The organism is Chlorobaculum thiosulfatiphilum, assembly GCF_006265165.1.
Classification (GTDB): Bacteria; Bacteroidota; Chlorobiia; order Chlorobiales; family Chlorobiaceae; genus Chlorobaculum; species Chlorobaculum thiosulfatiphilum.
In genome coordinates, this window is the sequence record NZ_VDCH01000013.1 from 1 (window position 1) to 57100 (window position 57100).

Consider the following 57100-nt stretch of genomic DNA (forward strand, 5'->3'; position numbering starts at 1 on the left):
CAACCAGTTTTCCATTAAATTCGAAGGACGGCTTCCCGTTTGATTACGACCGTTTACACACTTAGTTGAACAGACCCCACATCCAAGCTGAAGAGCCATCCGTTCGATACTTTCTGAATCAAGAGTGTAATCTATTTCTCTTAAGGCCATCTGACGAAGTTCTTCCTCTGCCTCAGGCTCTTGAATCTCAAGAGATTGAGAGCTAAAACCAAGCGCCTTTGCAATTACCTTCGTTGGATTGCGCAGTGAAGCTTCTCCACTATGTTTGAAAACGTTTCCAATCTGCCAAACAGCCAAGGCACCGCAGAGATCCGTTCCAGGTACTCTGGAGCCAAAATTTTGCATTATTGTACGGCGATGGCGAACCGCCTTATCTTCTTTGGACTCACGGTCCGTTTCAAACGGAAATTTGGTCTCAATAAGGATTAAATCAGCGACTGCTACCTGCTTTACCTGCTCCATCCAGCGCATAAGCACAACACAAGCACTTCCAATAACTGAGTCAATCACCGCCGACGCGTGATGCAATTCAAAAAAAATATCTTCAAGTTCGTCTTCGTTTCTAGGCTTTGGATGTTCAGCGTTGCGACGCTCATGCATAGACAAATAAGCATCACTAAATAACGCTATCGCCTCGAAGAAAGTCTTGTCCCAGTCTTCCATGAGATCAATACCCATTTCAAGACTCTGGATGACATGATATCGCCAATCCGATGCGGTTGCATTTTCCCAATAGTCAAATATCAAATTTTACCTCCTGATAAAAAAGTCTCTTCGCACGCTGTGTTTTCAGCGATAAAGAAGCCTATGGTTAAGCTCAATACACTCAAAAAGCAAAGCATTCTAACTTAACTTGGGGCAAACAATATTGAACATCTGCTCTGGTTGATTGGGGTCGATAAAATCACATTCAATACCAAGGAACAAATATCTCAACCCAAACCTCACCGAAACCCAACCGCCGGATAACCAACCCAATGCCTCTCCGTGGCAATCGCCGTCTCCCCCATTCCCAGATCATCGACTTTCAGATGCGGCTGGCTGATGCTGGTGGCGTAGGCTATCGGCACTCCCGTTAACGGAGCGCTTTTTTCGAGCCACTGGAGATCGAGCGCTGTCAACAATCCGAGCGGTATTGCATAGCGTCCGCACCAGCTCCATCTGGACTCTTTGAAATCATCGGAATCGGTCGTGTAGGCATAAAATTTGGCGATTTTATTCCCGGTCAATTTCGATTCAAAACAGGTGCTGATTATTTCCCGGTCATATGCTTCGGCGAGCGCGTTGGCTCTGCTATCCGTCCCAAAATAAGCGAAATTGTGCCCGCCCCACGCTTCGTCGCCATAATGCACTGCGTCGGATGAAATGAGGATGGCGACATCGCTTCCCCAGCGCAAATCATTCTTTTTCATCACGGCAAACAGCGCTTTCGCCAAATGGCGACTGACGGTTTGCATCCGTTCAAAATCCATGAAAGGCACCAGAATGCTGATGATTTCAACATCCCGATTCTGGTATTGCAGAAACGGAATCATCGCCTCGACGGAATATTCCTCGCTTTGCATCGGATCGTGCACAACCGCCATGTCGGCAGGCAAACGCTTGATCATTTCATCTCGTAGCGGAGAAACTTTCACCGCACCGTACGGGCTGCGCCATAAGCTGAAACTGTCGAACACAAGGCGGTTTTCGAGATTATAGCGCCACGCCTTGTGCGCCACGCCGAAGATGATGACCGTTTTTGCCTTGATGTTCCGCAGCACCGCCGGATAGAGCCAGCTCGCATACGTATAATCGTCGTGCGGGCAAATCGCCGCCCGCCACGCCGTTCCGGCTGGCTGCCGGGCGCGAACGAGATCGTCGCGATCGAGCGACCTGATTCGCGCCATGACGGAGTCCATCTGCCAAGCCCGATGCGCAAATCCAACCGTGTCGGCCAGGGCGCGCGTCGATAGCTTGGCGTCAGTCCGTGCAAGCAATGAACTGCTTGCGAGCATGAGCGCGAAAAACAGAAAGATTGAGACAGCGGTTCGCATGACAGGTTTCACTTTTTAAGCCTGTTGCAGCAATTTGGTGGACGATGTGGACATAGTGGACAACAATGTTTTCTGTCCACCGCGTCCACAAAGTCCACATCGTCCACACTTTTACAACTCGTTCTGTACGAGTTGCTCGAAGGTTTCGCGGCGACGGGTCAGGGTGACTTCATCGCCATCGACCATCACCTCGGCGGGTCGAAGACGTCCGTTGTAGTTGGTGCCCATCACCGCGCCGTAGGCTCCGGCGGAGAGCACGGCGAGCAGTTCGCCTTCGGGAGCGTCGTCGATGGTGCGGTGGCGGGCGAAGAAGTCGCTCGATTCGCAGACCGGCCCGACCACGTCGGCGACGACGCTTTTGTCATGCTGTTTGACCGAGAGCACTTCGTGGTGCGACTGGTAGAGAGCCGGGCGGATCAGCTCGGTCATGCCTGCGTCAACGATGAAGAACTCCTTGCCGATGTGATTTTTTTTGCGGTAGAGAATTCTGGTGACCAGCACCGAGGCGTTGGCCGCGATGAACCGGCCCGGCTCGAAAATGACCGTCACGCCCTTGTCTTCGAGCATCGGAATGAGCTTTTCGGCGAACTTCGTGATCGGCGTGGCTGGCTTCTGCGGATCGTAGGTCACCGGAAAACCGCCGCCGAGATCGAGCCATTTGATGTCGAAGCCGAGATGCCGCGCCGATTCGAGCACTTCGAGCAGCTTCTGCGTGGCGGCGACGTAGTATTCCGGATCGAAAATCTGCGAGCCGATGTGCATGTCGAGGCCGTGCAGTTCGAGGTTCGGCAGCGTCCTGAACAGCTCGAACACCTCGCCGAGCCCATCTTCGTCGATACCGAACTTCTCCTTGCTGTCGCCGGTGGTGATGTAGGGATGGGTCTCGGCGGTGACGTTGGGGTTGATCCTGACGCCGACCTGCGCAACTTTTCCGAGATGCTCGGCTACACGGTTGATCGCCCTGAGTTCGGAGATCGATTCAGCCTTGATCATCATCACGCCAGAGGTCAGGCCGTACTTGATTTCAGCTTCGTTCTTGCCGACACCGGCCATGATGATCTTGTCGGCGGGTACGCCGGCCTTGAGGGCGCGATAGAGTTCGCCGCCCGAGTTGACGTCGCAGCCACAACCCTCTTCGGCAAGCGCCCGGATAACCGAGAGGTTGAAGTTCGCCTTGACCGAGTAGCAGGTGAAATGCGGCAAAGAAGCAAAAGCCTCTTCGAAAGCCCGGTACTGACTGACCAGGCTCTGACGGCTGGTCACGAAAAGCGGAGTTCCGAACTGCGCGGCCAACTCGTCGAGTCTGACCGATTCACAGCAGAGGGTTCCGTCGGAAAATGAAAAAAAATGACTATCCAGCACGATGCGCCCTTGTTGTTTAGGTGATGGGTGAAAAGACTCAATAATAAGCGTTTCCTGATCTCGAAACAAAAAAACGACAGGGCTTGCATAAGAGGGTCGCTTGCTGTATATTCGTTGCTCTTAAAATAACTAACCGACCGAAGCTACTAATGGCAAAAGGTAAAGAGAACAGAATCGTAATCACGCTTGAGTGCACCGAGGCGAAAAAGGAAGGGGTGCCTGTTTCGAGGTACACCACGACCAAGAACAAAAAGAACACGACGGAGCGCCTCATTCTCAAAAAGTACAATCCGAACCTGAAAAGGCACACTGAGCACAAAGAGATCAAGTAATTAGCATTATTGTCAAAAAAGCTTATCTTGCCGATGAGCCTTTTTGACAAGGCAATGCCCGAATGGCGGAACTGGTAGACGCACTCGTTTCAGGGGCGAGCGCCGAGAGGTGTAGGAGTTCGAATCTCCTTTCGGGCACCAACAATATGCAAGACACTCATGTGCAAAAAGATCAGACTTGAAGATTTCTTCCTGTTATTGTTCTGAAAAGATTTTGAATACAAGGCAAGCACCTTCGACAGAGGTGCTTTTTTTGCTTCTTTTTAATTTCTAAACCGGTGTGGTAGTGGATCATACAAAAATCAATCTCATCGTTCGCCTTCAGCATATCGACAACATGATCGAAAGCATCATGAGCATGCAGAAAGGCCTGCCGGAGGAGATTTCCGCTCTTGAGGAGGATCTCGCATTCACCTCTCGGCAGATCGAGGCCCGGAAGAAAATCGCCGACGAACATCAGAAACTGCGGGAACGCCTGAACGGCGTCATTGCCGATAGCAGGGAAAAAATCCGTTCTTTCAAGGAAAAGCAGACGCTGGCCCGCAACAACAAGGAGTACGACGCCCTTTCGAAGCAGATCGAATATGAGGAAAAGGAGATCGCCCAGGCCGAAATCAAGCTTCAGGATATTTCGCAGGCCGAGCACCACGCCCAGGAGTTGCAGAAAAAAGGGCGCGACCTGATCACGGAAAATCGTTACGACGAGATTTCCGAAGAGATGATGCCCGACGATGTCTTGCAGCAACAGATGCAGGATCTCACCGAACAGGTGCGCCAGAAAAAAGAGGAGCTGGAGAGCATTGTCATCGAAACCGCCGAAGAGGTTGCCACGCTCCGGGAGATTCTCGCGGAACAGAGAGCGATGGTTGCCCAGGAGGCCAAGCGCTTGCTCGACAAATATGACCATCTCAAAAGCGGCACGTTGCAAAACGCCGTGGTCAAGCTCGACCGCCAGGCGTGTTCCGGATGCAACACCAGGGTGCCGACCAACCGCCACACCATGATCGTGCAGGGCGGCTTTTACGTTTGTGAATCGTGCGGTCGCATCGTGGTGCACGAGCGGCTCTTCGAAGAAGCTGCGGTCGGCGGCCAGCAGTAATCGACAAAGCGAACTGCCGAACGGATTGCTCCTTTCGGCAGTTTCTGTTTTATGGCCGCCTTGAAAAGAGGCTCGCCAATCGTTCATCGACATTGCTGAAACCGCAAGTGTGCAGTCGCTGCGTGGCCTCGCGCCGCGCAGAGGAAAGTCCGAACTTCACAGGGCAGGGTGCCGGTCGAGAACCTCGTTCAAGGCCGGGGACGGCGGCGCAAGCCGCTGGTCACAGAGAAGTGCAACAGAAAGCGAACCGCTCCGGCTACGGCTGGAGTAAGGGTGAAAAGGGGGTGTAAGAGACCACCAGATACGCCAGCAATGACGTATGCTATGAAAACCTCCCCGAAGCAAGGCCAAATAAGGGTGCTTTTTCCGCAAGGGAAGCAGGGTTGCTCGTCCAACTGTTCGGGGTTTCACCTCGAACAGAGTATCCGGGTAGGCCGCATCAGATAAATGATTGCAGCTTCACCACTTGATGGTGATTCACAGAATTCGGCTTACAGCTTCGGTTTCAGCTTTTTTTACTCCTCCCACCGCCTCAGCCTCCGTTTTGCAGTACCTCCCTCACTTTTTCCAGAAGCACGGGAACCGCAAACGGTTTCTGCAAAAAGGTCAGCCCTTCGTCGAGTACGCCGTGCCGGGAAATGATGTCCCTGGTGTACCCCGACATGTAGATCACCTTGATGCCAGCCATGACGGCGCTCGCCTTTTCATACAGCACCCTGCCATTCATGCCGCGCATGACCAGATCGGTCAGCAGCAAGTCAGGCCTGAAGTCGCCACTTTGAAGCAGCGCTATCGCCTCCTCCCCGCTTTCGGCCTCACGGATCTCGAATCCCTCCTCCTCCAGCGCCTGCACGACGAATTTGCGCACCAGCTCGTCATCCTCGACAACCAGCACCTTGGCCCCCTTGCCCTGCTGAAGCTGCGCCGTTTCGACAGGCTGACCAGCCTCGGCTTCACACTCCCTGAGCGGGAAGCATATCCTGAACGAAGCGCCCGCGCCGGGGTTGCTGCTCGCCTGGATGATGCCGCCGTGCTGGCGAACGATGCCGTAAACCGTCGAAAGACCGAGGCCGGTACCCTGCCCCTTGGGCTTGGTAGTGAAAAAAGGCTCGAAAATATGGGCGAGCGTCTCCCGCTCCATCCCGACGCCGGTATCGGTGACGGTCAGCACGGCGTAGTCACCGGCGGGCAGCCCCTCGAAATATTTCTCGCACCCGCTCTCGATCACTATCGTGGAGGTCTCCATCTTCAGTTCGCCGCCCGACGGCATAGCGTCCTCGGCATTGACCGCCAGATTCATGATGATCTGTTCAAGCTGGCTGGCGTCCCCCTGCATGACCAAAGCCCCTTCGTGCAGACGATAGCGGATATCGATATCGGCCCGAATGGTTCGTCGCAAAAGTTGCCCGAAGTCGCCGATCACGCTGTTCAGGTCAATCATCCTGAATTCGAGCGCCTGGCGGCTGCTGAAGGCGAGGAGATGGCGGACCAGGTCGCGAGCCCTGAGCGCCGCGTGATGAATGACCTCGATGCGCTTCAGGCGCTTGTCCGTCTCCGGAAAAGCGTGCGAAAGCATCTCGGAATAACCGAGCACCGGCGTCAGAAGATTGTTCAGGTCATGAGCGATGCCGCCAGCCAGCCGGCCAATCGATTCGATTTTCTGCGACTGGAAAAGCTGATGCTCCAGCCCGGCGCGCTCTTCTTCAGCCTTTTTCCGGCGGTCGATGTCGCGAAGAAAGACCAGAGCGCCTTGCTGACCGGCAAAGGTGAACGGCACGGCGGAAACCTCTACAGAGGCCTCAGCGCCGTCGAGACGCAGAATCCGCTCTTCGAGAATCGGCATCGCCTGCTGGCTTTTATTGAGCTGGCGGATTCTTTCGGCAACCAGATCGCGGAAATCAGGATGAACCAGATCGACGACCCGCCGTCCAAGAATCTCTTCCGTTTTCGATGCCCCGAACAGTGAGACCGCGGAACGATTCAGGTAAGCAAAACAACCGCCCGTCTGTATGAAGATGGCGTCCGGTGCGGACTCAACGACCGACCGGAAGCGCTCCTCGCTTTCGCGCAAGGCTCTTTGCGATTCGAGCCGCTCGGTAATATCCTGCACGGTGGCGACCCTGTAGATGAGCTGCCCATCTTCGCCCCGGACGCTGACCACATCCATCTGAACAGGAAAACTGCTGCCGTCGGGGCGCTGCATTCTGGCGTGATAACTGACAAAACCGCAACGATCAACCCTTGCGATGTTGCTCATCACCTTTTCATAGTCTTCCGGCAAATAGAGACTCAAAATCCTGAGACCCTCGATCTCCTTGACAGACCTGCCGCACAAACGCGCAAAAGCCTCGTTGCAGGTAAGCACCTGATTGGTGAAAGGATCGCCTAGGGCGATGCCGTGAGCGCAGAGCCTGAACGCGTCGGCCCAGCGGCGAGTCTGCATCTCCTGCTCGATGCGTCCGGTGATATCTCTGGCGATGGCGTACAGAACGCCCTCTTCGATTGGTGTGCTGTTCCACTCAAGCCAGCGATACGCGCCATCTTTGGCGCGGTACCTGTTGACGAAATTGAGCGTTCCTGCCTCGCCGGAGTGTTTTCTCGCTACCTCGGCTTTTGTGGCTTCGAGGTCATCGGGATGGATGAAATCGATAAACGGCGCGGAGAGCAGCTCCTCTTCGGAATAACCCAGCATTTTCCGCCATACCGGATTGACCCTGATGAAGTAGCCGCTGGACGAAGCAATGCACGCCATGTCCGGCATGAGGCTGAAAAGACGCTCGAACTCGATCTCCGCCCGCTTGCCCCGGCTGACATCCCGCACCATGCAGAGGATTCCGCTGACCTGGCCGGAGTCGTCGAACACCGGCGCTTTCTTCACCCGGAACCAGACCTTGCCCTCCGAGTCGTCGATGTTCCAATCGCCCTCCAGCGGCTGGCGTGACCTCAGGACTTCGGCATCAAGGGCGACGTGCAGGGCCGCATCTTCTGGCGGAAACAGCTCCGCGTCTCGCTTGCCGATGATCTCCCCGGCGCTCTTGCCGAGAAAGCGGCACAAGGCAGGGTTGACGCGGCGATAGACGAAGTCGCGATCTTTCAGGGCGAAAAAATCGGGAGTCGTTTCCAGCAGCGTTTCCGTAAAGCTCTGCTGCCCGGAGAGTTCCATCTCAAGCGCCTCGATACGGCGGCGAGCCGTTTCAAGCTCTTGCCGGAGATTCAGCTCACCCTGTTCCGAAGCATCCCCGACAGGCTTTTCAGACATCCTCGCCCCTTGTCTGAACCGAAACGGAACCATCCTCGGCGACATCGATGACAAGACTCACCGGACGGCAGCACACCTCGCAATCCTCGATATACTCCTGATGCTCGACCGAGCAATCGACCAGCACCTCGAACGTCTGCGCGCAGTAAGGACATTGTACAGTGACCGTTTGTTCAAGCTCCATGATCTGCCTCCGGACTGGGTTTGGTTATGGAAAGAGCGGTATTGAAATTTGCGCGCCGAAACAGGCAGCGCGAGTCGCCGACTCTTTCAGAAAAACAACCGGCACGACAAGGATGTTTCACCAAATTCAGGAAAGTTTCAAGAAAACCGGAGTTTCTGCAATCGCTCGCAGGCATCTTCGAGCACATGGCTCTCTTTAGCGAAGCAGAAGCGGACGAGATTTTCGCCGCCACCGTCGTGGTAAAAGGCCGAGCCGGGCACCGAGGCGACGCCGCTTTCGCGCAGGATGTGCATCGCCCGCTCCCGCGCCGTCGCGCCAGGCAAGCGCTCGGTGTTGGCGAGCACGTAGTAAGCGCCCTGCGGAACGTGCGGCGCGAGACCCGCCTCGGCGAGCGCCGCGCAGAAGAGATCGCGTTTGGCCTCGTACTCCGCCGACAAGTTAAGATAATACTCGTCGCCAAGCTCGCGAAGTCCCGCCGTGACGCCCGCCTGGAGCGGCGAGGCCGCGCAGACGTAATAGAGATCGTTGAAATAGCCGATGGAGGCGGCCCAGCGCTCGTCGCAGAGCGCGTAACCGATGCGCCAGCCGGTGACGCTGAAGGTCTTGGAGAGGCCGGAGATGGTGATCGTCCGCTCCCTCATGCCGGGCAGCGCCGCCATCGACACATGCGAGCGGCCGTCGAAGACGAAGTGCTCGTACATCTCGTCGGTGAAGACGAACAGGTCGTGGCGGATAGCGAACTCCGCCAGAAGGGCAAGCTCGTCGCGGGAAAAAACTTTGCCAGAAGGGTTCGCTGGCGTGTTGATGAGAATCGCTTTGGTCTTCGGCGTCACCGCCGCTTCGAGATCGTCGATGCGCAACGACCAGCCCGACGACGGATCGAGCGGCGCGAACACCGGCGCGGCCTCGACCGCCCGAAGCGTCGAGACATGGTAGCCGTAAAACGGCTCGAAGACGATCACCTCGTCACCGCGATTCAAGAGCGCCTGAAACGCACAGTACATCGCGCCGGTCGCGCCTGCGGAGACGACAATCTCGCGGTCGGCGTCGAACTGGACGCCGGTGAAGCGCCGCTGCTTCTGGGCAATCGCCTCGCGAAGCTCGCGGATGCCGGTGTGGTGGGTGTAGGTGTTGCTGCCCTGCATGAGCGCATCCGCCGCGCCCTGCAAAACTACCGGAGGCGCCGGCGTATCGCAGACGCCTTGCGAAAGATTGATGCCGCCCATCCGGGCGCACTCGATCGACATGGCGCGAATATCGGACTGCATCACCAGCCCGCAGCGTTCGCCAAGATTGAGACTCATGAGATGGATACTTCAGGATGGAGAAATGGACAACCGGCGACGCGCCGTCAGAAAACCGGAACCGGCAGAGCAATCGGCAACACGCATCATTTTAATCGGGAAAATGCCGGAACAGCTCGGAAAATGGCACGACTCCGAACAGAAGTATCAGAATCATGGCAAAAACAGCCATGACGGCATAGATGATCAGAAGCGCCGGAATACTTGCCAGCGCAAGCTTGACCAGAAAAACCACCATGGAACCGAACGGCATTTTGATGTCGGTAACGACGACATTCCTGTTTTGAGCGGTATTGTCAGTCATGGCAATGGAATCTTTTTTTCGATGATGGTAATTTGATTACCGGACACCTGGCAAGCGGGATTCTGCCCCACAAAACAAACTCCCCCAGTTCAAAGACCGGGGGGATATGAGAAAAGAAAAAAAACAGAAGATCGCTCAGGCCTTGGCCGGAGGCTGCACGGTGATCGTCACCTTTTCGAGCGACGCCGGAGCCTGGCTTGACTGCGACAGGAACGGAATCGGGAACGGAAGCTGTGGCAGCGAGAACGAGGGCAGTTGCGGAAGCGAGAACGACGGCAGCGGAAGCTTGCTGATCACGTCCGCGATCTGATCCTTGAAGGGAATCGGAAGCGCCATCGGCCCCTGCTGAATCGCCTCGACGACCAGCCCGGCAGCGCCCTGGATGGACTCCATCATGTCGCCAAGCGCCTCCTTGCCGCCCATCTCGCCGCGCTGGATGCGACCGATGAGGTTCTGCACACCCGGCACGATCTGCTGCGCGGTGTCCTTGCCCATGTCGGCGGCATAAGCGATCAGACCGAAAGGATTGCTGAAAACGATGCGGCGCACCTCTTCGGGGCGCGAGAGAACCTTGACCGTGCCCTCGGTAGCGATGGTCGCCTGGCAAGCCATGCGACCGCCAGCGGCGATCTGGCGCGGAGAAAGGAACGCTTTCTCGACATCGGTGAGCGGAGCGAGGCAGTCAGCTCCCTCCTGAACAGTGATGTAGCAAGCCTGGCAAAGGCCGTGGCCTCCGCAAACGTAGCCGACGTGGCTGTGATTGAGCCTTGCGGCCTTGCCGACAGTCTGACCGACGCTCGACTGGGCCGGTTTGTCGTTGATAATGAGATTCATTGTGGTGGTGGTTTTTCGTTTGCAAAGGCCCCATGCACTCGCCGTCAACAAAAAGCTGAACGGCGCAGGGAACTTCGATGCAGGGATTTTATGAGGATAATTTAGTAAAAAAATCGATCCCTGATGCAAAGATCATGTGTCGAACGGCTGGAGAAACTCAGTGTCTGAGCCGCTCCATATAATAATCCTCCCGCCTACTCATCGCCGCTCGCTGTTCGTCGCTTTCGTCGTCGTGGCCCATCAAATGCAGCGCGGAGTGGATCGTTACGCGGAGCAGTTCGTCGTCGAAGGTTGCGACGAAGCGTTTGGCGTTGGACTCGATCACGTCGAGGGAGATGTAGAATTCGCCTTCGACCTCCTCGCCCTTGTTGTAACCGAAGGTGATGGTGTCGGTCGCATAGTCGTGGCCGAGGAAGTCGCTGTTGATGCGGCGGATCATCTTGTTGCCGCAGTACACGGCCTCGATGGAGCCGATTGCGCCGCCCTCTTCGCCGATCACCAGACGGATGGCTTCGGCGAGACGCGCCTCGTCGATCTTGCGCTTCGTTGTGTTAAAGATTTGAAGCGGCATGTTTTTTCGATGCCGACGCCTTGAGCATGGCGTCGATCTGCTTGAGATTGTTGCGATGCACGCGGATGGTAAGCTGCACCTCCTCGTCGATGTGCTTCTTGTCGATCACCTCGGCGTGGTCGTAGAGGTAGCCGATCAGCTTGTAGTTCGAGACGTGCGTCCGCACCTTGCGCGTCTTGTAGTCGCGGGCGACGTGGTTGGCGATGCTCTCCTTCAGCACCGAGAGGTTCAGGCCGCGCGCGGCGGAGATGAAAACCGCGTCGGAATACTTGCTTTGCAGGCCGGTCAGCACCGACGGATCGGCAAGCGCGTCGATCTTGTTGAACACCTCGATCATGTGGTCGTGCTTGACGCCGATCTCCTTGAGCGTCTCGCGCACCACCTGCATCTGCTCCTCGAAGGCCGGGTGGCTTACGTCAATGACGTGCAGTAAAAAGTCCGCTTGGAGCACCTCGTCAAGCGTGGATTTGAAGCTCTCTACCAGCGTGTGCGGCAGCTTGCGGATGAAGCCGACCGTGTCGGAAAGCAGCACGAGCTTGTTGATCCTGAGTTCGAGCCGCCGGGTCTTGGTGTCGAGCGTCGCGAAGAGGCGATTCTCGGCGTAGGCCTCGGCTTCGGGGCAGAGCGCGTTCATCAGCGTCGATTTGCCCGCGTTGGTGTAGCCCACAAGCGCCACACGCGGCACAGTCGCTCGACTGCGGGTTTGGGTGTCGTGCTGGAGCGAAACGGCGCGGAGCTTCTTTTTGAGCGAGGCGATGCGGTTGCGCACGAGTCTGCGGTCGGTTTCGATCTGCGTTTCGCCGGGGCCTTTGGTGCCGATGCCGCCCTTCTGCTTCGACAGGTGCGTCCATGCGCCGGAGAGGCGCGGCAGGAGATATTCGAGCTGCGCGAGTTCGACCTGCATCTTGGCCTGCGCGGATTTGGCGCGGATGGCGAAAATCTGGAGGATGAGGCCGGTGCGGTCGATCACCTTGCACTTGAGAATGCGTTCGAGGTTCCTGGCCTGCACGGGCGTCAGGTCGTCGTCGAAAATCACGATGTCGATCTTGTCCTCCTCGACCAGCCCGGCCAGCTCCTCGGCCTTGCCGCTGCCGATGCAGGTGGCCGGATCGGGCTGCTTTTTTTCCTGGATGATGGTGGTAATAACGTCAGCTCCCGCCGTGTCGGCGAGAAACTTGAGTTCGTCGAGATACTCCTCGACAAGGTGTCTGGGAATGTCAGGCGTGGAGGTGATGCCGACAAGCACGGCGCGCTCCCTGGGTTCCGGTGATGGAATGGTCGTCAAATGGGTGGTCTGAAAGAATTCTGCGCAACAGCGGCGAGCGGGCGGCAACGGCGAAGCTCATTGCTATTGCTATATTAGAGCCATTATTTTATTTTGCCGTCACATTATGATAACGTATTCCGGCCACGGAAAGTTACATATTTTTGCCACTCCGGCATACAAAATCAGGCTGCCGGAAACGAAAATCAGGCCGCATTGCCCAACACGGCAACAGGCCATCCGACAACAGAGCAGCAAAAAAAACAGCGGCGAGAGTTTCATGAACTACAGCTACAACGGACAGACGGTGCTTCACGACGCGGGCCAAAAGCTGTCGCTCCCGAACGCCTACGACTACTGCCGCCAGATCGCCCGGCACCACGCTAAGACCTTCTACCTCGCCACGAAGTTCCTGCCAAAACGCCAGCAGAACCCGATCTTCGCCATGTACGCGCTGTTGCGCACGGTGGACGACCTGGTCGATCTGGCGCAGGACAAGCTCAGCAACGGCCAGTTGACGCGAGCGGAACTCAACGACTCCATCGCCGACTGGAAGGTGCGCCTCCGGGCCTGTTACGACTGGACACCGAGCAACGATCCGATTCTCATGGCCTGGCAGGATACGCTGCGCCACTACTCGATCCCCATCGACCTGCCGCTCGATTTGATCGATGGCGTGGCGATGGACATTGATTTCCAGACCTTCGAGACCTTCGACGAGCTCTACGTTTACTGTTACAAGGTCGCCTCGGTGGTGGGGCTGATGACGGTCGAAATTTTCGGCTACAGCAACAAGGAGGCCCTGCAACACGCCATCGATCTCGGCATCGCCATGCAGCTCACCAACATCCTGCGCGACATCGGCGAGGACATCGACCGCGACCGTATCTATTTGCCGCTCGAAGATTTACGCCGCTTCAACTACAGTCGCGAGGAGTTCATGAGCCGGACGATGAATGAAAAATTCGTCGCGCTGATGAAGTTCCAGATCGAACGCGCTCGCGGTTACTACGCTTCGGCTGACCTCGGCATTCCGATGCTCGAAAAGAACAGCCGCCTGGCCGTGGGCATCAGCAGCCGCAACTACAGCGACATCCTCAAAGCCATCGAGGAGAACAACTACGACGTTTTCACTCGCCGCGCCTACCGCTCGCTGTACCAGAAAGTGAGCACCCTGCCATCGATCTGGCTCAAAACCATGATCTCGGCCTGACCGGCGAGATTCAGATAACCCGTTTTATTTTTATCACTTCAGACCATCAGCATGCCTAACGCACCAGAACAGAAGCATCAGCAGAACGACCAGTCACCCGCAGTTTCGCTCAACGACCAGATGAAGCGCCGCTTCGAGGAGCGCACACACCTCGCCGAAGCCGGCATCAATCCCTATCCCTATAAATTCGACGTCACCGCCACCTCGAAAGCGATCATCGACAGCTTCAGCGACGAAAATCCCGCGGATGTTTCGGTTGCCGGTCGCATCATGGCGATCCGCAAGATGGGCAAGGCCTCGTTCCTGCACATTCAGGACTCCGTTGGACGCATCCAGATATACCTCAAGCGCGACGAGGTCGGCGAGGCTTCGTACAACACCTTCAAGCTGCTCGACATCGGCGACATCGTGGGCGTCAGCGGTTTTACGTTCAAGACGAAAACCGGCGAAATTTCGGTACACGCCCGCCAGTTCGAGCTGCTCACCAAGTCGCTCCGCCCGATTCCCGTCGCCAAGGAGAAAGAGGTGGATGGCCAGAAGGTGGTTTTCGACGCCTTCAGCGACCGCGAGCTGCGCTACCGCCAGCGCTACGTCGATCTGATCGTCAACCCCGAAGTGCGCGGCACCTTCATCAAGCGGACGAAGATTGTCGCCCTGATGCGAAACTACTTCAGCTCGAACGGCTGGCTTGAAGTGGAAACGCCGATCCTCCAGCCGATTTACGGCGGCGCGGCGGCCCGCCCCTTCACGACGCACCACAACGCGCTCGACATGGAGCTTTACCTGCGCATCGCCAACGAGCTGTACCTCAAGCGCCTGATCGTCGGCGGCTTCGACGGTGTCTATGAGTTCGCGAAGGATTTCCGCAACGAAGGCATCGACCGCTTCCACAACCCGGAGTTCACGCAGGTCGAGCTGTACGTCGCCTACAAGGATTACGTCTGGATGATGGAGCTGGTCGAAGATTTACTGCACAAGGCGTGTTTGGAGGTCAACGGCAAGGATTCGACGATGTTCCTCGGTAACGAAATCAGCCTGAAGCCGCCCTTCCGCCGCCTCACCATCGCCGACTCGATCAAGGAGTTCACCGGCATGGAGATTCGCGGCAAATCCGAAGCGCAGCTCCGCGATATTGCGAAAGATTTGGGCCTCGAACTCGATCCGAAGATCAGCAGCGGCAAGATCATCGATGAAATCTTCGGCGAGTTCGTCGAGCCGAAGCTCATCCAGCCGACCTTCATCACCGACTACCCGGAGGAGATGTCGCCGCTCGCCAAGAAGCACCGCTCGGAGCCGGGTCTCGTCGAGCGCTTCGAGCTGATCGTCGGCGGCAAGGAGGTGTGCAACTCTTTCTCCGAGCTAAACGACCCGGTCATCCAGCGCGAACGCCTCGAAGAGCAGGCCCGCCTCCGCCAGCGCGGCGACGACGAAGCGATGATTGTTGATGAAGACTTCCTCCGCGCGTTGGAATACGGAATGCCCCCCTGCGCCGGCCTCGGCATCGGCATCGACCGCATGGTGATGCTGTTAACCGGCCAGGACTCCATCCGCGACGTCATCTTCTTCCCGCACCTGAAGCCGGAGTGAAGCGCGGATTGACGGATTGCAATGCAAAAGCCCCGGCGCAGATGAAGTGCCGGGGCTTTGTTGTTTTGGTTGTCATTCTGAACGAAGTGAAGAATCCAGTTTTCCTTCCCGAAAATTGCCGAACGAATTATTCCACAGAAATCTCATCATCCTCAATTTTCTTTCCCGATATTTTTTCCAACTCTTGTTTTACATACTCTCTCCTTTCAGCCTCTGCCAGAGCACGATCTTCCGAAGAAAAGATATCGACTTTCAGTTTTTTAAAGCCGCTTAAAATATGATCAAAATCTTTTTGAATTCTTTCAAGACTTTGCGCAATTGAGTATAGTGGTGGATACCCTCCTATCCTTCGAGTACCTTTATGTTCTGACATATCAACAATCAAAGTCTCATTATATATTTTTCTTGTAACACTTTCATACATAACGTCAAAACCTATAATTGCCTTTATCTTCTCCTCGCCATCTTCTGTCATATTGGTATAACCTGAGATAAACTCTTGTCCTGGACTTATATATGCTAAGCCGACATTAAAAAAGTTAGATTCTGTTAAAGCATCAATCAGTTTCGATGCAGCATCACCTCCATTTAATGCTTTTGGTGTAAACTTAACATTAAAAGCTGGGCCAAGACCAATATTGCGTACATGAAGTCTCATAATATTAATATGCACTTCATGACAACGCACCGTAATTTCTATCTTTGGTTCTGTTTGAACTTGTCGCATCAGCGAAGTTTCCTTGACAAGCCAATATGTAAGTATCGCATATGATATTGTTGCAAGAGTAACAACCGCAGTAAATATAATGCTAAATGCTCCAGCATTTTTATTAAGAAAATCAAGAATGTCTGACATGATTATAAAATATTTATTGCTGCATTCGTTTTTTCACATCTTCCAACGTTGAACCCTGAATTTCGCCCCTTTTATAAGCAGCATATCTACGTTCAGATTCCCTCATTCAAGCCGCCTTGATTTCCGGAACAGGTTTATCGAGGCTTTCGAGAAGCATCTCGACCTGAGAAATTTTATCTCTCGGATTCAGGCACAATGTCTGCGCCTGCAACTCTTTGGTAATCATAACGCAACGTTTTTCCATTCACACAAAAAATAAGCACTGATTACAAAAGCAAAAGTAACTAAAAAACACAAATCGCACATAGCCTCAAAAAAGCTATGTGCGCTTGAAAATCACGAAAGTCACAAAATCACGGGCGAGTCCAGATCGAGCCGCCGAAGCCGCCGGTTTTGGTGATTGCCTGGAATTTGTTGGGATTAATCATGTTCAGGATCAGAATACCCTCACCCATGATGCTGCCTTTGGGAACATCCGCCCAGCGGAGAATGATGTTGTTGCCATCAAGAGTCCCATTGGCGACGTTCGACCATGACGGATTGGTGACAGACCTTTCGCCATACCAAAACACCTCCTTGCCAATCTGGCGAACGTAATACTTTCCGCCATCATTACAGCTCCACGTCCCGGTAAGATCTGCAAAAGCCACCGACGGCAGCAAAAACAGAACCGAAAACAAAATTGACTTGATCCATTTCATAGAAGCCTCCTTGAGTTTAACAGGTTTGAGCTACAGCTACTGCATCGTAAAATGGCGCAGACATGAACTTTCAAATCACCAAAAACAACAAAAAGAAAACTCCCTTTCAACGTTTCAATGTATCGAACAGATCAAGCAATAACAACATCAATCAGCAGAGAGGCGGTCCGGCTCCCTGACCTGACCGCCTGAATCGAACAATCACTCATTCGTACTGATCCGGCTCGGCTGGAGCATTTGTCTTTGAAACCGACGTTTGCGAATTTTCGTGGCCTGGCCAGGAAAGCGACCAGACGAAGGCGCCGATCCAGCCGAGGCCCGTCCAGCCGAGAAGGATGTTCAACGCGATGATGGCGGGAAGGCTCCGGTGCTTGCGCGTCCAGGCGAGCAGCGAGGGGACAAAGTAAAAGGCCCAGAGAAAAACGTTCAACAGGATAATCGGCACCGGTGAGGATGTTGACCAGGCCCAGGTGCGCATGATTTCTTGTTCCATAACATTCATTTACTTGTGTTCTTGAAAACTCCTCCGCTCTTTTGACGCCGTGTTTTCCGTTTTTCTTCGTTCCGGCAAGCAAAATCCTGCCGACGCCCCACCAAAACCGTCAAGCATCGCCATCTTGAAGTCGGCGAGAAAATACGAGGTTATCTTATGGACTCAGTATTCCGATTTCCGAGAATTTGCGAAGATGCGGAACGCTGAGAAACAGGCCGGATTATCGCGCATCGAGCACGTGTACCGGGCGGATCACTGCCCTGTCACATAATTCCGTAGCTGCGCGATGGAACGGCTCACTCGTCGCAAAGCTTTCCGAACAACTCGTAAGCCGTCGAATCTTCGATAATCACCTGTCGGAACTGGCCTTCCTCCACGACATTATCTCCAATCTCGATAATCACGTCGTTATCCACCTCTGGGGCGTCGTATTCGGTTCTGGCGTAGGCGACGTTCTCCTCAATGCGGTCGATGAGCACCTTCAGCGTTTGGCCTTCGAGTTTGCGGTTGAGGCTGGCCGAAATGCCTTCCTGCAACTCCATCAGTTCGCTGACGCGCGACTCCTTCTCTTCGTCGCTGACGGTGTCGTCGAGGATGAACGCCGGGGCGTACTCTTCGTGGCGATAAGGAAAACAACCGAGGCGGTCGAAGCGGGTCTGGCGGACGAAAGCGAGCAGCTCATCGAACTCTTCGCGGGTTTCACCGGGGTAGCCGGCGATCATGGTGGTGCGGAGGCGGATTTCCGGGTTGCGGCTGCGAATCTCGTCGATGAGGCGGATGGTTTCGCTGCGTCCGATGCCGCGCTGCATCGAGCGGAGGATGCGGTCATCGATGTGCTGCAACGGCATGTCGAGGTAGTTGCAGACGTTACCGCGCTCACGCATGGTGCTTATCACCTCCAGCGGGAAGTTGAGCGGGTAGGCGTAGAGCAGGCGGATCCAGTCGAAGCCCATGTCGGAGAGGCGGAGCGTGAGGTCGTTGAGCGCGGACTTGCCGTAGAGGTCGTAGCCGTAAACGCTGATGTCCTGCGCGATAAGGTTCAGCTCGCGCACACCCTGCCGTTGCAGCAGCGCGGCTTCGCGCAGGAGCTGCTCGATTGGCTGGCTGAGGTAAGGGCCGCGAATCTTCGGGATCGAGCAGAACGAGCAGCGCCGGTTGCACCCTTCGGAAATTTTCAGAAAAGCGTAGTGCGGCGGCGTGAGCAGTTCGCGCCGATCGAACAGCTCCTCGCGGTAGCGCGCGCCGATGGCGGCAAGCACCTCCGGCAGTTCGCGGGTGCCGAACCATCCGTCGATTTCGGGCATTTCGTCGCTCAACTCCTTGCGGTAGAGTTCGACGAGGCAGCCCATGACGTACACCTCGCGGACGCTTCCCTCCTCCTTTTTGCCGATGGCGGCGAGCATTTCGTCGATGGATTCGCGCTTGGCGTCCTCGATGAAGCCGCAGGTGTTGATGAGGATTATGCTTGCCTGGTCAACGTCGTCGGTGAAGATCACGCCCGAGGCGACTGCCTGCGCAGTGAGCCGCTCGCTATCGACCGTGTTCTTCGAGCAGCCGAGGCTCAGTAAAAATACCGCCGGTTTCTGTCCGTCACTTGTTGCCATTGCTGTTGAACTCCATCAGGAATGATTCTTTCCAGTCGGTGAAGGTGCCTGCCGCGATGTGCTCGCGCGCGGTCGAGGTGAGCCAGAGGTAGAACGAGAGGTTCTGCATCGTGCAGAGTTTGAGGCCGAGAATTTCGCCGACGTTGAGCAGGTGCCGGATGTAGGCGCGCGAGTAGTTGCGGCAGACGTGGTTGTCGAACCCTTCGTCGATGGGCCGGAAGTCGTCGGCGTACTTACCCGCCCGCAGGTTGATTGTGCCCTTGCGGGTATAGACGCGCCCGTTGCGCCCCTCGCGCGTCGGGATGACGCAGTCGAACATGTCGATGCCGCGCTCGATGGCATTGAGGATGTTCGAAGGCGTACCGACGCCCATCAGGTAGCGCGGCTTCGATTCGGGCAGAATGGTGTGCGACAGGTCGAGCATCCGGTACATCTGTTCGGCCGGTTCGCCGACCGCCATGCCGCCGACCGCGTAGCCGTCGAAATCCATCTCGACCAGCATCCGGCTCGAATGGGCGCGAAGGTCGTCGAAGGTTCCGCCCTGCGTGATGCCGAACTGGAACTGCTCGTAGCCGTAGTGCGGGCGGGTCGAAAGGAAATGGTTCCGCGCCCGCTCCGCCCAGCGAAGCGTCAGCTCGCCCGACTTGCGAACGTACTCGCGCTCGGCGGGCCATGGCGGGCACTCGTCGAGCGGCATCATGATGTCGCTGCCGATGATGCGTTGCGTATCGACGACGTTTTCCGGCGTGAAGTGCAACTTTGAACCGTCGAGATGCGATTTGAACATCACGCCTTCCTCGCTGATCTTCCGCAAATCTGTGAGCGAATAGACCTGATAGCCACCGCTGTCGGTCAGGAGCGGCCCGTCCCAGTTCATGAAGCGGTGAACGCCGCCAGCTTTGAAGAGAATATCGTTGCCGGGCTTGAGGTAGAGGTGGTAGGTGTTGGCGAGGATGATTTTCGCATCGAGCGCCTTCAGCTCATCCGGCTCAATCGATTTGACGCTCGCCCGCGTGCCGACTGGCATGAAGATCGGCGTGGGAATGTCGCCGTGCGCGGTCGAGAGCACACCGCAACGCGCCGCCGAGCGGCTGTCTTTTGCTGTGACGGAAAAATTCATAGAGCCAGGCAGGTGACAGATAGTGAATTGCCGATGAGAAGCGATGAGTTGAAAGTAGGGAACGCGATTCACAAATAAAAATCAGTACGCACGGTGCGTTCAAGTGAGCAATGATGAGGAAAATAACAGTGCGAAATTTTATAGAGGAGAGAAAATGTTGTAAGTTATAAATATACTTTGAAGGAGTAAAAGGTATATATATAAAATAGTTTTTTATATAAAAGTGCTATATAAAAAACGCATTTTGAATTGAGCAGCGTTTTATGCATAACCTTGTCATGCCAGAAAACAGCTACAGCGAAACGCCAGGATTTCCAGATTCAGATATATCCGAATATTCTGGTCATACTCATCTTGCTGACATATTGCCCCAGTCCATGTACGTGGTGGATGCCTCCGGGCGGATGATACGATGGAGTCCCTGGTTTCGTGACCGGATCGTTGGTGTCTCCGATGCCGAGATGGCGTCGATCGATTTTCTGGAACTGATCCACCCCGAAGACCGGGAGCTGGTGACGCAGCGGATGCGCAAGATTCTCGATCAGGGGGTTCAGGACACCCTGGAGGTCAGGATATTTCTGAAGGGCGGCCCGGCTTTTCGCTGGTTTCTTCTCATGGCGAACCGCTTTGAACATGAAGGGCGCTTTTTCATAACCGGTACGGGCATCGATATAACCCGCCTGAAAAAGGCCGGAATGGCGATGATGTCTGGTGAGCAGCGCTACCGATCCATATTCGAGCAGGCCGATGCGCCGGTGTTCATTACCGGCACCGATGGCGCTATTGTTTACGTCTCGCCGGCATTCGAAAAGATAACCGGTTACTCTTTTCAGGAGTGCGAAGGTCGGCCGTTCAACCAGTTCTGCGATGAAACCGCGCCCGGCGGCACGACGCTTTCCATGTTCAGTGACGTCATTTCAGACGCTTCGACCATCAGGGAGCATGAAATCACCATTCGCAAGAAAAATGGCTCATCGTGTTACGTTGAATTGAAGCTTCAGCGTTATTACGACAACCGTACCGAAGGAGCGATTGGCGTACTATATGATCTCACCCAACGCAAAAGGCTCGAATCGCTGACTGAATTCCGTCTCGGCCTCTTGCAACAAGCTGAAACGGCATCTGTCGAAGAGATTATGCAAAAGGCGCTCGATGAGGCCGAAATGCTTACCGACAGCAGTTTCGGATTCATCTTTTTCCTTTCCGCTGATTCCGCAAGCAGTTCCCGTTGTATCTGGTCAAGCAGGGTTCGCGATCAGATGCAAGCGATGAGCGAACAGAACGTGCATCACCCGTTCGATGTAAAACCCTTTCTGAAAGAGACGATCGAATCCGGACGCGCGGTGATCGTCAACGAATACCCTGAAATGGGTCACGTTGGCTTTCCTTCGCATCACCCACGGATTTCCAGCACGCTTTCCGTTCCCATCATCGAGCAAGGCAAAGTGGTCGCCGTCTTGCAGGTCTTCAACAAACGCTCGCCATATAACAATAATGATGCTCAATGGGTAGGCACGCTTGCCGATCTTGTCTGGGACATCGTCGTACGGAAAAGAGCGGCTCAGGCGGAGATGCGCAATCAGTCGATTCTGCTGCAAATCCAGAAAATGGAGCTGATCGGCCAGCTTGCCGGCGGCATTGCCCATGACTTCAACAATATGCTTGGGGTCATCCTCGGTAATACCGAGCTGGCGCTGTCGAGTGGCGATCTCGATCCATCGGTGGAGGATAACCTGCATGAGATTTACCAGGCAGCCGAGCGTTCGGCTGAAATGACCAGCCAGTTGCTCGCCTTCGCCCGAAAGCAAACGGCCATGCCCAGAGTGATCGAAATCGACGAAACCATCGCCGACTCTTTGCCGATTCTGCAAAGAGTGGCCGGGGAGAAGATCGTGATCGACTGGCAGCCGGTTTGCGAGGAGTGCAAGCTTCACATCGACCCGTCGCAGCTCGACCAGATTCTGATGAACCTCTGTCTCAATGCCCGTGACGCCATGAACGGATCAGGCAAAATCGTCATCGAAACGAAGCGCGTCAGAATCGGAGCATCGCAGCACAATGGCGGCAACTTCATGCCGCCGGGAAATTACGCCATGCTCTCCGTGACCGATACCGGCCTGGGAATAGCAGACAGCCACAAGCCGCACATCTTCGAGCCATTTTTCACCACCAAGGTGCTGGGCAAGGGCACCGGCCTCGGACTTTCGTCGGTTTATGGCCTCGTCAAACAGAACAGAGGATTTGTCGATTTCGAAAGTGAAGAGGGAAAAGGCAGCACATTCCGGGTCTATCTGCCGCTCCACAAAAAACGTAATGCTCTCGGGCTCGAGAACGGAGCCATGAGCGATGAGCCGGAACAGACGAGCATTCTGGTTGTCGAAGATGAACCGGAAATCCTCAACCTTTGCCGGATGATGCTCGAAAAGTCTGGCTTTACGGTGTATGCCGCCTCCTGCCCATCCGAAGCGATCGTGCTTGCCGAAGAGAACAGCGGCAAAATTGATCTGCTCCTGACCGACGTGGTCATGCCGGAGATGAACGGCACCGATCTTTCCTCGAAACTTTCGACGATCAGCCCCGGATTCCGGGTGCTCTTCATGTCGGGATACTCGGCGGACGTTGTCGCCAGCCACGGCGTGGAGAACCCTCTCGTCAACGTGATCCGCAAACCATTCACCTTCAAGGCGCTGGCCGACAAGGTGCGTGAAACGCTCGAAGTGGAGTGAAACGCGTCGCCGCCCGGCCTCAGACGCGTTGGCGCTGCCGGGATTCGGGCGCTTCGCCGTCGTGCTCCAGCGAGCTGACTCTGACCGAGACGCCAAGTTTTTCGGATGAGGCGCCCTTGTAGGTGCCGCGTACCGGCGGCACGTCGCCATAGTCCCGACCCGTCCCGATCTTGATGTACCGCTCGTCCACGAAAAGCGATTTGTGGGTTGGATCGAAACCCGTCCACCCTTTTTCCGCACCGCACCACACTTCGCACCAGGCGTGGCTCGCCTCGTCCCGTCCCTCCGGCGTGCTTCCGCCGCCATAGAGATAGCCGCTGACATAACGCGCCGACAGGCCGAGATTACGGCAGGTGGCAAGCATGATGTGGGCGAAATCCTGGCAGACCCCGCGTCCGAGCGCCATGACCACGGCGCTGGTGCTGTGCACGTCGGTGACGCCCGGCTCGTAGCGGAACGAGTCGTTGATGTGCTGGCAGATTTCCGTGGCTTGTCGGCACGGCTCGTCGATCTCCCGGAAACGGGCGGCCAGCGCTTGGATCGCCGGGTCGAAACGGACGTAGTGGCTTTCGGCAAGCAGGTCGAGCAGGAGTATTTCATCCTCGGTGAACGGCCCGGTTTCCGGCTGCGCATCGGTTTCGACCACCGAGGTGGCGACGATCTGCACCCGCTTGTGGCTTTGCAGGATGTTGAAATGGTGCACCCGGTTGCCGTAATAATCGATGTAATCGAAGACCGACGCCGGTGGCGTGATCTGGAGGTTGAAACTGGCGCACTGCTGCGAGCCGACGGCGCTTGCCGGATGCAGGCGCACTTCGGTGGCGGTTTCGTAGATCGGCTCTTCGTATTCGAAAAGCGTCGAATGTTCGACTTTGAGGATCATGCGCTGAAATGGTTCCCGGTTGACAGAGTCGCTAAAACGTTATTGCTGTTGCTGTTGAGACTGGCTCCAGTTGGCCCGCCGTCCGTCGAGGCCGGTGAATGGAAGCGCTTCGGAAATGTCGGCAGGCTCGATTTTTGGCGTATGATAGGCGAAATAGAGCAAATGAAGCTGCTCACCGATTCTGGCCAGCCCCTGCTCGATCTCTTCGAGGAACGGGCGCACCCCTTGCTGAAGAATCTCTTCGACAGTCGCGTAGCTCATCTCCGCCTCCATCTTGCCGATCAGTCGGTCCACGTTGTTGGCGTAGCGGTGAGAGGAGCTGCCCGAGATTCTCCACAACGCCTCCTGCGCGGCGCAAATCGAAAAGGTGATGCTGCGCGGAAAGCTCCGGTCGAGAATCAGGAAGTCGAGAATGTTTTCGGGATCGATCTTCGAGAGATAGACCTTCCGGAACGCTTCGAGAGCGCTGCAACTTTTCAGCACCGCCATCCACTGGATGATGTCCACCGAGCCGCTGACCAGGTCGGAGTGCCTGGCCGGGCTGGTGGTGAGCATGTGATATTTTACATCGATGAGGCGCGCGGAGTTGTCGGCGCGTTCGAGGTACTTGCCGATCTGCACGAAGGCCCACCCCTCGTTGTGCGAAAAGGTGTTGTCGGTGATCCCCTGAAAGAGGTGCGAGGCGTTCTTGATCTCCTTGTAGAAGCTGTAGGGATCGCTGTGCACCTGCTGCGGCGAAACGCTTTGCAAAAAGTGGTAGAGGTTGTTGAGCTGCTCCCACATCTCGCTCGAAATGCTCTCGATGACGCTCCGGGCGTTTTCGCGCGCCATGCTGATCGAGGAGAGAATCGAGCTGCTGTTCCCGCGGTTGAAGACCAGGTAATCGGTCACCGAGTGGGCGTCGTACTCCGGATAGAGGCTGTTGAAGTGCTCCGGATCGGCCATCACCATGATGAGCGGCTTCCAGTAGTTCGGATGATCGACCGGCGTGATGCTGTCGAGGTCGAGCAGCAGATTGAAGTTGACGTCGAGAAAACGCGCGGTGTTTTCGGCGCGTTCAAAGTAGCGGCTCATCCAGAACAGCGATTCGGCGACACGACTCAGCATTGACTATTCGTTCGTTAAAGGTTCAGTTATCGATGACCCAGGTATCCTTGCTTCCGCCCCCCTGCGAGGAGTTGACCACCAGCGAGCCACGCTTGAGCGCCACCCGCGTCAGGCCGCCGGGCACGATGGAGATGGACTTGCCATTGAGCACGTAGGGGCGCAGGTCGATGTGGCACGGCGCGATCTCGGTATCGTTGAAAAAGCTCGGATGGCGCGACAGCGAAATGGTTGGCTGGGCGATGTAGTTCCGGGGATTCTCCACGATCTTCTCGGCGAACTGCTCGCGCTCCTCCGGAGTCGATTGCGGACCGACCAGCATTCCGTATCCGCCCGACTCGTTGGCCGCCTTGACCACCAGCTTGTCGAGGTTTTCGAGAATGTACTTCAGGTGTTTCGGATTGCCCGCCAGCCAGGTTTCGACGTTGTCGAGCAACGGCTCCTCGCCGAGGTAGTAGCGGATGATCTCCGGCACGAAGCTGTAGATCACCTTGTCGTCGGCCACACCGGCGCCGATGGCGTTGGCGAGCGTCACGTTGCCCTTGCGGTAGGCGTTGACCAGGCCCGCCACGCCGAGCACCGAGTCGGGCCGGAATACGAGCGGATCGATGAATTCGTCATCGACGCGGCGGTAGATCACGTCCACGATTTTCAATCCTTTGGTCGTGCGGGTATAGACCTTGTTGTTGTTGACCACCAGGTCGCGCCCCTCGGTGAGCTGCACGCCCATCTGCCGCGCCAGGAAGCTGTGCTCGAAATAGGCGGAGTTGTAGATGCCCGGCGTGAGCACCACCACCTTGGGATCGTGCTTCGGCGTCGGGCTGATCTCCTGAAGCGTCCGGAGCAGTTGCTGCGGGTAGTTCTCGACCGGGCGCACGGTGTAGCGATCGAAAAGCACCGGGAAGGCGCGCTTCATGGCGATGCGGTTCTGCAACATATACGAAACGCCGCTCGGCGTGCGCAGGTTGTCTTCGAGCACGAGGTAACGCCCCTCCGCATCGCGGATGAGGTCGCTGCCCGTAACGTGGATGTAGATGCCGAGCGGCGGCTTCACGCCGACGAACTCGCGCCGGAAGTGCTTGCTGCCAAGCACCAGTTCGGCGGGAATGATCTTGTCGCGCAGGATTTTTTGATCCTGATAAAGATCGGCAAGGAAAAGATTTAAGGCGGTGATTCGCTGAATGAGACCGCGCTCGATGCCCTCCCATTCGGAGGCGGGAATGATTCTCGGAATCAGGTCGAACGGAAAGATGCGCTCGATCCCTTCGTCAACGCCATAGACGGTGAAGGTGATGCCCTGGTTGCGGAAAAAGATGTTCACCAGCTCCCGCCTCGCCCGGATATCCGCCGCCGAAAACTGGTTGAACCGCTGCATCATGATATCGTAATGAGAGCGCGGCGCGCCTTCACGGGCGATTACCTCGTCGAAAAAGCGATCTGGTTGCGGATGATAATGATCGAACAGTCGGGTCATGGCCGGTAAAAAAAAAGAGATTGCGAACAAAGTCGAACCGCTCGGTAGCGACTTAAATAAATACGGTAATTCAGGACTATTTCCTAAATATATAATACAATAATGTAGAGTGGGCGGAGCGGGCTGCCGATCAGCGGAGCGCCAGCGTGTAGCCGCCAATGCCATTCACGGTGTCGAGCCGCAAGGCGCCCGATCTGACCAGCGACACCAGGATGCGGCGCGACTCCTTCATCGGAATACCGGCATTGTCGGCGAACTCTTCCGCCGTGATCCGGTTGTGGCGGTTCAGCCAGTCGAGCAGGCGGCGTTCGCGGTCGGTGAACGAAACTTTGAGCGGCTCGCGCGACGAGAGCATAAGCGCGATGCACTCTTCCGAGGCGGCCTTGTTGTGGCTGCCGTCGCGGATGAAAACCCGCCGCTCGACGCCGCGCTTGCCGCTGTCGCGCCGGCTCTCCCGTTCGACATGAAAGTGGGGGCGTTCCGGGCTTTGCGGAATATCGACGAAGAGCACCATCCGCCGCCTGAACTCCGCGAAGCTCACCCCGATGCGCGGCTTTGGCTCGATGTAGAAGCGCATCGCCTCATCGATAACCTCAAGCGTCTCCTTCTCGCTGTGAATGCCGACGATCCGCCGGTCATCGTCAACCCCGATCAGAATGACGCCGCCCGATGTATTGGCGAATGCCGTGATCGAACGGGCGATTTTGGGCGCGGAGTGAACGAGCCGCTTGAACTCTATGCGCAACCCCTCGCCCTCCGCAACCAGATCGAGCAGGTTCGGGACGGCAGATTTCGGTTTGAAGCTGGTCATGAAGCATCTCCATCGTGGTTCATGAAGGCCGGGGCGCTTTGCCGATGTTTCGGGACGGCGCGCCATTGAACCATACGCACCCGCCGCCGCAAATGCAAGCAGCTTTTTGGAGTTGTGACAATCGAAGCGTCTCGCTCGCCGACGGACAATGCCTGACCTCCGTTTTGCGTGACGGGAGCCACGAACGAATCATCAGGCTCCCGGACGTTGTTGGTGACGGTCACGGCGCAGAAATTTCATCGCCGGTTGGCGTGAATCTTGATTGTCGCCGCACAGGCCCGGCCGCTCCGGTTTCTGACGGAAACAACCGGCAATGGCGGCACGAATTGAACAGGTATTTTGTAATAAGCAAATAAAGCACTCTTTTTTCAAGAAGAACTGTTCTCATCGATGAGGTTACCGGAGTTGTTACCCGATCTAATGTTCAAACAACAGGAGGCCCGTATGAAAAAGCGAATGATGATGGTATTGGGTGCCGCAGGAATCATTTTCTGGCAAGCGCCAGCCCATGTCCAGGCCGCGCTTCCATTGGCGATGGCGACACGGCATGACCCCGATGTGTCTTTCGATGCAAGGCCCGACTTCATCTATCTGGATGATTATGGCTTTTATGTCGCATGGGGCGTGCCGTATGATCTCATCTTTTTTGATGATTACTACTTCCTTTTCCGTGACGGCTACTGGTACCGTTCACGCGGGTATCGCGGGCCGTGGGGCAGAGTCCGGAATGACGACTTGCCGATGACGATCCGTCGGCGCAGTTGGGGGGATATTCGTCAGCGCCGCGACACGGAATATCGTCGGTACGACCGGGGATTCTGGGACAACCGGTTCAGGATGGATCGTGAACGGTGGCGCAGCCGCGACAACCGGAACGCTCCGGAAGGCCGACCGGCTCCCGGTCGCGACCGGGGTTTCGAGGATTGCCGCGAGCAGCCGGGAGGAGAGCGTGACTTTGAGCGTCGCGATAGACGATAGGCCTGCAATGTAAAATCCGGATTTCCGCCACGCGCCTCTCTGGCCGGGTCAGGAATTCAGGATTGAGAAAATCGGGCGGAGTTACAAGGCAAACGGTAACTCCGCCCGATTGTTATATCGCCCGCTGCTTGACAAGTTCGCCGGTGTCCTCGCCGATGAGGTTCATCTGCTTGCGGTAGTAGGAAAACGCCTCGTCCTGCTTGAGAATGCCGAGCAGTTTGCCCGACTGGTGCTCGACCACCGGCAGCGTCGAGTATTCGGAAATCTCGAAGATCTTGAGCGCCTCGTCGAGCTTGGAGGTGTCGTACAGGACGGTCACATTCTTTTTGACCAGATCATCGGCGATCATGCCAGGGAAGATGCCATCCTTCAGCACGAGGCTCATCTCGTCGAGGCCGATGATGCCGATGAACGACCCCTCCGGCGTCGTGATGAAAAAGTGCGAGTCGCGGGTGTTGTAGAACGCATCGATGATGGTTTCCATCTTGGTGACATCGAAGAACTTGACGAATTTGCGCTGCATCACTTCAAGCACACTGATGTTACCGGCTATGGTCAAGGCGATGCCGAAGCCGACGCGCACATTCTCCTTTTCGAGCACGTAGGTCTCCATGGTGTACGGATAGGCCAGCCGCGCCACCAAGGCCGAGGTGACCGCCGCGAACATGATGGGCAGCACGATTTCGTACTGGCCGGTAACTTCAAACAAAATAAGGATTACCGTCAGCGGCGCGCGCATGATGCCCGCCGTCACCGCGCCCATGCCAACCAGCGCGTAGGCTCCCGACGCGGCGGTGATCGTCGGAAAGAGCGTGTTCACCACCTTGCCGAACATGCCGCCGAGCATCGCGCCCATCTTCATGGTCGGGGCGAACATGCCGCCCGCGCCCCCGGAACCGACCGTCAGCGCCACGACCACTGGTTTGAGCAGATAGACGGCAATCATGTTCGTCCAGCTCTCCTGCCCGATCAGCACCCTGTCGATCACCTCGTAGCTGAATCCATATAGTTCCGGCACCCACATGCTGATCAGCCCGCACAAAAGGCCGCCAATGGCAGGCATCGACCACGCAGGTATGCGAAAACGCTTTTCGATCTTCTGAATCTGCTCTTCGATGGCGTAAAACGTCCTGATGAACAGTACTGCGGTGAGCCCGGCAAGTACGCCAAGGATGAAGTAGAACACCAGTTCGGTATCCGAAACGAGGCTGTATTTGGTTACCAGGAAGGTTGGATAACTGCCCAGATAGCTGCGAGACAGCACGGTTCCCACCACGGCGGCCACTACGATGGGGCTGAACGTCTTGACGCTGAAGTCGCCGAGAATCACCTCGACAGCGAACATCACGCCACCAATCGGCGCGTTGAACACGGCGGCAAGCCCCGCCGCAGCGCCGCAACCGAGCAGCGTTCTGGTTCGTCCCGGCGAAAACTTGAGCAACTGCGCGATGGTCGAACCGATCGACGCGCCCACCTGCGCGATCGGCGCCTCGCGTCCGCCGCCGCCGCCGGTGCCGATGCTGACCACCGAGGTGATGGTTTTGTGAATCCAGTTTTTCGTGGGAATCTTGCCATTTTTCTGCGCGACGGCCTTGATGACCGACGGCAAGCCGTGCTCCGGTCTGGCCTTGACGACAAAGGTGTTGTACAGTCCGACGACCAGTCCGCCGAGGGCGGGAATCAGCGGAAGCAAAAATATCCGGAGATAGTTGTTGAAAGTCGGCAGTCCGAGAGCCGTCGTGCCGTAAAAAAGGTAGGAACTGATGATCTTGATGGCGTCATGAAAAATGACGGCGACGTAGCCCGTGACCAGTCCAACGAAAACGGCAACGAGAAGAAACGGAAGATCCTGATTGAGGTTAAGCTGGGCGAGAAACGAAGCCCAGGTCATGCGGAGAAACTGCCGGGACGTACCCTTGAAGTAACGGCTTTTACGGAGTAGAATGTAGGTCAAGACAACAATACGCCGCCTGAGGCGGTTTTTCACAAAAAGCCTGCTCATTGAATCGGGTCGCTGGGTTGGAAATCATGGCAATAGTGCAATGTATTTTTTCTGCATCTGGATACCAACACACAGCCGCACAAAGGCTTGCAAGACCGGGGTTTTTTAGCGTGAGCCTTCGGCTCAGGGCAGCCTAACCTGCCACCACGAAGAACACCACCTCGCCTACGCCCGAACCGAATACGACGCCCCCGAAGTCGATAACGACGTGATAATCGAGATTGGCGATGATGCTGTGGAGGAAGACGATTTTTGTAAGGTGATTATCGAGGATTCGACAGCTTTCAAGTTGTTTGGACGGGTGAGTAGGGGGTGAATAAAAGTAAATCGTTGGTTAACGTCTAAACTTTCGGTGCGTTTTACTGCATTTCATCAAGCCTCTGGCTCAATTTTCAGTTTCTCTCGGATGTATGTCCGGATGTCTTTGACAATTTCATCAAACTCTGCCCGGTGAATCCGCTTGGACTCGAAGTCTATTTTCACATCTTGAAGAAATTTTTCAAAATCTGTGTTCTGTTCGCAGAGCTTGTTTATCGTTTCCCAGTCAAGAATATCCCGAACCCTTGCTGGATAGAGGATGCTAGAGCTGTCGATGTCTATCGGATCAAGATGAATGATCCCGATTCCGAACGATGAAGCAAGTCGTTCGAGTTCAGCCAGAAACTCATCATCTTGTAGTATCTCAGCAGCGACCAGATAGCCTTCATGTGCCCACGACGAGTTAGATACCGCCTGGAAGAATGCCTCTCTGTAGTTGGCCTTCGTCAGACTCTTTTTCATCTCGAACGAGAAGAGCTTGAGAGAGTTGTTGTCTGAAAGGCGGTTGAATTCAATCACATCAGGACGCCAGTCGTCCAAGGGCAGGTAGAATCCTACAATATCTGGATGAATCCACTCATTGTAACCAGATTTCTGCGATCTTTCATGAAAGATGGTCTTTGTAAAGATCGACCGCCCTCGGTTGAAAGTCGGGTTTGCATAAGCGAAGTAAGTCAGCAGTGGATGAATATCACGTTCGTGATACCCTGTCTTCTTTTCCTTCTTCTTGGATTCCTCTTTCTCAATCTTGGCAACAGCATCCGATGCTAATTCAGTCGCCCGATCTTTGAGAAAGAAGCGGGCCGGCCTTTTCCCGACTTTCATGAATCGGGAATCTTCGTTGTCTCGGACTTCAACATACAGTTGCGCCCCAAGGCTCTGCCATGGAGTCTTACCTGATGTCTTGATTTTGTCTGTAAGGCCATCCTCTTTTCCGGCCTGCCAAACTTCCTGATAAGTCAAAGGCTGGGTTGCCACTTTGAGAACTTCATATGCAAGGTCAAGGAAAGAGTAAACGGCCATATCTCGCCTCCATTGCTGAATTATCGTCATGCGAAAAATATATCGATCAAAAACAGGCAAGTCAAAACATCATTTTTTTATTAATCACTCTCGATAGCCATTTCCACACCTTCAGCACACGATTGCCACGCCACCACTCCTCGCAATGACGACAAGCCCCTCACCACCGCATCATCGGCAGCGGATCTTTCGGGTGCTTTTTCATTCGCTTGAAGGTCAGGCGGGCCAGCGTGAGGTGGAAACCGGCATTCGGATAGCGGCGCTGGATTTCGAGGATGAATCGGCGCGGGAGGCCGAAATTACGCGCGCCGAGAGAGACGTCGAGCCAGTCGGCCTGGCGAAAGGGTTCGACGAGCCAGTCGGGCTTGCAGCTCCACGGGGTGACTTTGTGGTGGTTGTCGATCATTGCCGCGATTTCGTCGGCCCATTCAGCCTTGCCGGTCGAATCGAGATACGCGCGGGCGAGGCGCTTGGAGGGTTCGAGGTAGTCGAAGGTTTTGTCCGCCCAGATGCCAAGGTCGTGATACGCGGCAGCGATGGCGAATTTCTGGCGGCTCTCCCCCTCTGCTTCGGCCAGCTCGCAGGCAAAAATGAACACCCGACGGCAGTGGTTGCGGTAGCCCGCGAAGTCGCGCCCGATCACCCGCAGCCAGGGATCGACCAGCGCATCGACCATCGAAACCTGTTCCGGTTTAACTTGCATCATGGTTGACCTCCGCTTTTTCATTTTCCTGAATCGGGCGCGAGCTTTTGCGGCAAATCGTGTACGCCCTTTCGTATATTCCCCGAATCGTTAAAAAATAAACTTTTCCGAACATTAGCTAACCATCGGGACGGCGCTCATGATGAAAGCAGACGAGAAAGAGGCGGGCAAAAGCATTGGACTGGCATGGGCGGCGAGCCTGGTGGCGACAGCGCTCATCACGCTGCTGGCGTCGTTCTGGTTCCAGAGCGCCTCGATCATGAGCGGCGGGGCCGCAGGATCGCAGAAACTGGCGCTGCTCGCGGATATGCGGATGAACCTCGCCCGGTCGGCAGAGAAGGAGAAGAGCGCCGTTTTGTCCGCCAACGACGGGGATGCCGCCGGTTTCGCCGAGCAGTCGAAAGCCGCGGCCAGCAAGGTCGGCCGTGACCAGAAAAAGCTCGAAGCAGTGAGCGAGCAAAGCGGCTCCGAAAAGGAGAAGGAGCTGGTCGCGAAATTCGGCGCATCGTGGACGGAGCTTCAGCAAATCGACGCCGGGCTGCTCGAATCGGCGATGCAGAACACCAACGTCAAGGCGCTCGACCTGTCCAGCACCATCGGCGCGGAGCTGCAACAGAAGATCGACGGCAACCTCGCAAAACTGACCGCGAAGGTCAAACCGGAGTGGCGGAAAGCGCAGATGGAGAAGATCGCCACGGACGCGAAAATCGCCATCCGCAACATCGCGCTCTTCCAGACGCGCCACATCGACGCCGCCCCGGAAGCGGACAAAAAGGCGCTCGAAGCTTCGATACTGGCCGAACAGAGCAAAGTCAGCACCGCGCTGAAATCGCTCGAAAAAATGACCGGCAAAAAGAGCCGCGTTTACATCCGCGAAGCCACGACCGACTTCGGCGAGTTCATGCGCGTCAACGCGGAAATCACGCGCCTCTCGACGCTGAACACCAACAAACGCGCCGCGGCCCTGTCGCTCGGCAAAAAGCGCAAGGCCGAAGCCGAATGCGACCGCACTCTCGAAGCTTTGCAAAAGCTCGCCGCCAAAAAACCGTAGCAATCTTTTCTCCTGCTGTCCACAACGTCCACCGCAACGCCGCCACCCATGCAAACACCCGCCGACTCCCACGAAGAGCGCCTCTCCGGCTCGGTCGAGCGGGTGACCTTTTACAGCGAAGAGTCGGGCTTCACGGTGCTTCGCCTGCGGGTCGGCGAAGAGCGCGAGCCGGTTGCGGTGGTGGGCCGCACGGCCGCGCCCGCCGTGGGGCAGTTCATGGAGTGCGTCGGCGCGTGGGAGAATGACCGCACCCACGGCTTGCAGTTCAAGGCCTCGAAAATCACCCCCGTGCAGCCCACCACGCTCGAAGGCAAGGAGCGTTACCTCGCCTCCGGGCAGGTGAAGGGACTCGGCAATTATTTCGCGAAAAAGCTGATCGAACGGTTCGGCGACGCGGTGTTCGACGTCATCGAGAACGATCCGGAGCGGCTGCTCGAAGTGCCCGGCATCGGGCGGCGGCGGCTCGACATGGTCAAGGCGTCGTGGGGCGAACAGAAGGCGGTGCGCGACATCATGCTTTTTCTGCAAACACACGGCGTCGGCGAAGCGCGGGCCTGGAAAATCTACCGGCGCTACCGCGAGCGGGCCATCGCCACCATCACGGAGAATCCGTACCGCCTCTCGCTCGACATCGAAGGCATCGGCTTCCAGACCGCCGACGCCATCGCCACGAGCCTCGGCGTGGCGAAAAATTCGCTGATGCGGGCCGAAGCGGGCATCAGCCACGTGCTCGGCGAGATGTCGCAGAGCGGCCACTGCGCCGTGCCGGAACAGACGCTCATCGACGAGGCGTCGCGCCTGCTCCAGATCGACCGCCCGCTCGTGGCCGAGGCGGTGAAGAACGAAAAGCTCACCCGCCGCATCGTGGGCGAAACGATCGACGACGCGCCGTGCATCTTCCTCGAATCACTGCATCGCGCCGAAACGGGCGTCGCCTCCGGCCTCCGGCGGCTGATGCGCGGCCCGCTGCCGTGGGAGGCGCTCGACCCGCATGACGCGCTGCCGTGGATCGAAAAGGAGACCGGCCTCGAACTTTCGCCGTCGCAGCGCAGCGCCGTGACGCTGGTGCTGGCGAGCAAGGTCTCGATCATCACCGGCGGGCCGGGCGTCGGCAAAACCACCATTTTGCGAGCGATTCTCTCGGTGCTCCTGCGCGAAAAGGTCTCCGTGGCGCTCTGCGCTCCCACGGGCCGGGCGGCCAAGCGGCTCACCGAATCGACCGGCATCGAGGCCAAAACGATCCACCGCCTGCTCGAATTCGACCCGCAGGCGTTCGACTTCAAGCGCGGACGCGGCAACCCACTCGACGCATCGTTCGTGGTGGTGGACGAGACCTCGATGGTGGACGTGACGCTGATGCAGAAGCTCGTGGCGGCGATCCCCGACCGCGCGGCGGTGGTGTTCGTCGGCGATGTCGATCAGCTCCCCTCGGTCGGCCCCGGCGCGGTGCTCGCCGACCTGATCTCGTCGGAGGCGATTCCGACCGTGCGCCTCACCGAAATCTTCCGGCAGGCCGCCGAGTCGATGATCGTCGTCAACGCGCACCGCATCAACCAGGGCGAAACGCCGCTGACCGCCGAGGGCGAGGAGTTGTCGGATTTCTACGTGGTGAAAGCTGCCTCGCCGGAGGACATTCACGACAAGGTGATGCAGCTCGTCACGGAGCGCATCCCGAAGCGCTTCGGTCTCGACCCGGTGAAGGACGTGCAGGTGCTGACGCCGATGAACAAGGGCGGCGTCGGAGTACACGCGCTGAACGCCGAGCTTCAGGCGAAGCTCAACCCCACCGCCAAGCCGAAGGTGACGCGCTGCGGAACGACCTTCGCGCCGGGCGACAAGGTGCTCCAGACGGTCAACAACTACGACAAGGAGGTCTTCAACGGCGACATCGGCCTCATTGAAGCGATCGACGCCGAGGCGGAGACGCTGACGGCGCTCTTCGACCACCACCTCGTCGAGTACGACTTCAGCGACCTCGACGAACTCTCGCTCGCCTACGCGACAAGCATCCACAAAAGCCAGGGGTCGGAGTACCCGGCGGTGGTGATTCCGCTCGCCATGCAGCACTTCACGCTGCTCGAACGCAACCTCATCTACACGGCGGTCACGCGCGGACGCAAACTCGTGGTAATCGTGGCCGAGCCGAAAGCGCTCGCGTTAGCGGTCAAAAACTGCAAGTCAAAGCGCCGCCTGACCGGCCTGGTGCAGCGGCTCAGAACCTCCGGCACACAAAACTGGCAAAATTTGTAAGCACCCTCCCGGCAAACGGCGTCTCGCCCAACACACCACTCCCCTTCCGCGACGCTCCGGAACCGGCGCTCCCATCTTGCAGATAAGCGGCCATGATCTCCCGCGTGTACTCCGGATGAAATTGTACGCCCCACGCCGATTCGCCCACCCGAAAGGAGTGGTTCGGCTCGAATCCGTTGAAGGCGAGATGGACAGCGCCCGGCGGCAGCCGCAAGACGCTTTGCGCGTGGGTCGCATGGGCGGCGAACCGCGCCGGGATTCCGTCAAAGAGCGGATCGCGCCCGCCTTCGAGCGTCAGCTCGACGGAAACCGTGCCAGCCTCCCGGCCACGCGGATGGTAGCCGACCTCGCCACCGGCGGCGCGACCGAGAAGCTGGTGGCCGTAGCAGATGCCGAGGAACGGCGCACGGGCGGCGACGAGTTCCCGGATCAACCGCTCGATGGCCACGCTCCACGGCAAATTGTCGGTCACCATCGCGTGCGAGCCAGTGACGATTGCCCCGGCGCACCGCTCCGGCGCGGGCAAGGCCTCACCCGCCTCGGCGTTCACCACCGCGACCGGGCACGGCGCGTCGCCGAGGCCGCGCCGCACCCACTCCTCGAAATCGCCGAGCCGCGCCACCTCGGTGGCAAAGGTGCTTCCGGCCTTGATGATGTACAGACTTTTCATAAACGATGATTTCCAGTGATCGAATCCGCTGCCGCAAAGCTATCATCTTTGAGCGACTGAAACAATCGCGCCTCGCCGGTTATCGCTCCGTTTTTTCGTATATTGGCCGCAAATCAACAGCGGGCCGCCGTCGCCCGCAGAATAACAGGATGAAGCACCACTCACTCATATTTCTGACCGGCTTCAGCGGTTCAGGCAAATCGACCATCGGCCCGCTCCTGGCCAACTCTCTCGGCTTCGAGTTCATCGACCTCGACCGCGAAATCGAGATCGCCGCCGCCAAGAGCATCAACCGCATCTTTGCCGAAGATGGCGAAGCCGCCTTCCGTGAGCTTGAACTCCGGACGCTCGAAAAGATCGGCCAACAAGAGCGGATGGTGGTCTCGCTTGGCGGCGGCGTGCTCGAAAACGACCGCTGCTTCGAGCTGATCAGTACGCACGGCACCCTGATCTACCTCAAGTCCAGCCCGGAAATCCTCACGCTCAGGCTCCAGAACAAGACCGACCGCCCCCTCCTGAAAGGCCCGGACGGACGAAAACTGACGCGGGAAGAGATTCAGCAGCGCGTCACCGAGCTGCTCGAAAAACGGGAACCCCGCTATATGAAGGCCGACTTGGTGCTCTTCACCGACGCGAAAAAGATCGGAACGAGCGTCGAGGAGCTGACGCGCAAAATCGAGCGACACATCCGCCGCGCATCGAAAAACACTCAAGAGAAGTAATCAATGCAAACGCCTTCCAGCCATATCATTGTCAGAACGCCGGTTATCGATTCGATTGGCGAACTCTACGCCACGAGAGGACTCGGCAAAAAAACCGTGCTGCTCTTCGACGAGAACACCCGCAAGCTCTTCGGCGACGCGATCATCGAGTCGATGCAGCGCCAAGGGTTCCGTACCGTGGAGCTGGTGGTGCCCGCGCGCGAGACCTCCAAAAGCGTCTCGACGGCGTGGAAGCTGTACGGGCAGATGATCGAGGCGGACGTTGACCGGAGCTGGAACCTCGTCTGCGCGGGCGGCGGCGTGGTCGGCGACCTCGGCGGTTACATCGCGGCGAGCTACTATCGCGGCATTCCGGTGGTGCAACTGCCAACGACGCTGCTCGCCATGACCGACAGCTCCATCGGCGGCAAGGTGGCCATCAACCACCCGCTCGGCAAAAACCTCATCGGCTATTTTCACATGCCGGAGCTGGTGCTGATCGACCCGGCCTTGCTCCGGACGCTCCCCTCGCGCGAGATTTACGGCGGCCTGAGTGAAGTAGTTAAATACGGCTTCATCGCCGACCGCGAATTCTTCGACCTGCTCGCCGCGCACTGGAGCGAGATCGTGCGCCTCGAAGAGCCGTGGCTCTCCAAAGCGGTCAGCCGCAGCGCCTTCATCAAGGCCGACGTGGTGGAGAAGGATTTCCGCGAGACCACCGGCCTGCGGGCGACCTTGAACTTCGGCCACACCTTCGCGCACGGCCTCGAAAAGATGGCCGAATACCGCAACCTGCGCCACGGCGAGGCGGTGACCATCGGCATGGTGTGCGCGCTCTTCCTGTCGCACCGGCTGGGATTCCTCGCCGAAGCGGAGCTGCGCGAGGGGCTTGCGCTGCTCGCCCGCTTCCGCTTCCCGCGCGGCCTCGTCCGGAAGCGCTTTCTCTCGCTCGACCGCGACGAGCTGGTCGAGAGTATGCTCTCCGACAAAAAGAAGATCGACAGGCAACTGCGCTTCGTGCTCCTCGACCGAATCGGCCACGCCTTCCTGCACGACCACGACATCGCCAATGAAACCGTGCTTCAGGCGATCGACGATGCGAAGGGGTGGTTTGAGGAAAAGAAACAAGGTTAACAGCAACCTCTTCCATTCAGCAGGGTTTCAACCCTGCGGACACTCAATCTTATATTTTCTTCGATTGCCCCGGCTTTCAAGCCGGGGGAGAGGCAGGAGCGTTCTGTCGCTATTGTAGTCGAGTTTCGATTTCGACGAAAATTACGCCAGATTCATCCGCAGCAAGAGATCGCTGCCGCGCAGCACGGCCAGCTCGTCGATGACGCTGACCGCGCCGAGTTCGGGGGCGATGAGGCGGCTGTTGCCCCCGGTGACGATCACCTCGACCGTTGACTCGCCGGAGTCGCGGACGAGATCGCCGCGAATGGCTTCGACGAGGCCGCTGATCTGTTTGACCGCTCCCCAGAAAATCCCGCTTCTGATGCACTCCTCCGTCGAGCGACCAAGCAGGCTCGCCGGTTTGTTGATCCGAACCTGCGGCAATTGCGCGGTTCGTGCATGGAGCGCCCCCGACATCATGTCGATGCCCGGCATGATGAGGCCGCCACGGTACATTCCCGACGCATCGAGCACGTCGAAGGTGATGGCCGTGCCAATATCGATGGCGATAACCGATTTTCTTGCAAAGAGATGGCAGCTCCAGGCGCACAGGGCGAGGCGATCCGCGCCGAAGGTATTGTGATTGCCGTATTCGAGGTGGAACGGAAGCTGAAGGTCGCTGCCGATGGCGAGCACCGGCACGGAGTAGAGCGATTCGAGCAGCGCCGATCCTGCGGCGGCGGCAGCGGGAACCACGCTGCAAATGGCGATGGCCTGCGGCGTACAGTGCTTTCGGGACAAATCGGCGAGCACCTCGCGCATTGCGGCGGAGTCGGTGAACATCACGCTCGGCACCGACTCGACAACCGGCTCGGCGTCGCCCGTGAAGAGCGCAAGCGTCGTGGTCGTGTTGCCGATGTCAACGACCAGCCGCGCCAGTTCAGCGGGCGATTCGCTCCGGGAACGCTGCATGGGAAATTCGCGAATTGTCGAGATCAGGGGCGCTTGACCGGCAGGCCCGTCTTTGCCGAGAGCGCCGAGAGCAGCTTGTCCGCATCCGGCAGGCCGAACTTGCCCTCGGTGACGGTGATCGAATCCCGAAGACCGGCATTTTTGGCGACGATAAAAATCTTTGGCGGCGGATTGTAGGTCACCGGCTCCTGGTAGATCGAAACGATGTCCTTCAGAAGAAACATCTTCTTCTCGCCGTTGCGGTAACGGTACTCGATGCGGTCGGGCGAAAGCGCGATGGAATCGCCGTCGTTGCCATGTTGGGCAACGAATTTCGTGTTGTAATACGACGGCACACCAAGCGCGATGGTTGTCATGAAGACCAGTAGCGTAGTTTTCCAGAAACAGCCGAAATCGACGCCGTAACTGAACTTGCCGTAGCGGTAAAAAAAGGCCCATCCGCCAGCGAGAAAGAGCATGGCGAGCGTCCAGGTGAAGTAGTAGTAGTTGCTGAGCCACCAGCCGGGATACGACATCGGGTACTGGAACAGATCGGTCATGGGCGAACCTTGAGATGTTTCTTGTTATCTTTGAACGACAATTATACGGCTTTTCAAGCGATAAACACAGAGAGAGCCGTTCCAAAATCACCAGAACCGGAAGACCAATGAAATCATACCACAAAGAGCTCTGGATGGAAGTGCCCGCAAGAATGGATTTCGTCAACATCACCCGCGACGTTTCGCGTGCGCTCGACGAGAGCGGCATCCGCGAGGGGCTGTGCCTGGTCAACGCGATGCACATCACCGCCTCGGTCTTCATCAACGACGACGAACCGGGCCTGCACGCCGACTACAAGCAGTGGCTTGAAAATCTCGCGCCGCACGATCCGTCGCGTTACCGCCACAACCGCACCGGCGAGGACAACGGCGACGCGCACCACAAACGCCAGATCATGGGCCGCGAAGTGGTGGTGGCCGTCACCGCCGGCAAACTGCACCTCGGCCCCTGGGAGCAGATTTTTTATGGAGAGTTCGACGGCCGCCGCCGCAAACGGGTGCTCATCAAAATCATCGGAGAATAATCTTCCGTCCGCTTCGTCCACCTCATCCACCAAGTCCACCTCTTACATTCTCCCCCAAAAGCAAAAAAGCCCCGAAAAACCGGGGCTTTTTTTGCATTGCACACTTCTCCTCAGTGCTCGAAGAGCATCTCGGAGTAGGTCGGAAGCTGCCAGCGGCTGCGGTCAACCTGACCCTCGATCTTGTCGGCCACTTCGCGGATGGCGTTCATGCAGGGCAGAAGCCTGGCCGCGCAGAAGTCAGCCTTGTCGAGTTCGCTCTCCTGCTCCTCCATCTCCTCGATGGTCGCTTCGAGAATGGCGGTCAGATCGATCAGCTTCGAAAGGTCTTCGGCGAGCGTTTTGAGATGACCGGCCTGGCTCATGAAGGCTCCCTCGGACAGACCGATGGAGTCGGCGGCGGCCACGAGGTTGTTGAACGAGCTGGCCAGGTCGCCCTGGTACTCCGAAGCGTCCGGAATGACCATGGTCTTGACCATGAGCAAGAGCGTACGGGCTTCGATGTCGATGCCCTTGACGTAGCGCTCGATGCGGACATTGTAGCGGGAGTCGATCTCCTCGGCGGTCAGTACGCCGTACTTGACGAACATGGCGATGGTGTCCTTGTCGGTCCAGGCGCGAACCGATTCCGGGGTGTTCTTCATGTTCGGCAGACCACGCTCGGCAGCAGCCCTCTGAAGATCTTCGCTGTAGTTGTCGCCGGGGTAGCGCACGGCCTTCGTGGCCGTGATGCCTTCGCGGACAGCAAGCAGAATAGCGTCCTCCTTCGACATTCCCGCGTCGATCTTGGCGACGATTTCAGCATTCAGGTCATCGACCGCTTCGGCCATGAGGGTGTTGAGCACCGTGTTCGGCACCGAGATCGGCTGGCTGGAGCCGACGGCGCGGAACTCGAACTTGTTGCCGGTGAAGGCGAACGGCGAGGTGCGGTTACGGTCAGTGTAATCCTTGTTGAGCAACGGCACGTGGCTGAGACCGAGATCGAGAATCTTCTTTTCGGTCTTCAGATCGACCTTGCCGCTCTCGATGGCGTCGAGCACACGCTCGAGCAGGTCGCCGAGGAAGACGGTGACGACGGCCGGCGGAGCCTCGTTGGCGCCGAGACGGTGGTCGTTGCCGATGCTGGCGACCGAAGCGCGCAGAATCGCGGAGCGTTTCAGCACACCCTTGAGCACGGCGACGAGGAAGACGAGGAAGCTGATGTTCGACTCGGGAGTGTCACCGGGATCGAGGAGGTTCATGCCGCCGTCGATGCCGATCGACCAGTTGTTGTGCTTGCCGGAGCCGTTGATGCCTGCGAAGGGCTTTTCGAACAGCAGCATGGCGAAGCCCTTTTTGTCGGCCACCTTGCGCATGACCTCCATGATGAGCAGGTTGTGGTCGGAGGCGATGTTGGCCTGCTCGAAGATCGGGGCGAGTTCGAACTGGTGCGGAGCCACCTCGTTGTGACGGGTCTTGGCCGGAATGCCGAGCAGGAACAGCTCCTCTTCAATCTCCTGCATGAACTCGAGCACACGATCAGGAATCGAGCCGAAGTAGTGGTCTTCGAGCTGCTGGCCCTTCGGCGGCAGAGCGCCAAGCAGGGTGCGGCCGGTCATAACAAGGTCAGGGCGCTGCGTATAGAATTTCTTGTCGATCAGGAAGTACTCCTGTTCCGGACCGGCATTGGTGATCACGCGCTGCACGTCCTTGATGCCGAGCGTGTCGAGCAGGCGGATAGCCGCCTTGCTGACCGCGTCCATCGAACGCAAAAGCGGGGTCTTTTCGTCGAGCGCCTCGCCGTGGTAGGAGATGAAGACGGTCGGAATGCAGAGGGTCATGCTCTTGCCGCCCTTCATGAGAAATGCCGGGCTGGAGGGATCCCATGCGGTGTAGCCGCGAGCCTCGAAGGTCGAACGCATGCCGCCCGACGGGAAGCTCGATGCGTCAGGCTCGCCCTGGATGAGCTGCTCGCCCGAGAAACGCTCGATGACGGTGCCATCCCTTTCGATGGTCAGGAAAGCGTCATGCTTTTCGGCGGTGGTGCCGGTCATCGGCTGGAACCAGTGGGTATAGTGGGTGGCGCCATGCTCCATCGCCCACTCCTTCATGCCGTGAGCGACGACGCCGGCGATGTCGGCGGGAAGCTTCTTTCCGGCCTTGATCGTCTCCTGCAACGCCTTGAACACCTCTTTGGGAAGCCTGTCTTTCATGGCTTCAGTGCCGAAGGTCAATGCGCCGTAGTAGGACGCCACTGTTTTTTTGCTCTCGTTACTCAAGAGATCCTCCTTTAAACATTGATTTAAACGTGATTTGATAAACGCAAATGTGATGGTATGCTATTTTCTCGATTTCTTTTCATCGAAGGTAATCAGCACCTGCCTGTCTTGCAGGTTGTTGCGCACGATCTCGGCGCATATTCTGTTGTTTTTCTTCAATTGCGAAAGAACGAAGCTCGTGTTGGTGCCGAGCACTCCCGGCCAGCTCTGGATGCGCGACAGGAAACGTTCGAGCGAAGCCGTGTTGTGCGTCATGACCTTGAGGATATGCGAACCCTCGCCGGTGACGGAGTAGCACTCCATGATCTCCTCCTCCTTCATGACATGCTCCATAAACGACTTGTAGTGCTTCGAAGAATCGACGCGGACGCGCACGAAAGCCTGGATGTCGAAGCCGAGCTGACGCTCATCGACTTCCATCGTGAACCCCTTGATAATACCGTTCTTCTGAAGCTTGTCGAGACGCTCGCTGACCGAAGGAATCGACAGGCCGACGACCTCGGCCAGCTCGCTCAGACGTACCCGTCCGTTGCCGCCAAGGGATTCGATGATCTTCAGGTCTATGAGGTCAAGGTGTCCGGACATAAGCAGAATCTTCGATTTTGTAGGAAATTAATGAAATCTAAGAAATAAACAAGCTTATTCTAAATAATGATGGTTTTAATCGCCACTTTCCCTTAAAATTTTAGGATTCAACCTCAACAACCAATCATAATCGCTGAATAAAAATCTTGTTATTTACAGACAAGAATGTAAGTTAATAATCCATGTCTCTCAACTGCTTTCTCTGCGTGAAACGGCCACCGGAGCGCCCTCCCGGAGTCAGCCGGGAGAGGCCCATCACCTTTATCGACTGAGTTACCGTCATGAAAGAGTTGTCCAGAAAGTTCTCCGCTGATGAAAACGACGCGCCGAATCCCTCTGACCGATCGATCCGGCAGCCAGAGAGAGATGGTCGACCCGTGTGCCATGACCTGCGTTTCGTGGTAAAAGAGTCGCTCAACCTGGGCTTCCGTTTTTTCGACGAGGTTGACAGGATGCTCCAGAAATTCAAGGAAGAGGAGCCAGAAAAAAAACCGGAAAACAAAGAGGAAGAGGAGAAGGAGAACGATCCTTCGTGAACCTCCGGCAGAAAGGCCCTGCGGTTTTAGCACCCTTTCGTGAAAGAGCGCCAATTCCTTATATTCTGCATTATTTTTCAGCATCTCCAACCTCAAGCCATCCAAGCAACGTTGAAAGTAGCCATATTCGGAGCCGGTGTCGCCGGTCTCAGCGCGGCCATCGAACTGGTCGATCGCGGTTATACCGTCGAGCTGTACGAAAAACGCAAGGTGCTCGGCGGAAAAGTATCGGTCTGGAAAGACAATGACGGTGATTCGATAGAGTCCGGATTGCACATCGTTTTCGGTGGTTACGCCCAGCTCCAGGAGTATCTGAAAAAAGTCGGCGCGGGCGACAACTACCTCTGGAAGGAGCACTCGCTCATCTACGCCGAACCGGACGGCAAGCAGTCGTTCTTCAAAAAAGCCAACCTGCCCAGCCCGTGGGCCGAGGTGGTCGGCGGCCTGCAGGCGGACTTCCTCACCATGTGGGACAAGATTTCGCTCATCAAGGGCCTCTGGCCCGCGCTGGCCGGAAACGAGGAGTACTTCCGCAGCCAGGATCATATGACCTACTCCGAGTGGCACCGGCTGCACGGCGCTTCGGAGCACTCGCTCCAGAAGCTCTGGAAGGCCATCGCGCTGGCCATGAACTTCATCGAGCCGAACGTCATCAGCGCCCGCCCGATGATCACGATCTTCAAATATTTCGGCACGAACTACGCCGCCACGAAATTCGCCTTCTTCCGTAAAAATCCCGGCGACTCGATGATCGAGCCGATGCGGCAGTACATCCAGAGCAAGGGCGGCCGCATCTTCATCGACGCGCGCCTGTCACGCTTCGAGCTGAACGACGACCAGACCATCAAGCGCGCCGTGCTCAGGGACGGCCACACGATCGAGGCCGACGCCTATATTTCGGCGCTGCCGGTGCACAGCGTCAAGAAGATCGTGCCGAACGAGTGGCTTCAGCACGACTACTTCCGCAACCTGCACCAGTTCGTCGGCAGCCCGGTGGCCAACTGCCAGCTCTGGTTCGACCGGAAAATTACCGACACCGACAACCTGATGTTCTCGCAGGGAACCACCTTCGCCACCTTCGCGGACGTCTCGATCACCTGCCCCGACGACTTTCAGGCGGGCATGGGCACGGCGACCGGCGGCAGCGTGATGAGCCTCGTGCTCGCCCCGGCGCATCAGCTCATGAGCCTGCCGAACGACGTCATCACGGAGCTGGTGATGAAGGAAATTCACGACCGCTTCCCGAAGTCGCGAGGCGCCAGGCTGATCAAGTCAACCATCGTCAAGATTCCCGAATCGGTCTATAAAGCCGTGCCGGACGTGGACCAGTACCGGCCCGACCAGGTCAGCCCCGTCCGCAACTTTTTCCTCGCGGGCGACTACACCGACCAGCACTACCTGGCCTCGATGGAGGGCGCGGCCCTCAGCGGCAGGCAAGTCGCCGAAAAGCTGCACCAGCGGCTGGGAAGGTGACAAAAAGACATCGTGGGCGACCGGCAATTCTTTTTGTTCTTGTAAATATCTTGTAGGGACGGCTCTTGTGGCCGTCCTGCCTTCACGACACATCGCAACACCATCGCATGAGAAAGGCAACCGTGAGGGTTGCCCCTACGGGAATCCGTTTCCAGCGCCAACATCGATAACCTCTCATGAATCGCCGGAACGACAAATTGCTCATCGTCTTCTCGAAGAACCCCGTCGCCGGACAGGTCAAGACGAGGCTCGCCGCATCGATTGGCGATGCCGAGGCACTGCGCATTTATGAGCATCTCCGCGAGATCACCAGACAGGCGACCGAGACCGTCAATGCCGCGAAAGTCGTCAGCTACGCCGACTTCATTCCCGAAACCGATCTCTTGCTGACGGGCGGCGCGGAGGCGTGGCTCCAGCAGGGGCGCGACCTCGGCGAGCGGATGCACCGCGCCTTCGTCAAAGGCTTCTCCGTCGGCTTCAGCCGCGTCGCGCTCATCGGCACCGACTGCCCCGAAATCACCCCCTTCATCCTCGATCTCGCCTTCCGGAAGCTCGACGCCTGCGACGTGGCGCTCGGCCCGGCGCGGGACGGCGGCTTTTATCTCTCCGCCATGAAACGCTCATTTCCGGAGCTTTTCCTGAACCGGACATGGAGCACGTCGAGTGTGCTGAACGACTCGCTCCGCATCATCCGCGACCACGCGAGGACGTGCGACCTGCTCCCGGCGCTCTCCGACATCGACACCTTCGACGACCTCAAAGCCAGCGGCTTATGGACTCCGGAATACGACTGAGCATCGTCACCCCGGCCTGGAACGAGGAGGCCGGAATCGCCCGTACGCTCGAAACACTGCTCCGGTTGACGGCGGGGCGCGGCGACACGGAAATCATCGTCAGCGTCTCGGGCGACGACCGCACCGAAGTGATCGCCCAAACGTTTCCCGTTACCGTTTGCCGATCCGAAAAAGGACGAGCCGTGCAGATGAACGCCGGAGCGAAAATTGCATCAGGCACGGTGCTGTATTTTCTTCACGCCGACACCACGCCGCCGCCCACCTTCCGCGACGACATCCGCGCCGCCATCGAGCGCGGCGCGAAGGCCGGATGCTTCCGCATGAGCTTCGACGACCCCGACTGGCTCATGCAGTTCTACGGCTGGTTCACGCAATTCCCGCTTCCGGTCTGCCGGGGCGGCGATCAGTCCCTCTTCATCACGCGCGAGTTGTTCGAGCGCATCGGCGGGTTCGACGAGCGCTTGCGGATCATGGAGGATATCGAGATCATCGAGCGAATTCAGCACCACGCCGGATTCCATATCCTCGACTCGACGGTCATCACCTCGGCGCGGAAATATCACGCCAACGGCGCAATCCGCCTGCAAGCCATCTTCGGCGCGATCCACCTGATGTACGCGCTCGGCTTCAGCCAGGAGGAGATGCTGAGATTTTACCGGAACTCGGTCAACTGACCGTCCGCTCCTCGACGTAAATCCCCATCTTTCCATCGCCTCTCGAAAGACGAGATTTCGATAATTTATATTTATATTTATTGCATAAAACTTCCATCAGGAGCACGGCTCCGCAAGGACAACCATCTACGCAATTCTCTTCAAACTACACCATCATGGCTATCGAAGAAACCAACAAGCTCGCCGCCGGAGCGCCTAAACCGGCTGCCGGAGCGCAGGAGAGCAACGTCGGCAACGGCGATATGGCCCACCTCATCGGCAACATGGGCATTCTCATCGACTCGACCATCGAGACCGTTCAGGGAATGCTGAGCAACGTCAGCACCGCCACCGGCCAGATCGTCGAAGGGGTCACCGCCACGGTCAACTCCGACGCGGTCAAGGGCATCATCAATAACGTCAGCACCGCCACCGGTCAGATTATCGAAGGGGTTTCGACGACCATCAATTCCGATCAGGTCAAGGGGATCATCGACAACGTCAATTCGGTCTCGGGCCAGCTCATCGAAGGCGTGACCAACACCCTGAAATCGGAAACCATCCAGAACTCGTTCAACGAGCTTGGCAAATTCTGGACGGGTATGATCTCGAACCTGAACTCGACGGTCAACACCGATCAGGTGAAGAACCTGTTCGACAACGTCAGCTCGGGCATCAACCAGCTTGCGGGCAGCATCTTTTCGCAGGGCATGCCCCCCGTCTTCATGGGCGGCGGCGAAGAGAAGAGAAAACTGGTGCAGCAGATTCCCATGGTGCGCTCTTCGGAAGCCAAACCGGCGCCCCAGCCAGCCCCGGAAAGCGAGCCGAAAGCGTAATCGCAGGCTTTCGATTTTACAACAGGGCGGGTTTCAACCTCGCCCTGTTTTTTTTAGCCCAGCGCGGGAGAAGAGAATTGAATGGATCGGTCGGATCAGTCACCCGCCTTCGCCTGAACTCCGGTGTGGCCGAAACCGCCCTCGCCTCTCGCCGTGCCGGAAAGCTCTTCGACCTCCTCGAACACCACGTGATCGACCTTCGCCACCACCATTTGCGCAATGCGGTCGCCGTGGTTGACCGTAAACGGCTCTCGCCCGTGATTGATGAGAATGACGCCAACTTCGCCGCGATAGTCGGCGTCGATGGTCGCGGGCGAGTTGGGCAGCGAAATGAGGTGGCGCAGCGCCAGCCCGCTCCTCGGGCGAAGCTGCGCCTCGTGCCCCTCGGGCAGCTCGATGGCGATGCCGGTCGGAATGAGCGCCGACGCGGCGGGCGCGACGGTCACGGGCGCGTCGAGACACGCCGAAACATCCATTCCGGCGGCATGGGCGGTGGCATAGACCGGCAGGATCGCCTTTTGATTGAGTCGAACTATTTTTACCTTGATCATCGAATAGTGCTGAAGTTGCTTGAAAGAGTTGGCGGCCTGAAAAACGTGTCGCCCAATATATGAAATCATGACCTTGACCGCACCCACTCAACCGGTTTACGCCCTCGCTTTCGGCGCTCATCCCGACGATGTCGAACTTGCCTGCGGGGCGACGCTGCTGAAAATCATGGATGAAGGTCAGCGGGTGGCCGTCTGCGACCTGACCGGCGGCGAAATGGGTACGCTCGGCACCGCCGAAACCCGCCGCATGGAGGCCGCGCTCGCCACCGAACGCATGGGCTACGCGGCGCGGGAGCAGCTCGATCTCGGCGATTCGGAGCTATTCTATACCAAAGAGAACTTGCGCGAAGTGATCCGCATCGTCCGCAAATACCAGCCCGAAACGGTCATCTGCAACCCGCCGGACGAGCGCCATCCCGACCACATGAAAGCCTCGCGCCTCGTTTATGACGCCTGCTACTACGCCGGTCTGCGCAAGATCGAGACCTTCGACGGAGACCTGCCGCAAGCCGCGCACCGTCCGCGCCACCTGCTCTACTACATCCAGTTCAAACAGCTCGACCCCGACATCATCGTGGATGTTTCGGCGACCTTCGAGCGTTCGAGAGGCGGCGTCGAGGCGTTCGGCACACAGTTCCACCGCAAGGAGAACAGCGACGAGCCGGAGACCATGATTAACCGCAAGGAGTTCCTGCCGGGCCTCGAAGCCCGCGCCAGAGCGCTCGGCGAGCAGATCGGCGCGATGTACGGCGAGGGCTTCCTGCTCCCGACGGCGCTTGGCGTGGAACGCTTCACCAGCGTCTTCCCGGCCCGCGCCTGAAGGCTTACCGCTCAATCGGAATCACCAGAAAAATTCGCCATGCGCAAATCTCTCTTCGCCATCACCGCCTTGCTGCTCGTGACGCTGTTCGCAGGCTGCGGCCAGAAATCGCAGAAATCCCGGCCCGACACCATCGTCATCGCCGTCAACGCCGACTTCGACCACCTCAACCCGCTGCTCATCCAGATGTCGCTCGCCCGCGAAGTGTGCACGATGATCTATCCCTCGCTCGTCCGGCCGTCGTTCGACGAGAAGAGCGGCGCAATTTCGTACCAGCCAAACGCCGCCGAAAGCTGGGAATTTACGCCGGACGGACGGAGCGTCACCTTCCACCTGAAACGCGATGCAGTCTGGGAAGATGGCAAGCCGCTCACCTCGAAGGATTTCAGCTTTTCGTACCGCCTCTACGCCGACCCGGCGGTGGCGAGCAGCCGGCAGGACTATCTCAACGACCTGTTGCTCAAGCCCGACGGCTCCGTCGATTTCGACCACGCCGTCGAGACGCCGGACAGCAAAACGCTGGTGCTGCATTTCAACAAGCCGATGTCGGAGAGCATCGCGCTCGACCACTTCAACGACCTGATGCCGGTCGCCGAACACATCTTCCGCCCGATCCCCGCCGCCGAGATTCGCCAACGGGCGGCCACCCTGCCGGTCATGGGCACCGGCCCCTTCAGGCTCAAGGAGTGGCAGCGCCAGTCGAAGGTGACGCTCGCCTCAAGCCCAACCTCGGTGCTGCCGCATCCGGCGGCGACGCCTTCCGTGACCTTCATGGTGGTGCCGGAGTACACGACGCGCCTGGCGATGCTCAAGTCCGGACAGATCGACGCGCTGATTTCGGCGGGCGGCATCAATCCGAAAGACGCCGCGGAGATGGCGAAGAGCAACCCAGACATTGCGATCATCCCGGTGGCCGACCGCTATTTCGACAGCGTCGTGTGGCTGAACATCGACGGCGAGGCGTGGCGCAACGGCAAGAAGATCGCGCCGAACCGCCTCTTCGGCGACCGGCGCGTGCGACAGGCGATGACCCTCGCCATCGACCGGCAGGCGATCATCGACGGCTTCATGGGGCCGGAGCACGCCACCATCGTCAACACCACGCTCTCGCCCGCCTACACCTCGATCATCGACCAGTCGCTGCCCGCTTATGCGTTTGACCCCGACAAGGCGCTCGCCCTGCTCAAAGAGGCTGGCTGGACGCCGGGGCCGGACGGCATTTTGCAGAAAAACGGCCTGCGATTTTCGTTCGAACTCGCCGCGCCCACCGGCAATCCGAGACGCAACTACGCCGCCACCATCATCCAGCAGAACCTCCGCGAAATCGGCATCGACTGCAAGCTGAAGTTCGACGAAGCGCTCATGTTCAACAAAAACCAGAACGAGTACCGCTACGACGCCGCCCTCTCCGGCCTGGCCGCCGAAACGCTGCCCTTCCAGCTCGTCATCTGGGGATCGGATTTCGAGAAAAAACCCTTCAACTCCAGCGCATTCCAGAACGCCCGATTGGACAAAGTGGTCTCACAACTGACCGGCCCGCTGCCGAAAACGGAGCAACTCAAGCTCTGGAAAGAGTACCAGCAGATTCTCGCCAATGAACAGCCGCGAACCTTTCTGTACTACTACGACGAACTGGAGGGATTCAACAAACGGGTCGAAAACGTCCGCCTGAGCCTGCTGGCGACGTTGGGGAATATGTATGACTGGAAGGTGGGGAAGAATTGAGGGCGCCGCTAAAAACTGATTGCGCATTCCGGTTTCTGCGCTACGGGCGAACCTGCCTGGCCACCCGTAGCGCGTTTATGTCCGTTCATCGCTCAATATCTCTTTTCTTCTCTTCATATTCATCCTTTTCTATTTCGCCTCTTGCATAACGCTCCTTCAGTATCGTCAACGGATCACGGACTTCGGGTCGGGAATCGTTTCCTCCGGGAAAAAAACGACCGTCAAAAAAATTTCTGTTGAAAATCATGGCAAGCAATGCCAGTACAATGAGCAATGGAATCCACATCATGATCAACCTCCTTTCATCTTGCGCTGCATGTCAAAACATCCCCTTGAGTTCTTGTTCCATAGCCTGACACAGGCGACGTAACGGCCGCCGCGCCGGTGTGTTACCGGATATCTTCCTTCATCTGCTCGTATTGTTGTTTATCGATCTCCCCTTTTGCATAGCGTTCATCAAGAATCTGCATCGCCGGAGATGAGGCGAGTTCACGCCTTGCCTTTCCGGCGAGCACTCCACGATTGATCAATACCACCACCAGAAAGATGATGATGACCAAGAGCACCAAAACAGCGGCCCACAACATAGGGCATACCCCACCAGCGCCCCAGGCGCCACCCAGCCCCCAGTTATTATAATACAGCCATGCCATTGACACGACACGAACGGCGCCGCCGCCTACCACAATGAACCCCTGTATCCTGTCAGCTCTCCCCATACCTCCACGACGTCATTGCCTTCGTGCCTGAGGGCGTTGGCGAATAATGGTTCGTAACTGTTGTGAAGCTGCCTCAATCTCATAAACTGACCGGCGCAGTCCGAATCGGCAAATCTGTACCTGAGACCGACTCCTGGATCGCCTTCAACCTGGATATCGATCAAACCCTGCTGATGGCCATATTGCGACCATGCCATCTTGCTCAATGCCTCGAAGTCATTCATTGCTCAATGCATCTTGTCAATAAGAATTTTACACGCGGAAATTAGCTGAACGTGATCACATATAACAGACGAGCGCGAGATTGAGCAATCCTGAAAGCATCGATTTTCGCTTCGAGGTCAGCAACAAGCGAATCTGTTCAACCGGCTGATCCAGGATTTTCGATATCGCCTGATGTTTCAGCTTGCAGACCTCCGCCAGCAAAACAGCAAACCGGCCATCGATTTCCTGTTTGATTTTTCCAGACTCCGCGCTTTCTTCGTTTTCGAAATCCTGATGCGACACCAAAAAGGTCATACCGAAACACAGGTGCTCGTAAAACACTTTTCTGAATGTTTTAAACAACTGCACTTCAGTGGTTTCAGAGTCCACCAGTTGATAGGTTTTAAAAACAAGATTGTTTGTTTTTCTCAATGAACCAGTCATCCAGTACGCAACGGTGTACATTTGATCCAGCAAGTCAAGAGGGTCTCTACTGTTATCAGGCATAGCATGTCCTTTGGCAATTGATAAAATCATCCCTGGGCGATACGCAATATTTGCGCGCCGCACAAAGATTCACAGGCTAAATGAAGTCTGAGGGTACTACCAAGTACTACGGGTTACTACACTTGGTGATTGCAGTAGTAATCAGCGAGATAAGAAAAAAAGGGGGGGGAAAACGATGCTATACTATACAGTCACGATTCAATAATAAACGTGGCTTTAATTTTAAAAGTTCGCCAGGGAGAGAAATTTCTCATAATTTTCATCAAAAACCTCCGGAGTGACGGCTCTTTGCGTGGGGAAGGCCGAGAACCGGTGACTTTTCCGGCTTCAGATACTACGAAACGAACTGAAGACAAGTTCGTCAGCATGGCGCTGACGTCGCGCATTGCTGTAAAAAAATACAACCTTGATCGGACAACCTGAATCAGGACGCGGTATCTGTCAGTGTGTCATGTCCTGATAGAAAACCACGGCATCCGCGACATTGTTCTCTATGTCGCAATCTTCGTCCTGCCTGTAGGGCGCTCCGTCCTGCCTGATGACGCGCAGGGTGAAGAGGCGTTTGGCATTGCCTTGCACAGTGGCCGAAGACCAGCCTCCAAAGTCCGGAATCTGATAAACGGCATTGACCTGTATCGAATCGCCTGCCTTGAGATCGTTGAACGACCGTGAAATGAGTATGTCCGAAACGCCGGTTTTGGCGTAGGAATACTGTGGAGCATAGCTCAGATTCATGATCAGCTCAGCCACGGAGGCTGTCTTGCAATGAGCTTTGCCCGCATTTGTCACCGTGCCGGTAATGGTTACCCTGCCGGTGTCACTTTTCGTGACGGTGAGATTGGCTGTAAGGTCGGCGCAGAGCTTGACCTTCGGGTACTGATAAATCTTCAGCGGTGCTTTGTTTTGAAGCGGCTCATACATGAGCCGAGCCTGTGCCGCGCCGTTAAACGTGAACAGGGCGATGCCGCACGACAGTACCGATACGAAAAGTCTGGATGGCTTCATGACTCGTCTCCGAGGCTGAATTGAGTGAGTGCTTTCCTCAAGGTATCGATTTTCAATGAATTAACCCGGCCCGCTTAAGCGCTGACGCGCTCTTCAGCGACACAAAACAGCGCTCGCGCAACCGGCGGGAGGTGCGGTAGATTTTTCGCCAGATCGAGATTTTTTCACCAGATCGGTCAGATCCGACTGATTGGACTTATCGCAAAAGAGGTACGTGCAGGCACAAAAAAAAGGCAAGCCCTCGTACTGACGGACCTGCCTTATTTGTCGCTTTCGTGGAGATGGCGGGACTTGAACCCGCGTCCAGAACACTGCTTGATGCAGTCACCACACTCATCTCTGGTAATTAAGTTTTCGTGGTACGATTACACCGCCAGCAGCGTTCGTCCCCTTATCCCTCACAAATATTCATACGCCCCAGTGGGCCTGAACGTATGAAGCTTACTTGCGCGAACCCGTAGGCTCAAGCGCGGGTTATGCCATCCAGCGCCTTCAGAGTAAGCGCATTCACCGCTGGACGATGGCGTCTGTGTTAACTTTTGTTAATCAGGCAGCCATTGCATACGAATAATCGTCTGCATCTATTTGGTACATAGACTTCTTTAACGAGTCCGTCCATGCTGAAACTCGGAGTGCAACGACATCTCACACCTATCCTGTCGATAGCCTGTCATCCCCAGTAAGTCAAAGAACAATTGTGATCAGGAGTAGATACCACTTTCTCCCGACATTGACAACATCCCTGCCGGCAGAACAGTTCCGGGAAGCATGGTTTTGATTTCGAATGAACGATTGAAGCAGAAATATGTCAAGTGAGCTGTTTGGCGCATCGAAATCGAAAGATCAGTTCATTCCCGGAAGCTCCGGTGAATTGGCGACATAGCAGTACTCGCCGCCTTTGGAGCGCACGGTGCGGCTCCACATCCGTTCGTATTCGTCGGTGAATATCAGCTCGCTCGATGCGTCGGCGGTGTACCACGCCCCCTCTTCGAACTCCTCTTCGAGCTGCCCCGCGCTCCATCCGGCATAGCCGAGAAAGAAGCGGACTTCGGACGGCTTGATGACGCCGGTGTTGATGAGGTAGCTGAGCTGCTCCTTGTCGCCGCCCCAGAAAAGGCCGGCAACCACCTCGACGGCGGCATCGACCACGTCGCCCCGCGTGTGCAGGAAATGCACCGTATCGACCTGCACCGGCCCGCCCATATGCAGCGGCTCGTCGATTTCGTCGAATCCGCTGATGGCTTCGCACACCTTGAACTCCATCGGCTTGTTCAGAATGAAACCGATCGACCCCTCATCGTTGTGCTCGCATATGAGCAGCACCGTCCGCTTGAAATTGGACTCAAGGAGATTTGCCGAGGCCAGCAGGAGCTTGCCCGACTTGAGTATTTCAAATTCGTTTGTCATGTGTCACGTTTTTTGCTGCAACCATTCGAGAACTTCGGCGGCGTGCGTTTCGGGTTTGACTTTGGGCCACACCTTCTCGATATTGCCCTCTTCGTCGATCAGATAGGTGACCCGGTTCGTGCCCATGTACTCCTTGCCCATGAACTTTTTGAGTCCCCAGACTCCATAGGCTTCGACGATTTTTTTCTCGTCATCGACCAGAAGCGTGAAGGGCAGCTCATACTTGTCGGCGAATTTTCGGTGGGCTTTCTGCCCATCGACGCTCACGCCAAGCACTACGGCATCTATCTCTTTAAAATTAGGAAAATTGTCACGAAAAGCGCAAGCCTCCCTGGTGCAACCTGACGTATCGTCCTTGGGATAGAAGTAGAGCACGACCCTCTTTCCGAGATAATCACGGAGGGAAACCTCCTTGCCATCCTGGTCTCTGGCGGTAAACTCCGGAGCTTTCTGGCCTGCCTGCAATAGTGCCATGAGTGGTAATTTATAATTACATTTTCATTGAGTTTTCAGCATCCGGAACTCATATCCGCCCGCAAAAAGTTTCCGGGATTTGTCATTGCGCCAGAGCGGGAATGCGCATCTTCAGAAATTATTTGAGCACAGCCCCCGTTTTTTTCGCATGAAACCGATCGGCGGCATTGCGCCTCCATTTTGAAACGAAACCGATACCAAGTATTTCCGGTATGAAGCCTTTTGCTTTTTGTCCGCATTGCACCACCCCTTTGAATGAAACGTTCATCGATGGCCGCGACCGGATGAGCTGTCCGCTGTGCGGATGGGTGCACTACGTCAATCCCCTGCCGGTCGCCGTCGCCCTGACGGTCAACCGGAACAACGAGCTGCTCGTCATCCGGCGGGCGCATGAACCGGCCTTCAACGAGTGGGCGTTGCCCGGCGGGTTTCTCGAAGCGGGCGAGCGGCCCGAAGAGGGGTGCCTGCGGGAGCTGTTCGAGGAGACCTCGCTGGAGGGCGAAATCGATCGGCTCATCGGAGTATGGCATCTCGAATCGGAGCTGTACGGCTCGCTGATGGCGGTAGCCTACCGCGTCGTCGCGGCGCACGAGCGCATCTCGATCAACCACGAGGTGTTCGAGGCGGGCTTCTACAGCCCTGGCAACATGCCGCCGGTGCGGATTCCGCTGCATCGCCAGATCATTGAAGCGAGCCGCTGGCCGGAGCGCGACCTGTCGCTTACGCTGTGACGGCTGGCGGCTGCGGAACCACCGCGCCCTGAAGCTGATAGGCCTTGAGCTCGAAGCAGGGCAGCACGGCGAAAACATGGTCGAAAATATCCGACTGCACCCCTTCGTATTCCGCCCAATCCTTCGTTTTGGTGAAGCAGTAAATTTCGCACGGCAAGCCGAAGGCGTCCGGTTGCAGATAACGGATGATGATCGTCATGCCGGTATTGATTCTGGCCAGGCTGTGAACGTAGGCCTGAAGATAGGCGCGAAAAGTGCCGAGGTTGGTGAGGCGGCGGCCATTGACCGGCGAGCGTTCATCGACTCCCACCGCCCGGTTGTAGCTGGCGATCTCATCGAGGCGCTCCCGCAGGTAGGGCTTCAGGAGCTGGACGCTCTCGATTTTTTTCATGAGTTCTCCGTCGAGGAACCGGATGCTCTGCATGTCGATGTTGAATGAGCGCTTGATGCGCCGCCCTCCGGACTCCTGCATTCCCCGCCAGTTCTTGAACCCCTCCGAAATGAGCGTGTAGGCCGGCAGCACCACGATGGTCTTGTCGAAATTCTGCACCGAGACGGTCACCAGCGAAATATCGATCACGTCGCCATCCGCGCCGTATTTGGGCATCGTGATCCAGTCGCCAATGCGCACCAGGTCGTTGGTCGAAAGCTGGATGCCCGCCACCAGGCCGAGGATCGAGTCCTTGAAAATAAGCAACAGCACCGCCGTAAACGCGCCGATACCGCTGATGAACACCACGGGCGACTGCCCCATGAGCCGCGAAATGACGACCACCACGCCGATCGAGAGCACAACCGTCTTGAACACCTGGATGATGCTTTTGATCGGGAGCTTTTTGCCGACCGGATGGCCCGAATAGAACTGGTAGAGAACATCGAGCACGGAGAGCGCCAAGAGAATGACCACGACGGCGAAGTAAATCACGAGGCTGTCGTTGACCAGCGGCGTCGCGGCGGGGTAGAACTTCAGAACCGGCGCGGCCATCCGGTAGGCCAGCAGCGGCGGCACGAGCCGGGCGATCCAGTCGAACACGCCATGGCTGACCATGAGGTCGTCGAGGTTGGTTGCCGTCCGGCTGGCGAACCGGTGGATGAACCGCAGCAGCACCTTTTTGGTGATGACCTCGACGGCGGCGATGAGCAGTACGGCGGCGAGCACGGCAAGCAGCGTGGCCAGCGGCATGGCGATAGCGTGGTCGATTTTGAAGGATTCGATGTAGCGAAGAAGAGAGTCGAGCATGACGGCAGGATTGGAGATTAGCGGTTCAGGTGGAGGCGCGTTCTTGCATAGCCTGTAGGGTTATGTACAAAAAAATCGCGGACTATCCGAAAAAGTGACCCGCGCCCGGCGCGTCAGGCTCCGGCGGCGGGCAGCGTGACGGTGAAGGTCGAGCCGCGATTGATCCGGGAGCGCACCTCAACCTTGCCCCGGTGCGCGAGCACGATGTGCTTGACGATCGACAGGCCGAGGCCCGTGCCGCCAAGCTCGCGCGAACGCGCCTTGTCCACGCGGTAGAAGCGCTCGAAAATCCGGTCGAGATCGGCCTGCGATATGCCGATGCCGTTGTCCGAAACCTCGATGCTGACACTATCGCCGCTCGCGTAGGCGCTGACCCTGACGCGGCCCCGGTTTTCATCGACATATTTGATGGCGTTGTCGATGAGGTTGCGCATGACAATGTCGAAGTAGCTCCTGTCGGCCAGAACCGGTGGCAAGCCGTCGGGCGCGATCAGCTCGATAGCGACACCTTTGCGCGACGCGGCGCGCTCGAACAGCGCCACCGTTTTTTCGAGCTGCGGCTTCACCTCGACAGCCTCGAAGGTATAGACGATTTTGCCCGACTCGATGCGCGACAGGTC

At 57.1% G+C, this 57100-nt stretch carries 56 protein-coding genes, 1 tRNA gene, 2 other RNA genes and 1 pseudogene (1 of these 60 cut by a window edge); 23 read left to right on the plus strand and 37 right to left on the minus strand.

What is annotated here, in order from left to right; translation table 11 throughout:
• From FGF66_RS07145 to lysA, 3 genes are all read right to left on the minus strand, one after another.
• Positions 1-678 (minus strand): hypothetical protein (locus FGF66_RS07145; protein ID WP_139456985.1); only part of this gene is annotated, 678 nt, incomplete at its 3' end.
• A 266-nt stretch (positions 679-944) separates the two neighbouring features.
• Positions 945-1997 carry an AmmeMemoRadiSam system protein B gene (gene amrB / locus FGF66_RS07150; protein WP_246046614.1) on the minus strand — a complete coding sequence of 351 codons (1053 nt, stop codon included), beginning with the start codon at positions 1995-1997 and terminating at the stop codon, positions 945-947.
• 150 nt (positions 1998-2147) lie between these two features.
• Positions 2148-3398, minus strand: a complete 1251-nt coding sequence (gene lysA, locus FGF66_RS07155) for a diaminopimelate decarboxylase (RefSeq protein WP_139456986.1) — start codon at positions 3396-3398, stop codon at positions 2148-2150.
• A gap of 149 nt (positions 3399-3547) precedes the next feature.
• Between lysA and rpmG the strand changes: the two genes are divergently transcribed.
• The 4 genes from rpmG to rnpB all read left to right on the plus strand — a co-directional run bounded on the left by rpmG (position 3548) and on the right by rnpB (position 5339).
• Entirely contained in the window at positions 3548-3730 is a 183-nt protein-coding gene (gene rpmG / locus FGF66_RS07160; protein ID WP_010933041.1) for a 50S ribosomal protein L33, read from the plus strand.
• A 56-nt stretch (positions 3731-3786) separates the two neighbouring features.
• Positions 3787-3871: transfer RNA gene (locus FGF66_RS07165), tRNA-Leu, on the plus strand.
• A 145-nt stretch (positions 3872-4016) separates the two neighbouring features.
• A complete protein-coding gene (locus tag FGF66_RS07175; protein WP_170181263.1) occupies positions 4017-4829 on the plus strand; it encodes a zinc ribbon domain-containing protein in 813 nt (270 codons plus the stop codon).
• 98 nt (positions 4830-4927) lie between these two features.
• An RNA gene (rnpB, locus tag FGF66_RS07180) (RNase P RNA component class A) lies at positions 4928-5339 on the plus strand.
• Positions 5340-5361: 22 nt separating this feature from the next.
• On the opposite strand, the gene FGF66_RS07185 is transcribed toward rnpB, so the two are convergent.
• The 3 genes from FGF66_RS07185 to FGF66_RS07195 form a co-directional block, all read right to left on the minus strand.
• On the minus strand, positions 5362-8088 hold the full coding sequence (locus tag FGF66_RS07185) for a PAS domain S-box protein (RefSeq protein WP_170181264.1): 2727 nt from the start codon (positions 8086-8088) through the stop codon (positions 5362-5364).
• Complete coding sequence (locus tag FGF66_RS07190; protein WP_139456989.1) at positions 8081-8272, minus strand: CPXCG motif-containing cysteine-rich protein; 192 nt, start codon at positions 8270-8272, stop codon at positions 8081-8083. Before FGF66_RS07190 ends, FGF66_RS07185 begins: the two co-directional genes overlap by 8 nt.
• Positions 8273-8409: 137 nt before the next feature.
• Positions 8410-9576, minus strand: coding sequence for a pyridoxal phosphate-dependent aminotransferase (locus tag FGF66_RS07195; RefSeq protein ID WP_139456990.1), 1167 nt, complete (start codon positions 9574-9576; stop codon positions 8410-8412).
• Between FGF66_RS07195 and FGF66_RS12650 the strand changes: the two genes are divergently transcribed.
• A complete protein-coding gene (locus tag FGF66_RS12650; RefSeq protein ID WP_170181265.1) occupies positions 9575-9916 on the plus strand; it encodes a hypothetical protein in 342 nt (113 codons plus the stop codon). The two genes, FGF66_RS07195 and FGF66_RS12650, sit on opposite strands and share 2 nt — an antisense overlap.
• Positions 9917-10015: 99 nt before the next feature.
• Here the strand turns inward: FGF66_RS12650 and FGF66_RS07205 are convergent, their stop codons facing one another.
• The 3 genes from FGF66_RS07205 to hflX all read right to left on the minus strand — a co-directional run bounded on the left by FGF66_RS07205 (position 10016) and on the right by hflX (position 12570).
• Positions 10016-10714 (minus strand): 2Fe-2S iron-sulfur cluster-binding protein, encoded by a 699-nt coding sequence (locus tag FGF66_RS07205; protein ID WP_139456992.1) that lies wholly within the window; start codon positions 10712-10714, stop codon positions 10016-10018.
• 157 nt (positions 10715-10871) lie between these two features.
• The gene (gene ybeY, locus FGF66_RS07210) at positions 10872-11285 is read right to left on the minus strand and encodes an rRNA maturation RNase YbeY (protein WP_139456993.1); all 414 of its coding nucleotides are present in this window, start codon (positions 11283-11285) and stop codon (positions 10872-10874) included.
• Positions 11266-12570 carry a GTPase HflX gene (gene hflX, locus FGF66_RS07215; protein WP_139456994.1) on the minus strand — a complete coding sequence of 435 codons (1305 nt, stop codon included), beginning with the start codon at positions 12568-12570 and terminating at the stop codon, positions 11266-11268. The genes ybeY and hflX overlap by 20 nt, the downstream gene beginning before the upstream one ends.
• Positions 12571-12829: 259 nt before the next feature.
• Here hflX and FGF66_RS07225 point away from each other — a divergent pair, with 259 nt between their 5' ends.
• On the plus strand, positions 12830-13762 hold the full coding sequence (locus FGF66_RS07225) for a phytoene/squalene synthase family protein (protein ID WP_139457038.1): 933 nt from the start codon (positions 12830-12832) through the stop codon (positions 13760-13762).
• Positions 13763-13813: 51 nt separating this feature from the next.
• Positions 13814-15349 carry a lysine--tRNA ligase gene (gene lysS / locus FGF66_RS07230; protein ID WP_139456995.1) on the plus strand — a complete coding sequence of 512 codons (1536 nt, stop codon included), beginning with the start codon at positions 13814-13816 and terminating at the stop codon, positions 15347-15349.
• A 127-nt stretch (positions 15350-15476) separates the two neighbouring features.
• Here lysS and FGF66_RS07235 read toward each other — a convergent pair whose 3' ends face one another.
• From FGF66_RS07235 to tgt, 5 genes are all read right to left on the minus strand, one after another.
• Positions 15477-16205, minus strand: coding sequence for a hypothetical protein (locus tag FGF66_RS07235; protein ID WP_139456996.1), 729 nt, complete (start codon positions 16203-16205; stop codon positions 15477-15479).
• Between the two features lie 353 nt (positions 16206-16558).
• Complete coding sequence (locus tag FGF66_RS07240; RefSeq protein ID WP_139456997.1) at positions 16559-16906, minus strand: hypothetical protein; 348 nt, start codon at positions 16904-16906, stop codon at positions 16559-16561.
• 205 nt (positions 16907-17111) lie between these two features.
• A complete protein-coding gene (locus tag FGF66_RS07245; RefSeq protein ID WP_139456998.1) occupies positions 17112-17399 on the minus strand; it encodes a superinfection immunity protein in 288 nt (95 codons plus the stop codon).
• Between the two features lie 296 nt (positions 17400-17695).
• Complete coding sequence (gene rimO, locus FGF66_RS07250; RefSeq protein WP_139456999.1) at positions 17696-19003, minus strand: 30S ribosomal protein S12 methylthiotransferase RimO; 1308 nt, start codon at positions 19001-19003, stop codon at positions 17696-17698.
• Complete coding sequence (tgt, locus tag FGF66_RS07255; protein WP_139457000.1) at positions 18990-20123, minus strand: tRNA guanosine(34) transglycosylase Tgt; 1134 nt, start codon at positions 20121-20123, stop codon at positions 18990-18992. Before tgt ends, rimO begins: the two co-directional genes overlap by 14 nt.
• A gap of 365 nt (positions 20124-20488) precedes the next feature.
• Between tgt and FGF66_RS07260 the strand changes: the two genes are divergently transcribed.
• Entirely contained in the window at positions 20489-22849 is a 2361-nt protein-coding gene (locus tag FGF66_RS07260) for a PAS domain S-box protein (RefSeq protein ID WP_246046615.1), read from the plus strand.
• Positions 22850-22868: 19 nt separating this feature from the next.
• On the opposite strand, the gene FGF66_RS07265 is transcribed toward FGF66_RS07260, so the two are convergent.
• The 5 genes from FGF66_RS07265 to FGF66_RS07285 form a co-directional block, all read right to left on the minus strand.
• Complete coding sequence (locus FGF66_RS07265; RefSeq protein ID WP_139457001.1) at positions 22869-23732, minus strand: transglutaminase family protein; 864 nt, start codon at positions 23730-23732, stop codon at positions 22869-22871.
• A 39-nt stretch (positions 23733-23771) separates the two neighbouring features.
• Positions 23772-24839, minus strand: coding sequence for an alpha-E domain-containing protein (locus FGF66_RS07270; protein WP_139457002.1), 1068 nt, complete (start codon positions 24837-24839; stop codon positions 23772-23774).
• Positions 24840-24861: 22 nt separating this feature from the next.
• Complete coding sequence (locus FGF66_RS07275; RefSeq protein WP_139457003.1) at positions 24862-26310, minus strand: circularly permuted type 2 ATP-grasp protein; 1449 nt, start codon at positions 26308-26310, stop codon at positions 24862-24864.
• A gap of 130 nt (positions 26311-26440) precedes the next feature.
• Positions 26441-27121, minus strand: coding sequence for an AlbA family DNA-binding domain-containing protein (locus tag FGF66_RS07280; RefSeq protein WP_139457004.1), 681 nt, complete (start codon positions 27119-27121; stop codon positions 26441-26443).
• 192 nt (positions 27122-27313) lie between these two features.
• Entirely contained in the window at positions 27314-27493 is a 180-nt protein-coding gene (locus FGF66_RS07285; RefSeq protein WP_139457005.1) for a hypothetical protein, read from the minus strand.
• An 87-nt stretch (positions 27494-27580) separates the two neighbouring features.
• On the opposite strand from FGF66_RS07285, the gene FGF66_RS07290 reads away from it, so the two are divergent.
• Positions 27581-28099, plus strand: a complete 519-nt coding sequence (locus FGF66_RS07290; protein WP_139457006.1) for a hypothetical protein — start codon at positions 27581-27583, stop codon at positions 28097-28099.
• A 112-nt stretch (positions 28100-28211) separates the two neighbouring features.
• On the opposite strand, the gene FGF66_RS07295 is transcribed toward FGF66_RS07290, so the two are convergent.
• The gene (locus FGF66_RS07295; RefSeq protein ID WP_139457007.1) at positions 28212-30101 is read right to left on the minus strand and encodes a chloride channel protein; all 1890 of its coding nucleotides are present in this window, start codon (positions 30099-30101) and stop codon (positions 28212-28214) included.
• A 160-nt stretch (positions 30102-30261) separates the two neighbouring features.
• Here FGF66_RS07295 and FGF66_RS07300 point away from each other — a divergent pair.
• Positions 30262-30417: pseudogene (locus FGF66_RS07300) on the plus strand (30S ribosomal protein S12 methylthiotransferase RimO); the annotation flags it as partial.
• Between the two features lie 56 nt (positions 30418-30473).
• Here FGF66_RS07300 and FGF66_RS07305 read toward each other — a convergent pair.
• Together FGF66_RS07305 and FGF66_RS07310 are read right to left on the minus strand one after the other, a co-directional pair.
• Complete coding sequence (locus tag FGF66_RS07305; protein WP_139457008.1) at positions 30474-31442, minus strand: COG2958 family protein; 969 nt, start codon at positions 31440-31442, stop codon at positions 30474-30476.
• Between the two features lie 160 nt (positions 31443-31602).
• On the minus strand, positions 31603-32148 hold the full coding sequence (locus tag FGF66_RS07310; RefSeq protein WP_246046617.1) for an HD domain-containing protein: 546 nt from the start codon (positions 32146-32148) through the stop codon (positions 31603-31605).
• Positions 32149-32284: 136 nt separating this feature from the next.
• On the opposite strand from FGF66_RS07310, the gene FGF66_RS07315 reads away from it, so the two are divergent.
• Positions 32285-33196 (plus strand): hypothetical protein, encoded by a 912-nt coding sequence (locus FGF66_RS07315; RefSeq protein WP_139457010.1) that lies wholly within the window; start codon positions 32285-32287, stop codon positions 33194-33196.
• A gap of 48 nt (positions 33197-33244) precedes the next feature.
• On the plus strand, positions 33245-35446 hold the full coding sequence (gene recD2, locus FGF66_RS07320) for an SF1B family DNA helicase RecD2 (RefSeq protein WP_139457011.1): 2202 nt from the start codon (positions 33245-33247) through the stop codon (positions 35444-35446).
• Here recD2 and FGF66_RS07325 read toward each other — a convergent pair.
• Positions 35409-36116: a glutamine amidotransferase gene (locus tag FGF66_RS07325; RefSeq protein WP_139457012.1), complete on the minus strand. Its 708-nt coding sequence runs from the start codon at positions 36114-36116 to the stop codon at positions 35409-35411. The genes recD2 and FGF66_RS07325 overlap by 38 nt on opposite strands.
• 149 nt (positions 36117-36265) lie before the next feature.
• On the opposite strand from FGF66_RS07325, the gene FGF66_RS07330 reads away from it, so the two are divergent.
• Entirely contained in the window at positions 36266-36838 is a 573-nt protein-coding gene (locus tag FGF66_RS07330) for a shikimate kinase (RefSeq protein ID WP_139457013.1), read from the plus strand.
• Positions 36839-36841: 3 nt separating this feature from the next.
• A complete protein-coding gene (gene aroB, locus FGF66_RS07335) occupies positions 36842-37951 on the plus strand; it encodes a 3-dehydroquinate synthase (protein ID WP_139457014.1) in 1110 nt (369 codons plus the stop codon).
• A 141-nt stretch (positions 37952-38092) separates the two neighbouring features.
• Here the strand turns inward: aroB and FGF66_RS07340 are convergent, their stop codons facing one another.
• On the minus strand, positions 38093-38902 hold the full coding sequence (locus FGF66_RS07340) for a type III pantothenate kinase (protein WP_139457015.1): 810 nt from the start codon (positions 38900-38902) through the stop codon (positions 38093-38095).
• Between the two features lie 23 nt (positions 38903-38925).
• Positions 38926-39441 (minus strand): hypothetical protein, encoded by a 516-nt coding sequence (locus FGF66_RS07345; protein WP_139457016.1) that lies wholly within the window; start codon positions 39439-39441, stop codon positions 38926-38928.
• A 107-nt stretch (positions 39442-39548) separates the two neighbouring features.
• Here FGF66_RS07345 and FGF66_RS07350 point away from each other — a divergent pair, with 107 nt between their 5' ends.
• On the plus strand, positions 39549-39965 hold the full coding sequence (locus FGF66_RS07350; RefSeq protein WP_139457017.1) for a secondary thiamine-phosphate synthase enzyme YjbQ: 417 nt from the start codon (positions 39549-39551) through the stop codon (positions 39963-39965).
• A 110-nt stretch (positions 39966-40075) separates the two neighbouring features.
• On the opposite strand, the gene FGF66_RS07355 is transcribed toward FGF66_RS07350, so the two are convergent.
• On the minus strand, positions 40076-42220 hold the full coding sequence (locus FGF66_RS07355) for a glutamine synthetase III family protein (protein ID WP_139457018.1): 2145 nt from the start codon (positions 42218-42220) through the stop codon (positions 40076-40078).
• Between the two features lie 60 nt (positions 42221-42280).
• Positions 42281-42805 carry an Lrp/AsnC family transcriptional regulator gene (locus FGF66_RS07360; protein ID WP_139457019.1) on the minus strand — a complete coding sequence of 175 codons (525 nt, stop codon included), beginning with the start codon at positions 42803-42805 and terminating at the stop codon, positions 42281-42283.
• A 281-nt stretch (positions 42806-43086) separates the two neighbouring features.
• On the opposite strand from FGF66_RS07360, the gene FGF66_RS07365 reads away from it, so the two are divergent.
• The 5 genes from FGF66_RS07365 to csmH all read left to right on the plus strand — a co-directional run bounded on the left by FGF66_RS07365 (position 43087) and on the right by csmH (position 47097).
• Entirely contained in the window at positions 43087-43341 is a 255-nt protein-coding gene (locus FGF66_RS07365) for a hypothetical protein (RefSeq protein ID WP_139457020.1), read from the plus strand.
• A 111-nt stretch (positions 43342-43452) separates the two neighbouring features.
• On the plus strand, positions 43453-44814 hold the full coding sequence (locus tag FGF66_RS07370) for an FAD-dependent oxidoreductase (RefSeq protein ID WP_139457021.1): 1362 nt from the start codon (positions 43453-43455) through the stop codon (positions 44812-44814).
• A 176-nt stretch (positions 44815-44990) separates the two neighbouring features.
• A complete protein-coding gene (locus FGF66_RS07375) occupies positions 44991-45608 on the plus strand; it encodes a TIGR04282 family arsenosugar biosynthesis glycosyltransferase (protein ID WP_139457022.1) in 618 nt (205 codons plus the stop codon).
• Positions 45587-46282, plus strand: a complete 696-nt coding sequence (locus tag FGF66_RS07380; protein ID WP_139457023.1) for a TIGR04283 family arsenosugar biosynthesis glycosyltransferase — start codon at positions 45587-45589, stop codon at positions 46280-46282. The genes FGF66_RS07375 and FGF66_RS07380 overlap by 22 nt, the downstream gene beginning before the upstream one ends.
• A gap of 155 nt (positions 46283-46437) precedes the next feature.
• Entirely contained in the window at positions 46438-47097 is a 660-nt protein-coding gene (csmH, locus tag FGF66_RS07385; protein ID WP_139457024.1) for a chlorosome envelope protein H, read from the plus strand.
• Between the two features lie 95 nt (positions 47098-47192).
• Here csmH and dut read toward each other — a convergent pair whose 3' ends face one another.
• Positions 47193-47648 (minus strand): dUTP diphosphatase, encoded by a 456-nt coding sequence (gene dut, locus FGF66_RS07390; protein WP_139457040.1) that lies wholly within the window; start codon positions 47646-47648, stop codon positions 47193-47195.
• A gap of 67 nt (positions 47649-47715) precedes the next feature.
• On the opposite strand from dut, the gene bshB1 reads away from it, so the two are divergent.
• Together bshB1 and FGF66_RS07400 are read left to right on the plus strand one after the other, a co-directional pair.
• Positions 47716-48468 (plus strand): bacillithiol biosynthesis deacetylase BshB1, encoded by a 753-nt coding sequence (gene bshB1 / locus FGF66_RS07395; RefSeq protein ID WP_139457025.1) that lies wholly within the window; start codon positions 47716-47718, stop codon positions 48466-48468.
• 39 nt (positions 48469-48507) lie between these two features.
• The gene (locus tag FGF66_RS07400) at positions 48508-50193 is read left to right on the plus strand and encodes a peptide-binding protein (protein ID WP_139457026.1); all 1686 of its coding nucleotides are present in this window, start codon (positions 48508-48510) and stop codon (positions 50191-50193) included.
• Between the two features lie 85 nt (positions 50194-50278).
• Here FGF66_RS07400 and FGF66_RS07405 read toward each other — a convergent pair whose 3' ends face one another.
• From FGF66_RS07405 to bcp, 7 genes are all read right to left on the minus strand, one after another.
• Entirely contained in the window at positions 50279-50482 is a 204-nt protein-coding gene (locus FGF66_RS07405) for an SHOCT domain-containing protein (RefSeq protein ID WP_139457027.1), read from the minus strand.
• Between the two features lie 100 nt (positions 50483-50582).
• Positions 50583-50846, minus strand: coding sequence for an SHOCT domain-containing protein (locus FGF66_RS07410; protein WP_170181266.1), 264 nt, complete (start codon positions 50844-50846; stop codon positions 50583-50585).
• A gap of 345 nt (positions 50847-51191) precedes the next feature.
• Positions 51192-51653: a hypothetical protein gene (locus FGF66_RS07415; protein ID WP_139457029.1), complete on the minus strand. Its 462-nt coding sequence runs from the start codon at positions 51651-51653 to the stop codon at positions 51192-51194.
• 411 nt (positions 51654-52064) lie between these two features.
• Positions 52065-52628 (minus strand): hypothetical protein, encoded by a 564-nt coding sequence (locus FGF66_RS07420; protein ID WP_139457030.1) that lies wholly within the window; start codon positions 52626-52628, stop codon positions 52065-52067.
• 273 nt (positions 52629-52901) lie between these two features.
• Positions 52902-53306, minus strand: a transfer-messenger RNA (tmRNA) gene (ssrA, locus tag FGF66_RS07425).
• A 165-nt stretch (positions 53307-53471) separates the two neighbouring features.
• Positions 53472-54035: a YqgE/AlgH family protein gene (locus FGF66_RS07430; protein ID WP_139457031.1), complete on the minus strand. Its 564-nt coding sequence runs from the start codon at positions 54033-54035 to the stop codon at positions 53472-53474.
• Positions 54036-54038: 3 nt separating this feature from the next.
• Positions 54039-54509, minus strand: coding sequence for a thioredoxin-dependent thiol peroxidase (bcp, locus tag FGF66_RS07435; protein WP_139457032.1), 471 nt, complete (start codon positions 54507-54509; stop codon positions 54039-54041).
• 212 nt (positions 54510-54721) lie between these two features.
• Here bcp and FGF66_RS07440 point away from each other — a divergent pair, with 212 nt between their 5' ends.
• Positions 54722-55240, plus strand: a complete 519-nt coding sequence (locus FGF66_RS07440; RefSeq protein WP_139457033.1) for an NUDIX hydrolase — start codon at positions 54722-54724, stop codon at positions 55238-55240.
• On the opposite strand, the gene FGF66_RS07445 is transcribed toward FGF66_RS07440, so the two are convergent.
• Together FGF66_RS07445 and FGF66_RS07450 are read right to left on the minus strand one after the other, a co-directional pair.
• Entirely contained in the window at positions 55230-56480 is a 1251-nt protein-coding gene (locus FGF66_RS07445) for a mechanosensitive ion channel family protein (protein ID WP_139457034.1), read from the minus strand. The two genes, FGF66_RS07440 and FGF66_RS07445, sit on opposite strands and share 11 nt — an antisense overlap.
• Positions 56481-56593: 113 nt before the next feature.
• Positions 56594-57100, minus strand: the end of a protein-coding gene (locus tag FGF66_RS07450; protein WP_139457041.1) for an ATP-binding protein. The gene runs 1266 nt beyond the window's last position; 507 of the gene's 1773 nt are visible here — the last part of the coding sequence; the start codon falls outside the window, past its right edge; its stop codon occupies positions 56594-56596.

Coding starts and splice junctions, on each gene's coding strand:
- FGF66_RS07190 (WP_139456989.1), bottom strand. CDS start 8,272: ATGGAGCTTGAACAAACGGTCACTGTACAATGTCCTTACTGCGCGCAG.
- rimO (WP_139456999.1), bottom strand. CDS start 19,003: ATGGCAACAAGTGACGGACAGAAACCGGCGGTATTTTTACTGAGCCTC.
- FGF66_RS07235 (WP_139456996.1), bottom strand. CDS start 16,205: ATGTCAGACATTCTTGATTTTCTTAATAAAAATGCTGGAGCATTTAGC.
- FGF66_RS07185 (WP_170181264.1), bottom strand. CDS start 8,088: ATGTCTGAAAAGCCTGTCGGGGATGCTTCGGAACAGGGTGAGCTGAAT.
- dut (WP_139457040.1), bottom strand. CDS start 47,648: ATGATCAAGGTAAAAATAGTTCGACTCAATCAAAAGGCGATCCTGCCG.
- bcp (WP_139457032.1), bottom strand. CDS start 54,509: ATGGCACTATTGCAGGCAGGCCAGAAAGCTCCGGAGTTTACCGCCAGA.
- FGF66_RS07330 (WP_139457013.1), top strand. CDS start 36,266: ATGAAGCACCACTCACTCATATTTCTGACCGGCTTCAGCGGTTCAGGC.
- FGF66_RS07375 (WP_139457022.1), top strand. CDS start 44,991: ATGAATCGCCGGAACGACAAATTGCTCATCGTCTTCTCGAAGAACCCC.
- FGF66_RS07315 (WP_139457010.1), top strand. CDS start 32,285: ATGATGAAAGCAGACGAGAAAGAGGCGGGCAAAAGCATTGGACTGGCA.
- FGF66_RS07205 (WP_139456992.1), bottom strand. CDS start 10,714: ATGAATCTCATTATCAACGACAAACCGGCCCAGTCGAGCGTCGGTCAG.
- FGF66_RS07415 (WP_139457029.1), bottom strand. CDS start 51,653: ATGATTTTATCAATTGCCAAAGGACATGCTATGCCTGATAACAGTAGA.
- FGF66_RS07225 (WP_139457038.1), top strand. CDS start 12,830: ATGAACTACAGCTACAACGGACAGACGGTGCTTCACGACGCGGGCCAA.
- FGF66_RS07345 (WP_139457016.1), bottom strand. CDS start 39,441: ATGACCGATCTGTTCCAGTACCCGATGTCGTATCCCGGCTGGTGGCTC.
- FGF66_RS07400 (WP_139457026.1), top strand. CDS start 48,508: ATGCGCAAATCTCTCTTCGCCATCACCGCCTTGCTGCTCGTGACGCTG.
- amrB (WP_246046614.1), bottom strand. CDS start 1,997: ATGCTCGCAAGCAGTTCATTGCTTGCACGGACTGACGCCAAGCTATCG.
- aroB (WP_139457014.1), top strand. CDS start 36,842: ATGCAAACGCCTTCCAGCCATATCATTGTCAGAACGCCGGTTATCGAT.
- FGF66_RS07430 (WP_139457031.1), bottom strand. CDS start 54,035: ATGACAAACGAATTTGAAATACTCAAGTCGGGCAAGCTCCTGCTGGCC.
- FGF66_RS07325 (WP_139457012.1), bottom strand. CDS start 36,116: ATGAAAAGTCTGTACATCATCAAGGCCGGAAGCACCTTTGCCACCGAG.
- FGF66_RS07240 (WP_139456997.1), bottom strand. CDS start 16,906: ATGAAATGGATCAAGTCAATTTTGTTTTCGGTTCTGTTTTTGCTGCCG.
- FGF66_RS07420 (WP_139457030.1), bottom strand. CDS start 52,628: ATGAAGCCATCCAGACTTTTCGTATCGGTACTGTCGTGCGGCATCGCC.
- FGF66_RS07270 (WP_139457002.1), bottom strand. CDS start 24,839: ATGCTGAGTCGTGTCGCCGAATCGCTGTTCTGGATGAGCCGCTACTTT.
- FGF66_RS07280 (WP_139457004.1), bottom strand. CDS start 27,121: ATGACCAGCTTCAAACCGAAATCTGCCGTCCCGAACCTGCTCGATCTG.
- tgt (WP_139457000.1), bottom strand. CDS start 20,123: ATGAATTTTTCCGTCACAGCAAAAGACAGCCGCTCGGCGGCGCGTTGC.
- FGF66_RS07290 (WP_139457006.1), top strand. CDS start 27,581: ATGATGGTATTGGGTGCCGCAGGAATCATTTTCTGGCAAGCGCCAGCC.
- csmH (WP_139457024.1), top strand. CDS start 46,438: ATGGCTATCGAAGAAACCAACAAGCTCGCCGCCGGAGCGCCTAAACCG.
- rpmG (WP_010933041.1), top strand. CDS start 3,548: ATGGCAAAAGGTAAAGAGAACAGAATCGTAATCACGCTTGAGTGCACC.
- FGF66_RS07245 (WP_139456998.1), bottom strand. CDS start 17,399: ATGGAACAAGAAATCATGCGCACCTGGGCCTGGTCAACATCCTCACCG.
- FGF66_RS07295 (WP_139457007.1), bottom strand. CDS start 30,101: ATGAGCAGGCTTTTTGTGAAAAACCGCCTCAGGCGGCGTATTGTTGTC.
- FGF66_RS07405 (WP_139457027.1), bottom strand. CDS start 50,482: ATGATGTGGATTCCATTGCTCATTGTACTGGCATTGCTTGCCATGATT.
- ybeY (WP_139456993.1), bottom strand. CDS start 11,285: ATGCCGCTTCAAATCTTTAACACAACGAAGCGCAAGATCGACGAGGCG.
- FGF66_RS07350 (WP_139457017.1), top strand. CDS start 39,549: ATGAAATCATACCACAAAGAGCTCTGGATGGAAGTGCCCGCAAGAATG.
- FGF66_RS07440 (WP_139457033.1), top strand. CDS start 54,722: ATGAAGCCTTTTGCTTTTTGTCCGCATTGCACCACCCCTTTGAATGAA.
- FGF66_RS07275 (WP_139457003.1), bottom strand. CDS start 26,310: ATGACCCGACTGTTCGATCATTATCATCCGCAACCAGATCGCTTTTTC.
- FGF66_RS07340 (WP_139457015.1), bottom strand. CDS start 38,902: ATGCAGCGTTCCCGGAGCGAATCGCCCGCTGAACTGGCGCGGCTGGTC.
- FGF66_RS07445 (WP_139457034.1), bottom strand. CDS start 56,480: ATGCTCGACTCTCTTCTTCGCTACATCGAATCCTTCAAAATCGACCAC.
- FGF66_RS07410 (WP_170181266.1), bottom strand. CDS start 50,846: ATGGCATGGCTGTATTATAATAACTGGGGGCTGGGTGGCGCCTGGGGC.
- FGF66_RS07195 (WP_139456990.1), bottom strand. CDS start 9,576: ATGAGTCTCAATCTTGGCGAACGCTGCGGGCTGGTGATGCAGTCCGAT.
- FGF66_RS07305 (WP_139457008.1), bottom strand. CDS start 31,442: ATGGCCGTTTACTCTTTCCTTGACCTTGCATATGAAGTTCTCAAAGTG.
- FGF66_RS07365 (WP_139457020.1), top strand. CDS start 43,087: ATGAAAGAGTTGTCCAGAAAGTTCTCCGCTGATGAAAACGACGCGCCG.
- FGF66_RS07360 (WP_139457019.1), bottom strand. CDS start 42,805: ATGTCCGGACACCTTGACCTCATAGACCTGAAGATCATCGAATCCCTT.
- FGF66_RS07265 (WP_139457001.1), bottom strand. CDS start 23,732: ATGATCCTCAAAGTCGAACATTCGACGCTTTTCGAATACGAAGAGCCG.
- bshB1 (WP_139457025.1), top strand. CDS start 47,716: ATGACCTTGACCGCACCCACTCAACCGGTTTACGCCCTCGCTTTCGGC.
- lysS (WP_139456995.1), top strand. CDS start 13,814: ATGCCTAACGCACCAGAACAGAAGCATCAGCAGAACGACCAGTCACCC.
- recD2 (WP_139457011.1), top strand. CDS start 33,245: ATGCAAACACCCGCCGACTCCCACGAAGAGCGCCTCTCCGGCTCGGTC.
- FGF66_RS07380 (WP_139457023.1), top strand. CDS start 45,587: ATGGACTCCGGAATACGACTGAGCATCGTCACCCCGGCCTGGAACGAG.
- FGF66_RS07310 (WP_246046617.1), bottom strand. CDS start 32,148: ATGATGCAAGTTAAACCGGAACAGGTTTCGATGGTCGATGCGCTGGTC.
- FGF66_RS12650 (WP_170181265.1), top strand. CDS start 9,575: ATGAGATGGATACTTCAGGATGGAGAAATGGACAACCGGCGACGCGCC.